46 protein-coding genes and 4 pseudogenes are annotated in these 43,384 nt (G+C 59.9%); 29 read left to right on the forward strand and 21 right to left on the reverse strand.

Translation table 11 applies throughout. The features are described 5' to 3' along the window. Window positions 1-112 precede the first annotated feature (112 nt). Both HX793_RS30015 and HX793_RS30020 read left to right on the forward strand, forming a co-directional pair. Window positions 113-283: pseudogene (locus tag HX793_RS30015) on the forward strand (HNH endonuclease); the annotation flags it as partial. Window positions 284-355: 72 nt separating this feature from the next. Then, window positions 356-1,000 carry an HAD-IB family hydrolase gene (locus tag HX793_RS30020; protein WP_033901931.1) on the forward strand — a complete coding sequence of 215 codons (645 nt, stop codon included), beginning with the start codon at window positions 356-358 and terminating at the stop codon, window positions 998-1,000. Between the two features lie 25 nt (window positions 1,001-1,025). Here HX793_RS30020 and vapC read toward each other — a convergent pair whose 3' ends face one another. From vapC to HX793_RS30035, 3 genes are all read right to left on the reverse strand, one after another. Then, window positions 1,026-1,430, reverse strand: a complete 405-nt coding sequence (vapC, locus tag HX793_RS30025; RefSeq protein ID WP_016979815.1) for a type II toxin-antitoxin system tRNA(fMet)-specific endonuclease VapC — start codon at window positions 1,428-1,430, stop codon at window positions 1,026-1,028. Then, a complete protein-coding gene (gene vapB / locus HX793_RS30030; protein ID WP_080589294.1) occupies window positions 1,423-1,662 on the reverse strand; it encodes a type II toxin-antitoxin system VapB family antitoxin in 240 nt (79 codons plus the stop codon). The genes vapC and vapB overlap by 8 nt, the downstream gene beginning before the upstream one ends. 368 nt (window positions 1,663-2,030) lie before the next feature. Beyond that, window positions 2,031-2,990 carry a LysR family transcriptional regulator gene (locus HX793_RS30035; RefSeq protein ID WP_016979816.1) on the reverse strand — a complete coding sequence of 320 codons (960 nt, stop codon included), beginning with the start codon at window positions 2,988-2,990 and terminating at the stop codon, window positions 2,031-2,033. A 193-nt stretch (window positions 2,991-3,183) separates the two neighbouring features. Here HX793_RS30035 and argH point away from each other — a divergent pair, with 193 nt between their 5' ends. From argH to HX793_RS30070, 7 genes are all read left to right on the forward strand, one after another. After that, window positions 3,184-4,611 (forward strand): argininosuccinate lyase, encoded by a 1,428-nt coding sequence (argH, locus tag HX793_RS30040; protein WP_177059766.1) that lies wholly within the window; start codon window positions 3,184-3,186, stop codon window positions 4,609-4,611. Window positions 4,612-4,708: 97 nt separating this feature from the next. Continuing rightward, complete coding sequence (locus HX793_RS30045; RefSeq protein ID WP_016974698.1) at window positions 4,709-5,587, forward strand: amino acid ABC transporter permease; 879 nt, start codon at window positions 4,709-4,711, stop codon at window positions 5,585-5,587. A gap of 24 nt (window positions 5,588-5,611) precedes the next feature. Further along, the gene (locus HX793_RS30050) at window positions 5,612-6,376 is read left to right on the forward strand and encodes an amino acid ABC transporter ATP-binding protein (RefSeq protein WP_010208290.1); all 765 of its coding nucleotides are present in this window, start codon (window positions 5,612-5,614) and stop codon (window positions 6,374-6,376) included. 25 nt (window positions 6,377-6,401) lie between these two features. Beyond that, window positions 6,402-7,223 carry an ABC transporter substrate-binding protein gene (locus HX793_RS30055; protein ID WP_177053930.1) on the forward strand — a complete coding sequence of 274 codons (822 nt, stop codon included), beginning with the start codon at window positions 6,402-6,404 and terminating at the stop codon, window positions 7,221-7,223. 118 nt (window positions 7,224-7,341) lie between these two features. Next, window positions 7,342-8,511 (forward strand): MFS transporter, encoded by a 1,170-nt coding sequence (locus tag HX793_RS30060; protein ID WP_028617629.1) that lies wholly within the window; start codon window positions 7,342-7,344, stop codon window positions 8,509-8,511. Window positions 8,512-8,565: 54 nt separating this feature from the next. Next, window positions 8,566-9,513: a hypothetical protein gene (locus HX793_RS30065; protein ID WP_177053929.1), complete on the forward strand. Its 948-nt coding sequence runs from the start codon at window positions 8,566-8,568 to the stop codon at window positions 9,511-9,513. A gap of 93 nt (window positions 9,514-9,606) precedes the next feature. Beyond that, the gene (locus HX793_RS30070; RefSeq protein WP_016979823.1) at window positions 9,607-9,972 is read left to right on the forward strand and encodes a helix-turn-helix domain-containing protein; all 366 of its coding nucleotides are present in this window, start codon (window positions 9,607-9,609) and stop codon (window positions 9,970-9,972) included. Window positions 9,973-9,976: 4 nt separating this feature from the next. Here HX793_RS30070 and HX793_RS30075 read toward each other — a convergent pair whose 3' ends face one another. After that, window positions 9,977-10,915, reverse strand: a complete 939-nt coding sequence (locus tag HX793_RS30075) for a GlxA family transcriptional regulator (protein ID WP_177097349.1) — start codon at window positions 10,913-10,915, stop codon at window positions 9,977-9,979. A gap of 114 nt (window positions 10,916-11,029) precedes the next feature. Between HX793_RS30075 and HX793_RS30080 the strand changes: the two genes are divergently transcribed. Beyond that, window positions 11,030-11,833 carry an SDR family NAD(P)-dependent oxidoreductase gene (locus HX793_RS30080; RefSeq protein ID WP_177059760.1) on the forward strand — a complete coding sequence of 268 codons (804 nt, stop codon included), beginning with the start codon at window positions 11,030-11,032 and terminating at the stop codon, window positions 11,831-11,833. On the opposite strand, the gene HX793_RS30085 is transcribed toward HX793_RS30080, so the two are convergent. The 3 genes from HX793_RS30085 to HX793_RS30095 form a co-directional block, all read right to left on the reverse strand. Further along, window positions 11,817-13,181, reverse strand: coding sequence for an amidase family protein (locus HX793_RS30085; protein ID WP_177053926.1), 1,365 nt, complete (start codon window positions 13,179-13,181; stop codon window positions 11,817-11,819). The two genes, HX793_RS30080 and HX793_RS30085, sit on opposite strands and share 17 nt — an antisense overlap. 250 nt (window positions 13,182-13,431) lie before the next feature. Beyond that, complete coding sequence (locus HX793_RS30090; protein WP_256348491.1) at window positions 13,432-13,974, reverse strand: hypothetical protein; 543 nt, start codon at window positions 13,972-13,974, stop codon at window positions 13,432-13,434. A gap of 326 nt (window positions 13,975-14,300) precedes the next feature. Further along, window positions 14,301-15,350, reverse strand: coding sequence for an MBL fold metallo-hydrolase (locus tag HX793_RS30095; RefSeq protein WP_177053925.1), 1,050 nt, complete (start codon window positions 15,348-15,350; stop codon window positions 14,301-14,303). 123 nt (window positions 15,351-15,473) lie between these two features. Between HX793_RS30095 and HX793_RS30100 the strand changes: the two genes are divergently transcribed. The 5 genes and pseudogenes from HX793_RS30100 to HX793_RS30115 all read left to right on the forward strand — a co-directional run bounded on the left by HX793_RS30100 (window position 15,474) and on the right by HX793_RS30115 (window position 19,526). Beyond that, window positions 15,474-16,094, forward strand: coding sequence for a TetR/AcrR family transcriptional regulator (locus HX793_RS30100; protein ID WP_016979832.1), 621 nt, complete (start codon window positions 15,474-15,476; stop codon window positions 16,092-16,094). 195 nt (window positions 16,095-16,289) lie between these two features. Further along, window positions 16,290-17,348 carry a diguanylate cyclase gene (locus HX793_RS30105; RefSeq protein ID WP_177059754.1) on the forward strand — a complete coding sequence of 353 codons (1,059 nt, stop codon included), beginning with the start codon at window positions 16,290-16,292 and terminating at the stop codon, window positions 17,346-17,348. A 263-nt stretch (window positions 17,349-17,611) separates the two neighbouring features. After that, window positions 17,612-18,379: pseudogene (locus HX793_RS32090) on the forward strand (PAS domain-containing protein); the annotation flags it as partial. Between the two features lie 117 nt (window positions 18,380-18,496). After that, window positions 18,497-18,931, forward strand: a pseudogene (locus tag HX793_RS32095) (methyl-accepting chemotaxis protein); the annotation flags it as partial. A 76-nt stretch (window positions 18,932-19,007) separates the two neighbouring features. Next, window positions 19,008-19,526, forward strand: a complete 519-nt coding sequence (locus HX793_RS30115; protein WP_095017344.1) for a DUF1003 domain-containing protein — start codon at window positions 19,008-19,010, stop codon at window positions 19,524-19,526. Here HX793_RS30115 and HX793_RS30120 read toward each other — a convergent pair. Further along, window positions 19,523-20,401 (reverse strand): LysR family transcriptional regulator, encoded by an 879-nt coding sequence (locus HX793_RS30120; RefSeq protein WP_177097351.1) that lies wholly within the window; start codon window positions 20,399-20,401, stop codon window positions 19,523-19,525. The two genes, HX793_RS30115 and HX793_RS30120, sit on opposite strands and share 4 nt — an antisense overlap. 80 nt (window positions 20,402-20,481) lie before the next feature. Between HX793_RS30120 and HX793_RS30125 the strand changes: the two genes are divergently transcribed. After that, entirely contained in the window at window positions 20,482-21,183 is a 702-nt protein-coding gene (locus tag HX793_RS30125; RefSeq protein ID WP_177097353.1) for a CTP synthase C-terminal region-related (seleno)protein, read from the forward strand. Beyond that, window positions 21,180-21,497 (forward strand): annotated as a pseudogene (locus HX793_RS30130) (antibiotic biosynthesis monooxygenase family protein); the annotation flags it as partial. The gene HX793_RS30125 and the pseudogene HX793_RS30130, both read left to right, overlap by 4 nt. A 184-nt stretch (window positions 21,498-21,681) precedes the next feature. Here HX793_RS30130 and HX793_RS30135 read toward each other — a convergent pair. Beyond that, entirely contained in the window at window positions 21,682-22,005 is a 324-nt protein-coding gene (locus HX793_RS30135) for a DUF2025 family protein (protein ID WP_177097355.1), read from the reverse strand. 232 nt (window positions 22,006-22,237) lie between these two features. Between HX793_RS30135 and HX793_RS30140 the strand changes: the two genes are divergently transcribed. Together HX793_RS30140 and HX793_RS30145 are read left to right on the forward strand one after the other, a co-directional pair. Then, window positions 22,238-23,365, forward strand: coding sequence for a glycerophosphodiester phosphodiesterase family protein (locus HX793_RS30140; protein WP_016978335.1), 1,128 nt, complete (start codon window positions 22,238-22,240; stop codon window positions 23,363-23,365). Window positions 23,366-23,449: 84 nt separating this feature from the next. After that, entirely contained in the window at window positions 23,450-23,758 is a 309-nt protein-coding gene (locus tag HX793_RS30145) for a PepSY domain-containing protein (protein WP_177053919.1), read from the forward strand. A gap of 134 nt (window positions 23,759-23,892) precedes the next feature. On the opposite strand, the gene HX793_RS30150 is transcribed toward HX793_RS30145, so the two are convergent. Further along, window positions 23,893-25,521 carry a methyl-accepting chemotaxis protein gene (locus HX793_RS30150; RefSeq protein ID WP_016978333.1) on the reverse strand — a complete coding sequence of 543 codons (1,629 nt, stop codon included), beginning with the start codon at window positions 25,519-25,521 and terminating at the stop codon, window positions 23,893-23,895. Window positions 25,522-25,784: 263 nt separating this feature from the next. Between HX793_RS30150 and HX793_RS30155 the strand changes: the two genes are divergently transcribed. Then, complete coding sequence (locus HX793_RS30155) at window positions 25,785-26,807, forward strand: transporter (protein ID WP_016978332.1); 1,023 nt, start codon at window positions 25,785-25,787, stop codon at window positions 26,805-26,807. Between the two features lie 101 nt (window positions 26,808-26,908). Further along, complete coding sequence (locus HX793_RS30160; RefSeq protein ID WP_177097357.1) at window positions 26,909-28,525, forward strand: inorganic phosphate transporter; 1,617 nt, start codon at window positions 26,909-26,911, stop codon at window positions 28,523-28,525. Between the two features lie 125 nt (window positions 28,526-28,650). Here the strand turns inward: HX793_RS30160 and HX793_RS30165 are convergent, their stop codons facing one another. From HX793_RS30165 to HX793_RS30175, 3 genes are read right to left on the reverse strand one after another with little or no spacing between them, the layout of a single operon-like run. Beyond that, entirely contained in the window at window positions 28,651-29,625 is a 975-nt protein-coding gene (locus tag HX793_RS30165) for a 5-oxoprolinase subunit C family protein (RefSeq protein ID WP_016978330.1), read from the reverse strand. Next, the gene (locus tag HX793_RS30170; protein ID WP_177097358.1) at window positions 29,622-30,500 is read right to left on the reverse strand and encodes a 5-oxoprolinase subunit B family protein; all 879 of its coding nucleotides are present in this window, start codon (window positions 30,498-30,500) and stop codon (window positions 29,622-29,624) included. Before HX793_RS30170 ends, HX793_RS30165 begins: the two co-directional genes overlap by 4 nt. A gap of 57 nt (window positions 30,501-30,557) precedes the next feature. Continuing rightward, the gene (locus HX793_RS30175; RefSeq protein ID WP_177053507.1) at window positions 30,558-31,316 is read right to left on the reverse strand and encodes a 5-oxoprolinase subunit PxpA; all 759 of its coding nucleotides are present in this window, start codon (window positions 31,314-31,316) and stop codon (window positions 30,558-30,560) included. A gap of 121 nt (window positions 31,317-31,437) precedes the next feature. On the opposite strand from HX793_RS30175, the gene HX793_RS30180 reads away from it, so the two are divergent. Beyond that, the gene (locus HX793_RS30180; RefSeq protein ID WP_177053506.1) at window positions 31,438-32,355 is read left to right on the forward strand and encodes a LysR family transcriptional regulator; all 918 of its coding nucleotides are present in this window, start codon (window positions 31,438-31,440) and stop codon (window positions 32,353-32,355) included. Here HX793_RS30180 and HX793_RS30185 read toward each other — a convergent pair. Then, on the reverse strand, window positions 32,352-33,248 hold the full coding sequence (locus tag HX793_RS30185; RefSeq protein WP_016978326.1) for a LysR family transcriptional regulator: 897 nt from the start codon (window positions 33,246-33,248) through the stop codon (window positions 32,352-32,354). The genes HX793_RS30180 and HX793_RS30185 overlap by 4 nt on opposite strands. Window positions 33,249-33,354: 106 nt before the next feature. Between HX793_RS30185 and HX793_RS30190 the strand changes: the two genes are divergently transcribed. Beyond that, the gene (locus HX793_RS30190; RefSeq protein ID WP_177097360.1) at window positions 33,355-34,113 is read left to right on the forward strand and encodes an SDR family NAD(P)-dependent oxidoreductase; all 759 of its coding nucleotides are present in this window, start codon (window positions 33,355-33,357) and stop codon (window positions 34,111-34,113) included. Window positions 34,114-34,194: 81 nt separating this feature from the next. On the opposite strand, the gene HX793_RS30195 is transcribed toward HX793_RS30190, so the two are convergent. Further along, window positions 34,195-34,659, reverse strand: coding sequence for a multidrug/biocide efflux PACE transporter (locus HX793_RS30195; RefSeq protein WP_177097362.1), 465 nt, complete (start codon window positions 34,657-34,659; stop codon window positions 34,195-34,197). A gap of 88 nt (window positions 34,660-34,747) precedes the next feature. On the opposite strand from HX793_RS30195, the gene HX793_RS30200 reads away from it, so the two are divergent. Continuing rightward, a complete protein-coding gene (locus HX793_RS30200; protein WP_177059738.1) occupies window positions 34,748-35,602 on the forward strand; it encodes a LysR family transcriptional regulator in 855 nt (284 codons plus the stop codon). A 10-nt stretch (window positions 35,603-35,612) separates the two neighbouring features. On the opposite strand, the gene HX793_RS30205 is transcribed toward HX793_RS30200, so the two are convergent. After that, on the reverse strand, window positions 35,613-36,455 hold the full coding sequence (locus HX793_RS30205) for a LysR family transcriptional regulator (RefSeq protein ID WP_016978322.1): 843 nt from the start codon (window positions 36,453-36,455) through the stop codon (window positions 35,613-35,615). A 111-nt stretch (window positions 36,456-36,566) separates the two neighbouring features. Between HX793_RS30205 and HX793_RS30210 the strand changes: the two genes are divergently transcribed. Continuing rightward, a complete protein-coding gene (locus tag HX793_RS30210) occupies window positions 36,567-37,292 on the forward strand; it encodes an SDR family oxidoreductase (RefSeq protein ID WP_016978321.1) in 726 nt (241 codons plus the stop codon). 1 nt (window position 37,293) lies between these two features. Here HX793_RS30210 and HX793_RS30215 read toward each other — a convergent pair whose 3' ends face one another. The 4 genes from HX793_RS30215 to HX793_RS30230 are packed head-to-tail and all read right to left on the reverse strand — an operon-like array spanning window position 37,294 to window position 39,816. Beyond that, complete coding sequence (locus tag HX793_RS30215; RefSeq protein WP_177097364.1) at window positions 37,294-38,502, reverse strand: RNA polymerase sigma factor; 1,209 nt, start codon at window positions 38,500-38,502, stop codon at window positions 37,294-37,296. After that, entirely contained in the window at window positions 38,499-38,975 is a 477-nt protein-coding gene (locus tag HX793_RS30220; protein ID WP_177097366.1) for an SRPBCC family protein, read from the reverse strand. The genes HX793_RS30215 and HX793_RS30220 overlap by 4 nt, the downstream gene beginning before the upstream one ends. 34 nt (window positions 38,976-39,009) lie before the next feature. Beyond that, a complete protein-coding gene (locus HX793_RS30225) occupies window positions 39,010-39,354 on the reverse strand; it encodes a YciI family protein (protein WP_016978318.1) in 345 nt (114 codons plus the stop codon). A gap of 42 nt (window positions 39,355-39,396) precedes the next feature. Then, window positions 39,397-39,816, reverse strand: a complete 420-nt coding sequence (locus tag HX793_RS30230) for a YybH family protein (RefSeq protein WP_177097368.1) — start codon at window positions 39,814-39,816, stop codon at window positions 39,397-39,399. A gap of 148 nt (window positions 39,817-39,964) precedes the next feature. Here HX793_RS30230 and HX793_RS30235 point away from each other — a divergent pair, with 148 nt between their 5' ends. From HX793_RS30235 to HX793_RS30245, 3 genes are all read left to right on the forward strand, one after another. Then, window positions 39,965-40,459, forward strand: coding sequence for a GNAT family N-acetyltransferase (locus HX793_RS30235; protein ID WP_177004821.1), 495 nt, complete (start codon window positions 39,965-39,967; stop codon window positions 40,457-40,459). Between the two features lie 65 nt (window positions 40,460-40,524). Next, the gene (locus HX793_RS30240) at window positions 40,525-40,779 is read left to right on the forward strand and encodes a helix-turn-helix domain-containing protein (protein ID WP_177004820.1); all 255 of its coding nucleotides are present in this window, start codon (window positions 40,525-40,527) and stop codon (window positions 40,777-40,779) included. A 26-nt stretch (window positions 40,780-40,805) separates the two neighbouring features. Continuing rightward, the gene (locus tag HX793_RS30245; protein ID WP_177097371.1) at window positions 40,806-41,411 is read left to right on the forward strand and encodes a pyridoxamine 5'-phosphate oxidase family protein; all 606 of its coding nucleotides are present in this window, start codon (window positions 40,806-40,808) and stop codon (window positions 41,409-41,411) included. A 47-nt stretch (window positions 41,412-41,458) separates the two neighbouring features. Here HX793_RS30245 and HX793_RS30250 read toward each other — a convergent pair whose 3' ends face one another. Next, window positions 41,459-41,941: a GyrI-like domain-containing protein gene (locus tag HX793_RS30250; protein ID WP_177004818.1), complete on the reverse strand. Its 483-nt coding sequence runs from the start codon at window positions 41,939-41,941 to the stop codon at window positions 41,459-41,461. A 195-nt stretch (window positions 41,942-42,136) separates the two neighbouring features. Here HX793_RS30250 and alaC point away from each other — a divergent pair, with 195 nt between their 5' ends. Continuing rightward, entirely contained in the window at window positions 42,137-43,354 is a 1,218-nt protein-coding gene (gene alaC / locus HX793_RS30255) for an alanine transaminase (RefSeq protein ID WP_177053498.1), read from the forward strand. Window positions 43,355-43,384 lie beyond the last annotated feature (30 nt).

Here is a 43,384-nt window from a genome sequence, read left to right on the forward strand (position 1 = left end):
CCCGTGTGATCGAGTACCAGACTGGCGGCGCACTGAGCTGGGATTGATTCCTCAGCCCATCAACCCCATTAAGCCCTGACACGCTCAGGGCTTTTTTATGCCTGGTGAATGGCCACTTCTTGAAGCACATCAAACTGGCCACCTCGCCCAGAAGGGTTCGGATCGCATCACCAATGCTGTAGCCTTGTGCCCCAATTGCCATCAGCGTTGTCACCGGTCGAGTGATCGGGATGCCTTCACCGAGGGGCTTTACGCCAAAGTCGGAAGATTGGCACGGGAGTAAACTCCCGCTGTCACACCTGATGCACACTCAAAAAATACCAGATAGGACCGAGGCCAACCCGTGAACCCAGACATGCTCGAAGCCGGCCCCGCTGACGCCAAAGTACTCTCCGTCTTTGACTTCGACGGCACCCTGACCCACCACGACAGTTTCGTGCCCTTCCTCAAGTTTGCCTTCGGCCCTGGCGAGTTCTATGGCCGGATGGTCAAGCTGGCGGTGCCAGGGCTGCGCTTTTTGGTGCGGCAGATCAGCCGGGATGAGTTGAAGGCGCAGTTGATCCGCACCTTTATGACCGGGGTGGAGAAGGCGTGGGTGCAGCAAAAGGCCGAGGAGTATTGCCAGAAGACCTGGGCGCGGCTGATGCGGCCGACGGGGGTGTTGTCGGTGGAGCAGGAGCTGGGCTCCGGGGCGGAGGTCACGCTGTGTTCGGCGTCGCCGGCGTTGGTGTTGCAGCCGTTTGCGAATCGGCTGGGGATCAAGTTGATCGGGACAGAGCTTGAGGTGGTCGACGGGGTGTTGACCGGTAAGCTCACCGGGAACAACTGCCGCTGTGAGAACAAGGTGCTGCGGCTTGAGGCGGTGTATGGGGATTTGGGCGAATATCGGCTGCGGGCCTGGGGCGATACGCGTGGGGATCGGGAGTTGTTGGCGGCGGCGCAGGATGCGCATTTTCGGCATTTTCATGCGAAGAAGAAGCGGGCTCGGTTGCAGCGGTGATGCGGGTGGGGTTGGCAGATACTCGCTAGACGCCTATCCAGTTTTCCACAATCAAGCCATTTACGCGCTTGAACTCACCCTCATTGTTAGTCACCAACACCAAGCCTGAGCTTCTAGCGTGCCCGGCAATGTGTAGGTCATTGACGCCAATAGGCGTGCCCTTTTTCTCCAGGTCTGAACGGATCGAGCCGTAGTGAAAAGCCGCCTTGTCGTCGTAGCTAAGGACATCAAGCCGCGAAGAGAAGTCTTCCACGGCTCGCGTGTTTTTTTCTACAAGCTGACTCTTTTCTGCGCCATGCATCAGCTCTGCGAGGGTGATTGAAGAGATCACCATGCGCCCTACGTTGGCGTTGAATTTCTCCAGTATCTCAATCGGCCGACGCTTGATGATGTAGATCACGATGTTGGTATCAAGCATGTACTTAATCATCAAAGGACTCTCGTTCTTGCTGGGTTTGATCGGCACGCTCCTCCATAAAATCCTCAGATACCGATTCACTGGCAAGAAAAAAGCTGTCCCAAGTGTTTTCTACAGGCGAAATAATCAGCTCTCTCCCTACAGCACGGACCTCGACAGTTTTTACTCCCGCAGGAAAACGCATGTCGGCAGGGATGCGGATATTTTGCGTCCGATTGTTAGTAAAGATGGTTCCAGAAGACATAGAGAACACCTCTCTGGGTAGGGAAAGACTAGGAAGAATGATAGTTCGAGGATGCTCTATTGCATAGCTCTATGGCAACCATCCGACGAATGTCTATTCTTAGCGCACTAGCATGGGGTACTAGGGGTCAATCATCCGATTCACCCCTCCTGATAGCTGCTTCCTAAGATCAGGAGAACGCTAATGCGCTCTGAAATTCGCTAACAAATTGGCTATCCGCGTGAAAAACGATAACGGTCCGTAGAGAGGCGATATGAGGTCGTGGGCTCGACAGGGAAACCGAGGCGATCCATTCGCAGCCTCGCTGGGGCTCGACAGCTCCCACAGTTGACCTCTGTCGCTCGGAGGGACGGTGTTTGGCTTGAGTGTTATGTCGTGGCTTTGAGGTCCACGCCCAGCGCTGTGGCGAAGGCTTTTACCATCGGGCTGCGCGGGGCGTTGTGGCGCAGGATGAGGTTGAAGGCGGTGCTCAGGTGAACTTGCTCCGGGCACAGTGAGCGCAGGCGACCTTCCCTTACCAGTCGCGCAGCGTAGTGTTCTGGCAAGAAGCCCAGGAAACGACCAGTGAGGATCAAAATGGCGACGGCTTCGACCTGGGACGCTGAGGCGGACTGGCTGTCATAGTTGACGAAGTTGGCCTTGTCGCGGTGGATCGCATACCGATGATTCACCACTTCATACTGGCGCAGCACTTCCGGTGTGATTTCACTCGCGTTGAACAGTGGGTGCCCTACGGCACAGTAGGCGTGGGCCTTTTCTTCGTACAGCGGGAAATAGTCGAACTCTTCACGGCGTTGATACACGGGCACGATGCCGACAATCAGCCGCCCTTCCACCACGCCACGTTCAACTTCGTCCAATTGCGAGGCATGTAAACGCAATCTAATCTTGGGTGATTCGCTGTGTAATTTCCCCAATGCGGCAATCAGCGGGGAATTAACGTCGGACACGGTGTTATCAATAACGCCCACACTAAGGTCACCAATAAGCTCGTTTTGCGCCGAACTAAGCTTGTCGCGAAAACTGTCCACCGAGGTAAATAACTCGATGGACGCCTGGTACACCAACTTGCCTTCTTCGGTCAGCCCGAACCCTTCCCGACCCCGTGTACACAGGCGCATGCCGATGCGGATTTCCAGGTCGGAAATTTGTTTACTGATCGCCGCAAGGCCCACGTTCAGCTCGTTTTGCGCGGCGCTGAAGCCGCCCGCTTCGACCACGGCCATGAACACGCGCAGCAATTTGAAGTCCAGGCCGCTCAGTTGCAGGGGCGGTCTTGAGCCGGGTTTTGGCGGTAGGTTTCCAGAAGTGGAAAGTGGGGTTTCCATAATACGCGTTGACCTCAAGTGCCATATTCAACAGGCTTCAACCCAATCCTTGAACATAGCCAGGCGGCGATAATGAACATAAACATCCGCCCTTGGCAACCTTGAATACGGCGCGTCAGACGCTGGTTCAGTCTAGTTGAAAACTTATTTTTACTGCCTCCGACTCTTCTAAAAACAAGCGTGAGGAATACCCATGTCCCAACCTACCGACCGCCTTTGGGGCGCTCGATTCAAGAGCGGTCCGTCTGCTGCATTGGCCGCGTTGTCCCGTTGCCCTGAGCGCTATTTCCGCCTGACGCCCTACGACCTGGCCGGCTCCCGTGCCCATGCCCGTGAGTTGCAGCGCGCGGGATTGCTGGATGAGTCGGAAACCCTGCGCACCCTGGCGGCTCTGGACGAGATCGGTGCGGATTTCGCCGCCGGTAACCTGCATCCGACCCAGGATGACGAGGACGTACACACCTTCATCGAACGCGTATTGACCGAGCGCCTTGGTGCCCTGGGCGGAAAATTGCGCGCCGGGCGTTCGCGTAACGATCAGACCGCCAATGACCTGCGCCTTTTCCTACGGGACCATGCGCGCACCATCACCACTGAAGTGCTGGGTTTGCAGCAGGCCCTAGTGGATCAGGCCGAGCAGCATATCGAGAGCATCTGCCCCGGCTTTACCCATTTGCAGCAGGCGCAACCGATTGTGTTCGCCCATCATCTGCTGGCTCACGCTCAGTCCATGCTGCGCGATGTGCAACGTCTGGTGGATTGGGATGCGCGCACAGCCTTGTCGCCTTTGGGTGCGGCCGCCATGGCAGGTTCTGCGATTGCCCGTCAGCCAGAACATTCCGCCAAGGAAATGGGTTACACCGGGCCGTGCGAAAACTCCATCGACGCCGTCGCCAGCCGTGACCATGTGGCGGAGTTCCTGTTTGTGGCGGGCATGCTTGGGGTGAATATTTCGCGCCTGTCCGAAGAGTTTTGCCTGTGGTCTTCGCGGCAATTTCGCTGGGTTGTGCTGGACGATGCCTACGCGACCGGTAGCTCGATCATGCCGCAGAAGAAGAACCCGGACATTGCCGAATTGGCGCGGGGCAAGGCTGGGCGGTTGATCGGCAACCTGACGGGGTTGATGTCGACGCTCAAGTCGTTGCCGCTGTCGTACAACCGTGATTTGAGTGAAGACAAGCACAGTGTGTTGGACAGTGTGGATACCTTGTTGCTGGTGTTACCGGCGATGGCGGGAATGGTTGCGACCATGAAGGTGCAGGTGGAAGAGCTACGGCGTCAGGCGCCGATGGGCTTTACCTTGGCGACTGAGGTGGCGGATTGGTTGGCCACCCGTGGTGTGCCGTTTAAAGAGGCTCACGAGATTACCGGCGCGTTGGTGCAGGCGTGTGAGAAGCATGAGATTGAGTTGTGGGAAGCCTCGCCGGCGATGTTGGCGGAGGTGGATGCACGACTCACACCAGAAGTGCGCGACTGCTTGACCCTGGAAGCGGCGATTGCGGCACGCAGTGGGTGGGGTGGGACGGCGCCAGAACGGGTTCGGGAGCAGATTGGGCGGTTGAAGTCCGCATTAGCGGCTCAACAGCAGTGGGCGGAGAGTTATCAGGGGTTCCGGATTTAAATCTGCGGTGTTTGGGCTGGCGTCTTCGCAGGCAAGCCAGCTCCCACATTTGGACCGCGTACAGCAGTTAGAGCGTTGTAAGTTTTGGAGAATCACCATGAACCAAACCCCGGCAGAGCGCTTGGAAGCCGAGCGCAAATTGTCCGAGAACCAGTTCGATATTACGCAGTACGAGCACGTGCCGCGTCGCTATTACGGGCGGATGTTTTTTGCCACCTTGATCGTGATCGTGTTGGCCGCGCTGTTGCGTGCATTCGCCAATGGCCAGATCGAATGGTCCTACATCGGGCAGTTCCTCACCTCTGAGGCCATCCTCTGGGGCCTGGTGAACACCATCGTCATGTCGATTCTGGCGATGGCGCTGGGCGTAGTGATCGGCGTGATCACGGCGATCATGCGCATGTCGGCCAACCCGATCCTGCGCTACGTGGCCATCACCTACACCTGGCTGTTCCGGGGCACGCCGCTGATTTTGCAACTGCTGCTGTGGTTCAACCTGGCGTTGATCTTCCCGGTGATCGCGATTCCCGGGCTGTTCAGCATCGACACCGTCGACCTGATGACGCCGTTCGTGGCCGCCCTGCTCGGCCTCAGCATCAACCAGGGCGCCTACACCGCCGAGGTGGTGCGCGCGGGTTTGCTGTCGGTGGATACCGGCCAATACGAAGCCGCCAAGTCGATCGGCATGCCGAGCCTTCAGGCGCTGCGTAGGGTGATTCTGCCCCAGGCGATGCGCGTGATCATTCCGCCTGTAGGCAACGAGTTCATCAGCATGGTGAAAATGACCAGCCTGGCCAGCGTCATCCAATACTCCGAACTGCTGCACAACGCGCAAAACATCTACTACGCCAACGCGCGGGTCATGGAGCTGCTGATCGTAGCCGGCATCTGGTACCTGGCGGTGGTGACTGTTCTTTCATTTGGTCAAAGCCGCCTCGAGCGTCGTTTTGCCCGCGGCGCCGGCAAGCGTTCGTAAGCCTGGGTTGAGGAGATTTGCCCCATGAGAAGCATCGTCAAGGCCGTCAACCTGAACAAGTATTACGACCAATATCACGCGCTGCGTGACATCAATATCGAGGTCGAGCAAGGCGAAGTGATGTGCATCATCGGCCCGTCGGGTTCCGGTAAAAGCACCCTGCTGCGCTGCGTCAACCAGCTAGAAAAAATCGACAAGGGCGGCCTGTGGGTCGACGGCGAACTGGTGGGTTACCGCGTCGTCGGCAACAAGCTGCATGAGATGAATGAATCGCAGATCGCTCGCCAGCGTCTGGCGACCGGCATGGTGTTCCAACGCTTCAATTTGTTCCCGCATATGACCGTGTTGCAGAACATTATCGAAGGCCCGTGCCAGGTGCTCAAGCGCTCGCCCAAGGAAGCCATCGAAGACGCGCTGGAGCTGCTGGCCCGCGTCGGCCTGGCGGACAAGCGCAATGCTTACCCGGTGGAGTTGTCCGGCGGCCAGCAGCAACGTGTGGCGATTGCCCGCGCGTTGGCAATGCGCCCCAAATTGATGTTGTTTGACGAACCCACGTCAGCCCTCGACCCGGAGCTGGTAGGCGAAGTGCTGTCGGTGATGCGCGATCTGGCCACCACCGGCATGACCATGATCGTGGTCACCCATGAACTGGGCTTTGCCCGTGAAGTGTCCAACCGCATGGTGTTCATGGATGCCGGCCAGATTGTGGAAGCCGGCAGCCCCGAAGAAATTCTAATAAGCCCACAAAACCCGCGTACCCAAAGCTTTATTTCTGCCGTTCGCACTTAACTAAAAAACAAACGAGAACGCCCCCATGAAAAAATTGTTTATCCCAACGTTGCTCGCAGGCCTGATGGCCTCCACTGCAGTTTTCGCGGCATTGCCGGCGGCAATCAAGGACAAGGGCGAGATCAGCGCGGCCATCGTGCCGAACTATCCGCCGATGGATTTCAAGGACCCGGCAACCAACAAGATCACCGGCCTGGATTTCGACCTGGGCAACGCCTTGGCCGAGCGCCTGGGCGTGAAGATCAAGTGGCAGGAAACCGGCTTCGAGCAGATGCTCAGCGGCCTGACCACCAAGCGCGTGGACATCGTGCTGTCGGGCATGACCGACACCGCCGAACGCCAGAAATCCGTGACTTTCATCGACTACTTCACCAGCGGCCCACAGCTGTACACGATGGCCAAGCGTGACGACCTCAAGGAATTGACTGACCTGTGCGGTAAAAAAGTCGGCACCAGCCGTCGCACCACCTGGCCGTCGGAAATTGCCGCGTGGAGCAAGGAAAACTGCGAAGCGGCGGGTAAGCCGGCGATCGTGGTGATCGGCACTGAAGGCTCGGCGGATGCGCGAGCGCAGTTGCAGCAGAACCGGTTGGATGCGGCGATGCAGGGCAGCGAGACGATTCCCTACTTGATGTCGCTGGATAAGGGCAAGTACAAGCCCGTGGGCCTGGCGATTTCCAAGCAGTTCACCGGGCTTGGGATCGAGAAGAGCAACACTCAACTGGTCACGGCGATCAGTGAGGCGTTGCAGGGCATGATCGATGACGGCACCTACGGCAAGATCCTGAAAAAGTGGGACCTGGAGCAAGGCGCCGTAGAAAAAATCTCCATCAACGCCGGCCAGTAACCCACAACCTTGTAGGAGCCGGCTTGCCGGCGATAGCGAGCTTACGGACGCCATCGCCGGCAAGCAGGCTCCTACACGGAATGTGTGCACTTGATCGAATAAGGACATCTGCCCCACCGTGGCCACCTACTCCCTGGTAATCCGCCGCCTGATGATTTGCTCGGTGACCATCGTGGTCAGCCGCGCCATGACCAGCCCGTTGCTGGCCCTGTTGCTGAGTACCCGCCTGGGCCTGAACCAGCAGGACATCGGCCTGCTGATGGGCATTGCCGTCTTTATCGCGACCTTGCTGGGCCTGTACGGCGGCTACATCATCGACCGCCTGGAAAAGCGAAAGCTGCTGATCCTGGCCATGCTCTCCAGCTCCATCGGTTTTCTGTTGCTGACTTTTGCCAGCAACCTCTACCTCACCACCCTGACCCTGGTCATCACCGAAGCGGCGTCGGCACTGTTCCTGATTGGCTCAAAAGCCATCATCAGCGAGAACCTGCCGGTGGGTGACCGTGCCAAGGTGTTTTCCCTGCGCTACACCCTGACCAACGTCGGCTACGCCACAGGCCCGATGGTCGGCGTGGTGATCGCCGGCCACATGCAACTGGCACCGTTCCTGATTGCCAGTGCGATCGCCTTTGGCAGCCTGTTCCTGATGATCGGCATCCCGCCCACCCAACGGGATGACAGCAACAAGCCCTTGAGTTTTCTCACCACCCTGCGCACGTTGCGCAGCGACCGCACACTCATCCTGTTCACCAGCGGCAGCTTGCTGAGCACCATTGTCCATGGGCGCTACACCCTGTATCTGTCGCAGTTCTTGCTGGTGGCCTACAAGCCCGCCGAGGCGCTGAAGATTCTGTCTGCAGTGCTGGCGTGCAATGCCATCACCGTAATTCTGATGCAGTACCAGATCGGCCGCTTTCTCAAGCGTGAACAACTGCGCTACTGGATCGTGCTCGGCACGCTGCTGTTCATTGCCGGACTGATCGGTTTCAGCCTCGCGGACAGCCTGCTCACATGGTGCTTGGCGATGTTCGTATTCACCCTCGGCGAGATGATCATCTACCCCTCCGAGTTCCTGTTTATTGACACCATCGCGCCGGATGCACTGCGCGGCAGTTACTACGGCGCGCAGAACCTGGCCGCGTTTGGAGGGGCGATGAGCCCTGTGATTTGCGGCTATCTGCTGATCAATGCGGCGCCGGCCAGCATGTTCTATGCATTGGGGGCGCTGACTGCGGTCGGTGGAACGCTGTGCTTCTTGAGCGGGCGACGGGTTGCAGGTTCTTGCTGATATTTACGCAAGATCCCGCTATTAATAGCGAAACCTCTCACGGACCCGAGCCCCATGAAATTCGACACGGCCTACAGCCTGAGTCTCGATGACAAGCTGTCGATCTACGACGTACGAGACCTGAATTTCGACGAAACAACCGACTTCGACTCAGACAAGGACAGCTTCCTTTGCCCCAATGATGAATGTCGTGCGGCGTTTGATACCGGCAACGCACTGAGCACGTTCAACGCCAAAAACGTCAATTACCAGCGCACGCCGCATTTCAAGAACAAGACCGGCACCCGGCATATAGAGGGTTGCCGCTACGCCAGTAGCCATAAAACCGCGACAGGTGAAAATGACGACGAGCGTGAGGACAATTTCCCATCGGAGCTTGTACTCACTCGTCGTCAGTACGAACGCAAAAATCCGCTTGCCGGGGCAGAGGGAAATATCTCACACGATCCAGTGACGGCGCCTTCAAATCCAAGCTCGGTCTCCCACAGCACCAATGACAGCACCCCAGACAAAACCAGCGTGTTTGCCCACCCGGTGGAATGTTTCGTTTCCAACCTCGACGACAAGGACAAGCTCAAGTCCATGCCGCTGAAGGTCGGTGACCACACCGCGACCTACTGGACGTTTTTCAAGAAGATCGAGTACCTGCAGGACAACAAAGGCCTGATCTACTGGGGCAAGATCAAAGAAATCAAGGACTACACCAGCAGCTTTCGCATCGACTTCGAAAAGAAAGTGTGGCTCGACAAGAAGCCCTACTCGGTCAACGTCTACCTGAGCAAAAAGCTCATTGAGAACTACCGCAAGCGCAAAGCGTTTTTAGAGCAGATCAAGGTGGCGGTGGACAGCGAGCGAGCCTTGTACTGCTTCTTCTACGGGGTAACGCCGGAACTGCAACAGGTGCCGAGCAAAAGGAATCCCGAGCAGACGTTTGGGGTATTCAGCGCGAACATCGAGAACCTGGACCACCTGATCATTCGGGAGGCGCCAGGGGTGGAATAGTAGGTCAACAAAAATCCAGTTGATGAGCGGTCAAAACAACTGTACAAAAACACAGTATAGTTTGTCCTCCCCCGTCGAACCTGGAGAAACCCCATGTCCTCTCTGGCAATGAGCTCTTTCGTAGAACAGCAGATCGTCCTGCATCAATTCACCGCCAAGCACAGCGTGCAGGCCCGCACGATGTTGGGCTGGAGCCGGGAAGACCTGGCTCGCCAGGCCGGTGTGGCGGTTGAGGCGGTTCAACAGTTTGAAAACCAACATGACGTGGGTGATGAAACCCGCCTGGCCTTGGCGTTTCGGTTGGAGGCTGAAGGGCTGGTGTTCTTCCCAGGGTTTGCGCCGGGGTGGGGGATGAGTGTGCGCCGGTTTGACTCCGAAGAACCGGAGCCTGTAGCGCAAGGCATTCTCTCTCGTCTGATAGGGCCAACGTCGGCACCACTTGAACCTAGCGGTGCATAGAGCCTCACGCCTGCAGTTGCAGCGCCCGGCGCATCATCTGCGGCGGTTGGCCAAAGGCACGCAGGAAGGCGCGGCGCATACGCTCCGGGTCACCGAAGCCGGTCTCCCGGGCGATGATATCGATGGAATGATCGCCAGACTCAAGCAACAGGCGGGCTGCCTCGATGCGCAACCGCTCGATAGCCTTGGCGGGTGACTGGCCGGTTTCTGCACGGAACAATCGGCTGAATTGGCGCGGGCTCAAATGGGCGACTTCAGCCAACTGGTCCACTGAGAGATCGTCCTGCAAGTGTTCTCGGGCGTAGGCCAGGGCTGTTTGCACGCGATCGGATTTGGGGTCGATTTCTAGTAATGCGGAAAATTGTGACTGGCCACCTGCGCGTCGGTGGTAGACCACCAATTTACGCGCCACTGCGCGTGTAACCTCAACCCCCAGGTCATGTTCGACCAAGGCCAGGGCCAGGTCGAGGGCAGCGGTCAGGCCGGCTGAGGTCCAGAGCGGACCATCGACGGTGAAGATACGCTCTTCCTCCAGCCGTACGTTTGGATAGGCCTGACGAAACGTGTGGGCGTGGTACCAATGGGTCGTCGCTTTGCGGCCCTCCAGCAACCCGGCGGCGGCCAGATAGAAAGAACCGGTGCAGGCGGATGTCACGCGACGCGAAGTGAGCATGGCTTGCTGCAAGTAAGCAAGCATGCCAGGCGTGGCTTTCAGCAATTCGTTGTCTCCCACCACCAGCACTGTGTCGTAGTGCTGTTGGCCGAAGGGCACAGTGTCGATGGCAAAGCCCATGGAGCTTTTGATCGGCCCACCGTGTTCCGACAAAAGGTCCACACGATAGAACGGTTGGCCCAACTCAAAGTTGGCGAATTCGAACACGGTACTGGTGCCCAGGCTGAGCATCTGGAACCCGGGAAACAGCAGAATACCAATAGACACCATGGTGAAACCTCATGTCCCGAAAAGAGGGATATATGACATTGCAGCCAATACATTACACCCATAATCTTGGCTTCAACAAGGCCGCCCTTCCCCGGCCCTTCTGGAGCAACTGCAATGACTCAATCCAAAGGTTATGCCCTGATCACTGGCGCTTCGTCCGGGATCGGTGCCGTGTATGCCGACCGCCTGGCTCGCCAGGGTTACGACCTGATTCTGGTGGCGCGCAACCAGCAACGACTGGACCAACTCGCGGCTCGACTCAAAACCGATTCCCAACGAAACATCCAGGTAGTGGCCGCCGACCTCAACCTGCCTGCCGACCTGGCGCGCATTGAACAAATTCTGCTTGAAGACAGCCGCATCAGCCTGCTGGTGAACAACGCCGGCGTCGGTGCGACAGCGTCACTGCTGGCCTCGGACGCGGGCAAGATGGACGCCATGATCCTGCTCAATGTCCTCGCGCTCACTCGCCTGGCAAAAGCTGCCGCGACCAATTTTGTCGCCCAGGGCCGTGGCACCCTGATCAACATCGGGTCGATCGTCGCGGTCGCGCCTAAGTTGTTGAATGGTGTGTACGCTGGCACCAAGGCCTTTGTGCAGGCGTTCAGCGAATCCCTCGACCATGAACTGAGCGACAAGGGTGTCAATGTTCAAGTGGTGCTGCCCGGCGCCACCGCCACCGAGTTCTGGGATGTCGCGGGGCTGCCCGTAAACAACCTCCCTGACACCATCGTCATGACCACGGAGAATCTGGTGGATGCCGCGCTGGCAGGCCTTGCCCAGGGTGAAAAGGTGACGATCCCCTCATTGCCCGACCGCCTGGACTGGGACGCCTACGAAACAGCACGCCTGGCGCTGGGCCCCAACCTGTCACATCGCTCCCCAGCGGCACGTTATGGCGTCAAAGTGCCGGTTTGACCGCAACCTGAGCGGCCTGCTCATACCCGTGGGCCACTGCCAGCAAGGTAGGTTCGGTCCATTGGGTGCCAAAACAGTAGGCACTGGTGGGTAGGCCATCCTCATCGACACCAGACGGTACGGCGATTCCCGGATAGCCGGCCGCCGCGACACCGAAGTAGCTGTTGGTGTCGAAATCCGACACCATGGCGTCCAGGTTTTCTGCCTTGATCGGGTCATCAATCGTACTTCTGAAATCCTGGATGAGCGCGTCCCACAGTGGCTTGCGCTCCTCTGGCGTCAGCGTTGAGGCGCTGATTTCCTTGAGCACCGGTTGATGATCCGTCTCAGTGCCATCACGTAGATCGTTGAACCGGATCAGTTCGGTCAGCGACTTGACCGGCAACCCCGAACGCTTGCCCAAGTAGGTGTTCAACTCGTCCTTCACATCCGAAAGCAACAGTTCGCCGTAGCGTGAGGCATCGGCCAGGCGCAGGTTGACCGGCACCAACACCGCGCCTTGCTCGCGAAGCACTTCCAGTGTCCGATTGAACTGCGTGCTGTTCTCCACTGGCAGGGTTTCGCCATCTTTGGAGAAGGTGGCAGGATAACCGATACGCTTGCCTTTCAAGGCCCCTGGCACCAGCAACTGCGTGTAATCGATACCTTGGGGCGCTCCCACACTTGCCGGGTCCTTAGGATCACTGCCTGACATGGCGTTGAGCATCAGCGCAGCGTCAAACACCGAACGCGTCATCGGGCCTGGTGTGTCCTGGTGCTGGCTCGCCGGAATAATCCCGTTACGGTCCAGCAGGCCGACAGTGGGCTTGAACCCGACAATACCGTTACGCGCTGCCGGCACAATGATCGAACCACTGGTTTCTGCCCCCACCGCCAAAGGCGCCAAGCCAGCAGCAACCGCTGCGGCGGAACCGGAACTGGAACCTCCCACGTCGGCATCCGCTTGATGAGGGTTACGGGTTTGCCCGCCACGACTGCTCCAGCCATCAGCCACCCCACGAAACCCCGCCATTTCGGTCATATTGGTTTTACCGAGAATCACTGCGCCCTGTTTGATCAGGTAGTCGACCAACGGGGCGTTCTTGCCAGCAGCTTCACCGACGAGCCCAAACGCACCCGCACTGGTTTGCATACCCTCGGTTTCGATCGTGTCCTTGAGCAAGATAGGAATGCCATGCAGCGGCCCGCGGACGTTGCCGCTGGCCCGCTCACGGTCCAACTCACGTGCGGTTTCATACGCCTTGGGGTTGAGCTCGATGACAGCGTTGAGTTGCGGATCCAGCCTGCGAATCCGCTCCTGCAGGTGAGTGACCAGATCGGCCGAAGTTAGCCCACCCGGGAGGGCCATTTGCCTGCTGAGCTCGTTGACACTGAGGTACTCAGTACCGGCAGGCACGGGTTTTGAAGCAACGGGTGAGTAGTCTCCAGCGAAGGCCTGTACGACTTGCCGGACCAGGGAGCCCGCGCCATATGCGATTCCTACCGATGCGATTCCTAACATAAGACCTCTTGAGGAGTAAGAAATGAAGAAGGACCAACGTTGATCCGTAGGTCAGTCTAAAAACTCCTCTCCCGCCAGGCTGCGCGACGCGGGCCCGTCAGGGTGTGGGATAGTTCAACGTAGCAGGTGGCCTCTCCTGCACCTCCATTAGGCGACGAACGCTTCGATACCGCTGGACCAGGGGTGCCAGCCAATCCTCCGCCCATTTTGAACTGTAGAACCACAACGTCGCACCCTCCCCGAGCGGCTCGCCAAGCCTTGGGTAGCCACTCAAGCAAGCTGCGTGGAATGCAGTGCTGCGGCTGTCGGATACCAGGGCATCCAGTCGGTATTCATGCACAAGGTCATCGATTTCATTGCGACCAGGCAGAGTGTGGTTGGACCGGAGCGCATGCACCGGTACCAGCTCGGCGCCGGATCGGCGAAGGATGTCCAGCGCTCTCAGGAAGGATGGGGTGTGCTCGACCTGCTCATGCTCGTGATCATCCACAAACCGCTCGGCAAACCCCACGCGCCTGCCGCCCAGCGCCTGAGCAGCCGTGAAGGTCGTGTTGTTTTCCACCAAGGGGACTTCCACCATCACCGGCCCTGAGGGATCGATACCACTCAAGGCAATCAATGAAAGCGACGGGTCGCGCAAGGGTTTCAGGGGAAGACTCGGAGCGTCATACCCCGGGATCGGGATGCTTGCCCCCAGCTTCCCATAGACATGGGGATCGACACCAAAAGCGATACTTCGCGGGCTGGCAAGCCCAGTAGGTGCAGTGACCAGACACGACGATTCTGCCAGCTCAGACGCAGGCTGCCGCGCCGGACAAGCCACACCCGCTTGCCAACATTTCCCACCTATCTTCTCCATAGAACCTGGCCCCGACAAAAGACGTTCCGGGGATCATCGCACCCTTGGCTGGCACCTGTCGCAGGCCTGAAACAGCTTGAAAACTCCTTTTTCCGACGCTTCGTTTGTCAGCCGGCGAGGTGTTCCTGTGCACTTTGGGTTTCCACGTCCAGCCACCACGCATACCCTCGCTCAGGCTGGTTCAAGCTGAACGCCTGTCCCATCTGCGGTGTGGTGATAAACACGTTGCGCTCCCAGGCCAGAGCCATGATGCGGTCGAACGGTTCGTGCCAGGCATGGAACGCCAGGTCGAAGGTGCCGTTATGAATCGGCAGCAACCAACGGCCTTTGAGGTCGATATGCGCTTGCAGGGTTTGCTCAGGTTGCATGTGTACGTGGGGCCAATCGACGTTGTAAGCGCCTGTTTCCATCAGCGTCAGATCAAACGGGCCGTACTGTTCGCCGATGTGTTTAAAGCCATCGAAGTAGCCGGTATCACCACTGAAAAAAATCCGCCGTGCGCCATCGATCATCACCCAGGAACACCATAAGGTCTGGTTGGCATCAAACAGGCCCCGCCCGGAAAAATGCTGCGCAGGCGTGGCGACAAATCGAATGCCATCCACCTCGGTGCCCTGCCACCAATCCAGTTGCCGCACTTTGCTGGCCTCCACGCCCCATTTCACCAGGATATCCCCGACGCCCAGCGGCGCGAGAAAGTAGCGGGTCTTCTCAGCCAATTGGACGACAGCATTGCGGTCAAGATGGTCGTAGTGGTTGTGGGAAAGAATCACCGCTTCTAACGGCGGCAGCTCTTCAAGACTGATCGGCGGTTGGTGAAAACGCTTGGGGCCGGCCCAACTGAACGGCGACGCACGCTCGGCAAACACCGGGTCGGTCACCCAGAATTTGCCGCGCATTTTCAGTAAGACGGTGGAATGCCCGAGACGGAACACGCTGTGATCCGGCGCCGCCAGCAACTGCTCTCGGGTCAGCGGCTGTACCGGAATCTGCCCCACCGGCCGCGTGCTGCGCGGCTTGTTGAACAGCATGTTCCAGAAAATACGCAAGGTTTTGCCGAAGCCACCCTGCTGCACGGGCGCCTCATTGCTGAAGTGCTCCTGGTCTTGCTTGGGCGCTGCCGGCGAAGAATCAACGCGGGACGAAATCGTGGCCATTTACAGGTGACTCCTACAGACCGCTCTTGAATTACACTGCACAGTGTAGTTTCAAGATTGCAACAAAATACACAGCAAGTAAACTACAGAGTGTAACTTTCCTTGACGAGCCGAGCCCCCTCCATGACTGCCCCACAACGCCTCACCGACCGTAAACGCGAAGCCATCGTGGCCGCGGCCATCGCTGAATTTCGCGAAAACGGTTTCGAGGTAACCAGCATGGACAAGATCGCCGCCACCGCCGGCGTTTCCAAGCGCACGGTGTACAACCACTTCCCCAGCAAAGAAGAGTTGTTCGCCGAAATTCTCCATCAACTCTGGGCCAGCAGCGTTGCGCAGCTCGACGTCAGCTACGCCAGCGACCGCCCGCTGCGCGAACAATTGCGCGGCTTGTTGGAAGCGAAGATGAAGATGATGGCGGACGCCAACTTCCTCGACCTGGCCCGGGTCGCCATCGCCGCCACCATCCATTCACCAGAGCGTGCACAGGACATGGTCACCCGCCTGAGCAAGCGCGAAGAAGGTTTTACCCAATGGGTGCGCGCCGCCCAGGACGATGGCCGGCTCAATTGCAGCGACCCGGCATTTGCCGCGCACCAGATTCAGAGCCTGCTCAAGGCGTTTGCCTTCTGGCCGCAGATTACCCTGGGCCAACCGGTCCTGGACGCCGCCAGTCAGGCCAGTGTTATCGAGTCGGCTATCGACCTGTTCCTGGCCGGCTATGAAGTCCCCCCTTCTCGCTAGCCATAAAACCTGTTGTGTGAACGACATTCCGGGTCGTTTTTGACGCATTCGCCCTCTGTTTTGCGCAAATGGCCTGGAAGGACACTGATTATTCCCACGCGAATAACTGACAATATTCACCGGTATTATCCGATCAACGGCTAACCCTGCGAACGCGTGTCGTCGTATCTGCAAAAAGAGCTGAACCAGGAATTTATGGAAAACAGACAAGGCAAGGGACTTTCTTTTGCCAGGCGTATCTACAAGCCAAGGATCATCGGCACGGCCATGTGCTGCGTCAGCGTGATAGCGGCCCTGCACCCCTTAGGTAAGCCAGACTGGTTATGGGCGTTATTGCTGATCAACGGTTTCGTCTGGCCGCACCTGGCGTATCAGCTGGCAACCCGCGCCAAATTCCCCTACGACGCCGAACAACGCAACTTGGTGTATGACGCTGTGTTCAGTGGGTTCTGGGCCGCCACGCTGCAATTCACGCCTCTGACCACCGTGACCCTGCTGTCGATGGTTGCCATGAATAACGTCGCCGCCGGTGGCAAACGCCTGCTGATACGTGGCGCATTGGCCCAAGTGCTGGGCGCCGCCATGGGTGCAGTGGTGTTCGGCTTGCAGTTCAACCCTTCGGTCAGTCTGGTTCAGGTCTATGCCTGCTTGCCGATGTTGACGCTCTACCCCATGGCCATTGGCATGGTCTGCTATCAACTGGCAATCAAACTGTCCGAACATAAACGCGCGCTCAGTGCCTTGAGCCGCATCGACAGCCTCACCGGCCTGCTTAACCACGGCTCGTGGAAAGACCTGCTGCACCTCAAGTTCCACAAGTGCCAGCAACAGCAAAGCCACGCCACGATCGCCCTGATCGACATCGACCATTTCAAGCAAATCAATGACACCCACGGCCATATTGTCGGTGATGCGGTCCTTCGGCAATTGAGCCTGGAGCTGCGGCGCAACCTGCGGGAAAACGACCTCGCGGGCCGGTATGGAGGGGATGAATTCTGTGTGATTCTTCCGCAGATGCCCCTGGAACAGGCCGCCCAGGTCATGGAACGCATGCGTGAAACCTTCAGCAATTACCGCAACCCGCAAATCCCAGAATTGCGCGTGAGCCTGAGCATCGGCCTGGCTGATTTCCAACCCTTCTTTACCGACGCCGCCATGTGGCTGAATGCGGCGGATCGCGCGTTGTATGCCGCCAAGGACACCGGACGTAACCGGGTCAACATCAGCGAAGAAGTGATCGCTCATTCCGCCTGAGGTTGTCATACGACACCTCGTCTGATTTTTCCGACCCAACCTTACGGCGATAGCATAATGCCGCCATTGGTCGCCTTCTTCGAAAAGTGCCTGCCCAAAGACAGAACTTCTAGCACTGCGCACGACTCTGAACCCGTTGTTCCACCCCCGCTGCTGGCACAAGGAAGCTGGCAATGAGCACGTCAACCGTATGGCCCATGCCTTACGGGGGCAGGCGCACAGACATGGATACCCCCGACGCTTGCTTGCCCGAGCACCCGAACATGCTATTCAACGCCCATAAAAAAACCATCAATGCCCTGCAACACACCGTCGCCCAACAGGCCAGCCTGCTGGATGCCATCGAGCGCTCCATGGCGGTGATCGAATTCGACCTGTCCGGCACGGTGCTGCGGGCCAACGACAACTTCCTCCAGACCATGGGCTACCGCGCCGAGCAGATCGAGGGCCAGTCCCACCGCATGTTCTGCACCCCGGCGTTTGCCCGCAGCGCCGAGTACAACCAGTTGTGGTCGAACCTGCGCAATGGCCAGTTCCAGTCCGGCACCTTTGAGCGGGTGGCGGGCGATGGCCAGTCGGTATGGCTGGAGGCAAGCTACAACCCGGTGCGTGACGAAGCAGGTCAAGTCATCAAAGTGGTGAAATACGCCATGGACGTCACGCCGCGCCTGCAGGCCGAAAGCGAAGCCAATGCCAAACTGGCCGCCATCGGCCGTGCCATGGCGGTCATTGAGTTCAACCTCGACGGTACCATCATCACGGCCAACGCCAACTTCCTGCAGCGCATGGGTTACACCCTGGCGCAGATCCAGGGCCAGCATCACCGCATGTTCTGCACCCCAGAGCTGGCCAACAGTTCGACCTACAGCGACTTCTGGAAGCGCTTGAACCAGGGCGAAATGTTCAGCGGCCAGTTCGAACGGGTGGATAAGAACGGCCAGGCCGTGTGGCTCGAAGCGAACTACAACCCGGTGTACGACGCCAGCGGACGCCTGTGCAAAGTGGTGAAGTTCGCCTCGGACGTGACCGCCATGGTGCAGCAACATACCGCCGACGCCGCCAGTGCGGCCCAGGCGTATCACATCTCCCTGAACACCCGGGACATCGCCGAAAAAGGCGCCGAAGTGATCCAGCAAACGGCCAGCGGCATGCGCGATATTGCTGCGGATATCGACGGGTCCTCGCAGCTGATCGCCAAGCTGGGCGAGCGCTCGCAACAGATCACTGCCATCGTCAACACCATTCGCGGCATCGCCGACCAGACCAACCTGCTGGCCCTCAACGCGGCCATCGAAGCGGCGCGTGCCGGCGAGCAAGGTCGCGGGTTTGCCGTGGTGGCCGATGAAGTACGGCAATTGGCTGCACGCACCAGCGGCTCCACGGCGGAAATTTCCAGCATGATCGCGATGATCCAGGATGAAACCCGCCAGGCCATCCACAGCATGGACGGCACCCGCGACCGCGCCGCCCTGGGTGTGGAGCTGGCGAACCAGGCCGGTACCGTCATCGTGCAGATCCGCGAAGGCACCAGCGAGGCCGTGCAGGCGGTGAGTGCATTCGCCAATGAGCGCGGTGGCAACTGACCCGATCTTCATACGGAGCGCTGGGGGCTCGGTCTATAGTGCTTGCTTGTCTTCAAGCAAACAATCCGAGCCCGCCATGACCCCAGAAAAGACCGAAACCGCCGCCGTCGACCACCTACGCTTCCATCGTCCCCATGCCCACTTGGCGCCAACCTTCGGCAATGACACCTTTGCCCTCAAGGCCGAAGCGTTCGCCCGTTTCTTCGGCACGCCCACCTTCCTCGGCGCGCAAACCGCCATCGTCGTGTTGTGGGTGGTGCTGAACATGACCGGGATCACGCACTTCGATGTGTACCCGTTCATCTTGCTCAACCTGGCTTTCAGCCTGCAATCGGCCTATGCCGCGCCGCTGATCCTGCTGGCCCAGACACGCCAGGCCGCGCGCGACAAGGCGCAATCGGACGCCGATGCCCAGCACCGCGAAGCCCTGGCCATTGCCAATACAGAGCGCCAGGCCCAGGCCGCGCAAACCACCAAACAGTTGCTGGATCTGTTGGAGCAGAACACCCGGTTGACGGAAATGACTAAGCAACTGACCGAACATATCGAAAGCCTGACCAGCGAAATGCACGAGCATTTTGTGCGAAAAACTTAAGGCAACCGCAGGTATCGCCCCAGCTCGTCAAACAACGTCACCACCGAGCGCAGCGCCCGACAATCGGGGCGCGTGAGCAACCATAACGCCGTGTCGTGCCCCGCCAACGCGGGGCCCAGTGGTTGCAGGCGGTCCCCGACTAGAAAGTCCGGCAACGCCGCCACCCCCAACCCTGCACGCACCAGTTCGGTCACCGACAACATGCTGTTGCAGCGATAGCTGGGACGCACGCCGGGCAAGTGTTCGCGGCGCCAGACGACCGTGGGATGGTCCGGCAGGAAATCATCCGGGGCGATCCAAGGCAGGTCAGCCAGCTCGCGGCCTTCGTGCTGTTGGGCAAACCCCGGGCTGGCACACACCTGATACGCCACATTGCCCAGACGCCGGCCCACCAGATGCTCCGGCGGCGAGCGCGTCAGGCGCAGGGCGATATCGGCGTCGCGACGGCTGAGGTTGGCAAAATCGTTCGACGTGCTCAGTTCCAGGGTCAGCGCCGGGTACTGCGGCATGAACTGCGCCAGGGCCGGCAACAGCAAGCCTTGCAGCACAGAATCGGTACAGGTCAGGCGCACCGTGCCGCTGATCACCTCACCACCTTGCTCCACACCAATGCGCGCGGCCTCCAGCGCTTGCTCGGCGCGTTCCGCCTGCTGCGCCAGGTTGCTGGCCAGACTGGTGGGCAGGTAGCCGGCGCGGCTTTTTTCGAACAGTGTCTGGCCCAGCGCGGCCTCCAGACGCCGCACTGCGCGAAACACCGTGGACACATCCACCCGCAACAAGGCTGCCGCCCGCCCGAGCGTACCGCCGCGGACCAGGGCGAGGATCAGCGACAGATCAGGGTAGTCGATTGAATAGTGCGTTGTTGCATTGAACATGTGTTTAAACGCCCATATTGATTGCATAGACGCCAATCTATAGTGCGCCTCAGGACACCACAAGCCATGGGATGTACACGATGAAAACCACGCCTTTGCACCTCGCCCTGATCGGCGATTACAACCCCGATGTCATCGCCCACCAGGCCATCCCCGTGGCGCTGCAACAGGCGGCCGAGACGCTCGGCCTGGGGGTTCACGTGCAGTGGCTCGACACCGATAACCTGCCCCAATCACTGCATGACTTCGACGGTTTCTGGTGCGTCCCCGCCAGCCCTTACCGCGACACTGACGGCGCAATGCGGGCGATCCGGTTTGCCCGTGAACAACGCCGACCGTTCCTCGGCACGTGCGGCGGTTTTCAGCATGCGGTGCTGGAATACGCACGCAATGTCCTCGGCTGGAAGGATGCCGAGCATGGCGAACTCGCGCCGCAGGCCAAGCGCGCCGTGATCGCGCCACTGAGCTGTGCCCTGGTGGAGGCCACCGACAGCGTGCGCCTGGCGCCCTACACCCGGATCGCCGAGGCCTATGACACCCTGGATGTGCAGGAAGGTTATCGCTGCCGTTACGGCGTGAACCCCGAGTTCCTCGATGCCTTGCTCGAAGGCGACCTGATCCCCAGCGGCCATGATTCGACCGGTGAACTGCGTGCGGTGGAATTGCTCGACCACCCGTTCTTCATCGCCACCCTCTTCCAACCCGAACGCGTCGCGCTACAAGGCATTACGCCGCCCTTGGCGATTGCCCTGCTCAAGGCTTGCCAGGCGGTGTCCGCATGATCGCCCGCACACCTTCGCCGCCCTACTATGCGGTGATCTTCAGTTCGTTGCGCACCGAAGGCGATCAAGGCTACGGCCAGGCGGCCAGTCGCATGCTGGAACTGGCGCGTGAACAACCGGGGTTCATCGGCGTGGAGTCAGCACGGGAAGACGGCCTGGGCATCACCGTGTCGTACTGGGAGAGTGAAGCGGCCATCCTGGCCTGGAAGCAGCAGGCCGAGCACCGGGTGGTGCGCGAACAAGGGCGCGCCACCTGGTACTCGGCCTTCCAGACTCGGGTGTGCAAAGTCGAACGGGCCTACGCCTTCGAAAGCAAGTACCCCCCCTGTGGCGAGCGGGCTTGCCCCGCGTTGGGCTGCGCAGCGGCCCCAAACCTGACACTCCGTTCTAACTGAACGAACGCGGCGCCCTTACTGGGGCTGCTACGCAGCCCAACGCGGGGCAAGCCCGCTCGCCACAGGAAGCCCGCTCACCACAGAAAGCACGAGCGCTACAGGGTTAGCTCACCAGACTGCGCAACGCACTGATCTGCGGTATCTCCGCCCGGCGCATATACACCCGCAGCGGCTCGGTGATGTTGATACGGTCGTCGATGTTCTGGTCCAGCAGCAACTGGATGCGCTCGCGAGACAGGGTCATGGTCTGCTCCGGGGTCGGCAGCCAGACGAATTCGGCGGCGGGAATGATGCCGTCATCGGCCACGTCCATGCCGAAGGAATCTTCGCTGAAACGTACGATGTAGTGGCCGGTCTTGCGATTGAGGCCAACAAAACCGTGGAGTTGGTCGGCGGCCTGGCAGATAAGCTCGGAGGTGATGCGCATGGTAAACCTCACTGAAAAGTCCCACAGGGACTGGAAAGATGGTTTACACGCGTGGCGGAAAGCGCCGCCCTCTAATGGGGCAGCTTCGGCCAAGAATACTGCAATGCCTGGAAAAAAAACCGAGAAAATTGAAGCCTGCGCACGTTAATGTCGGTTTGGTGATAGCGCCTTTCGCAATCAATTGTTAAAAAGGAGGCCTTCTCAAAGCTACCTACACGAAAGGACTTCGCATATGCCTGTCACGTTTACCAAGAGTGCCCTGCTGCTCGCTCTGATGCTCGGCCTTGGCCAGGCACAGGCGCAAGACCCTATCAGCCCGGCTGAATTGGCGACAAACGAAGGCATTCCGTATCCGGCCGTGATCGCCCACCGTGGCGCGTCCTACGACGCACCGGAATCCACTGCTGCCGCCTACAAGATCGCCCGCGACCTGGGTGCCGACTACCTGGAAATGGACCTGCAACGCAGCAAGGACGGCGTGTTGTTCGCCCTGCACGACAACAACCTGCAGCGCACCACCGACGTGGCCACCAAGTTCCCGGATCGCAAGGACGCCCCGGCCAACGAGTTCACCTGGAAAGAACTGCAAACCCTCGACGCCGGCAGTTGGTTCAACGCCGCCTACCCGGACCGTGCGCGCCCAGGTTTCGTCGGCCTGAAAATCCAGAGCCTGGACGACATCATCAAGATCGCCGAGGGCAACCCGCAGCACAAACCCGGCCTGTACATCGAGACCAAGGAGCCTAAGCAATTCCCGGGCATCGAAGCCGACCTGAAGAACAAGCTGCTCGACAAAGGCTGGCTGAGCTCCGCCGGCTCCAAGCTGGGCAAGAGCAACACCGGTGTGGGCCAGGGCAAGGGTCGCGTGGTGCTGCAAACCTTCGAAGTGGCCAGCCTGAAAGAACTGCAGAAAGAAATGCCGAACACCCCGAAAATCCTGCTGCTGTGGGTGGGTGAAGGCAGTATCGAGCCGAAAAACAAGCAGACGTTCGCGGAGTCCGGTGAAACCACCAAGGCCGCCTACTACGCCAAGCAAGAGCCGAAAGACGCAGCCGAGTTCGAAAAATGGGTCGACGAAGCCAAGAGCCTCGGCGCTATCGGTACCGGCCCATCCGCTGAGCTGACCAACCACGGCGACCAGAGCTATTCGGACCTGGTCAAACCGGAGATGAACAAGCTGACCCACGACAAAGGCCTGCTGGTGCATGTCTACACCGTGGACGAGCCTGTGGACTTCGATAAAGTGATGAAGGCCGGCGTCGATGGCATCTTCACCAACCGCGCCGCCGAACTGCTGAAGTTCTACAAGCGCTGGCCGTCGTCCAGCGTGCAAGATCTGCTGAACGACTATAAGTACTGAGTAGTCAGTGTGCCATTAAGGATGAGTTAAGTTGCGCTGGTTAATCTGGCGCCACTTAAACAGCTCACCAGAAGGACACACACCATGAAAACCCTGACCGCTTTGTTCGCCGCTACCGCCCTGACACTGACCGCCGGCCTGGCCCAGGCCGATGTTCGCCCGGACCACATTGAAGGCCTGCTCAAGTCTGGCGACGTGATGCCTTTCGAGAAGCTCAACGCCGCCGCCCTGGCCAAACACGCCGGTGCCTCCATCCACGACACCGAGCTGGATCGCAACAACAGCGGCGTGCTGGTCTACGAAGTCGAGATGACCGACACCACCGGTAAAAAGTGGGAAGTGAAGCTCGATGCCAAGACCGGCACCGTGCTGGAAGACAAGCAAGACACTTGATTAAAACGCAGAACCCAATGTGGGAGCGGGCTTGCTCGCGAAAGCAGTGGATCAGTCAATATTTTCGGTGACTGACACTCCGCCTTCGCGAGCAAGCCCGCTCCCACATTTGGGTGGCGTTTTTTTTTGCCCGATCAGGCGCCCAATCGCGCCGTCACCTCATTCAACTCGCTCGACAACCCACGCAGGTTATGGCTCGCCGCTTCAGTGCGCTGCACGTTATCCAGGTTGGCCGTCGCCACCGTGGTGATCTGCGTGATGTTGCGCGAGATGTCCTCGGCCACCGAGGTCTGCTCTTCGGCCGCCGTGGCGATCTGGCGGTTCATGTCGCGGATCGCCTCCACCGCCTGGGTGATATGCGCGAGCATGGCGCCGGCCTGCGTGACCTTTTCCACGCTCTCATCGCTGCACGACTGGCCGCTCACGATGGCTTCGGCCGCATCCACCGCGCCGGTCTGTACCGCCTCGATAATCCCGTTGATCTCGATGATCGACGCCGCCGTGCGTTGCGCCAGGCTGCGCACTTCATCGGCCACCACCGCAAAACCACGGCCGGCTTCGCCTGCGCGTGCAGCTTCAATCGCAGCGTTGAGCGCCAGCAGGTTGGTCTGTTCGGCAATGCCGCGAATCACTTCCAGCACCTTGCCGATGCGCACGCTGTCGGTTTCCAGACGGCGGATGATGGTGCCGGTGTTAAGGATCTCGTTGCGCATCTGCCCAATGGTGGCAATGGTGACTTTCATCACTTCACCGCCTTCGCGGGCCGAGTGATCCGCCTCGTCCGCCGCGCGTGACGCACTGGCGGCGTGGCGCGCGACTTCCTGGGCAGTGGCCGACATTTCCGTCATGGCCGTGGCCACTTGGTCGGTACGGTTGAATTGATCATTGGTGCCCGTCGCCATCTGCCCGGCGATGGCGTTCAACTCGCCACTGGCGCTGACCAGGTCGGTAGCACTGCGCTGTAAACGGCTGAAGGTTTCGGCGAGGAAGTCGCGCAAGGTATTCGCGGCAGCGGCCAGGTGGCCCAGCTCATCCTGACGACGGCTGGCCACGCGCTCGGCAAAGCGACCGTGGCTCAGTTGCGTCACGTAGTCGATCAAGCCACGGATCGGCAGGATCAGGTTGCGGTTGATCAGCCACAGGCTGAACAGTCCGATCAACATGCCAGACAACAGCATGATCGCCAGCCCCACCAGCACGGTGCGCTCGGCATAGGCGCTGATGGCCTTGGATTGCTGGCTGCCTTGTTCGCGCAGGTCGTTGACCAACGCACTCATCTGCTCACTGGCGGCGCGATCCACACCTTTCACCGCGGTGTCGCCGGCCGTTGCATCGCCACCGGCGGCCACGTAGGCATCGCGGCCCTTCTGGTAAGCCACTCCGAGTTGCTGGTGTTCTTGGCGCAAGGTTTCGATGCGTCGGCTCAGGCTCGGGTCGCTGCTGGTCTGGGTGACCAACCGGCTGAGAATGCCCTGTACATCGCGCTGGCGGTCCTGAAACTGACCCCAGTATTTCTCCATGTCCTGGGGCTGTTTGCCGCGCAGCAGGACGTTTTTCCATTCCTGAACCTGCACCTTGAATTGCAGGTTGGCCTCGTCAATCAATTGTGAAGTCAGCAGCGGCCCATCGATCAAGCTGCGATAGCTTTGCACCCCATTGGACAAGAAATTGAAACAGGCCAGGGCGATCAACAGCATCGCCAACAGACTGCCACCGAGCAGCGACAGAATTTGTGCTCTCAAAGAGGTTCGCAAAACATTCATCGGGGAAAAGCCTCGATACAAGGAATTGGTGCGTGCACGCCTAACGTCCTTGTCATCAAAAGGCACCGCCCATCCACAGCGGTTCTTGATGCCCTGAATCGGCCGAATTAGAGCCTTCTTGAACGGTTCCTGACAAACGGTCAAATAAATGTCATCGCAACGAAATAAATTCAAAACCGTCACAAAACTGTCAAATCCCCTTGCAATGATTCGCGCATGCGAACCTGTGAAATCTCCTACAGGCGCTTTTTCTGCGAGCCCTCATGAACCACAGCATCGATCACAGCCACCAGGATTCCGACCTGTTTGGCTTGCTCTACGGTTTTCGTTTTCGCCCAGGGGAAAAGGGTGAGCAGATAGATTCGGCCGCGGCGCTCCAGGCGCTACGCCAACCGGGTGACCCGGAAGAATTCTTGTGGCTGCACTTGAACCTAGCCCACGCCGCGTGCGAGCGCTGGATGCAGGCCCACCTGGACCTCCCGGAAGAGTTCTTCGAAGCCCTGCACGAAGGCTCGCGTTCCACGCGCATCGAGCACGTCGACTCGGCCTTGCTGGCGGTGGTCAACGATGTGGTGTTCAACTTCAGCAGCATGGTCTCGTCGGACATTTCCACGCTATGGGTCTGCGCCCGCAGCCGCCTGTTGATCAGCGCGCGCCTGCAACCCTTGCACTCGGTAGACAAGTTGCGCTCGTCGGTGAAGGCTGGCGAAAGCTTTCGTTCACCGCTGGCCTTGCTGGTGCATTTGCTGCGCGACCAGGGTGAAGTACTGACCCAGATCGTGCGCAAGACCAGCATCAGCGTCGACCATATCGAAGACCAGTTGCTGTCCTCACGCCTGTCCACCAACCGTGCTGAACTGGGCGCCGCACGCCGGGTGCTGGTGCGCCTGCAACGCTTGCTGGCGTTGGAGCCGGGCTCGCTGTTGCGCCTGCTCAACCGCCCGCCGCAATGGCTGCAAAAGGAAGACGTGAAGGAGTTGCGCAAATCCACCGAGGAGTTTGCGTTGATCATCAACGACCTGATGGCCCTGGGCGAACGCATCAAGTTGTTGCAGGAAGAAATCGCCGCCAACCTCAACGAGCAAAGCAACCGCACACTGTTCACCCTCACGGTGGTGACGGTGCTGGCGCTGCCGATCAACATCATCGCCGGTTTTTTCGGTATGAACGTGGGCGGCGTCCCGCTTTCCCAGGACCCGGAAGGCTTCTGGATATTGGTGGCGTTGGTCGCGACCTTCACCCTGATTGCCGGGCGCTGGGCGTTCAGGAAGCGCAAGGATTACTGACCAGCGGCCGGTTCAATCACCTAAACACTGATATATGGCAGCATCTCTGTAACATCTTGCAATGATCATGAACGACATCCTCCCAACATGGATGCTCCGGCATGGCCACCCCTTCCCTGACTGCCTCCCCCCACGCCTCTCCCGCAGACCCCAAACCCAGGCTGGACAAGAAACCCGGCCTGGTGACGGTGATCATCTTCTTTGCCGTGCTCGCCATGGGCCTGTTGTTCACCGCCTACAGCCTGATGCACGACATGCACGAAATGGGCGCCCAACTCACCACCTGGACCCCCTTCTTGCTGCTCGGCGTGGCGCTGTTGATCGCCCTGGGGTTCGAGTTCGTCAACGGCTTCCACGACACCGCCAACGCCGTGGCGACGGTGATCTACACCAATTCGCTGCCGCCGCATTTTGCGGTGGTGTGGTCGGGCTTTTTCAACTTCCTAGGTGTATTGCTTTCCAGCGGTGCGGTGGCGTTTGGCATCATTGCGCTGCTGCCGGTCGAGCTGATTTTGCAGGTGGGTTCGTCGGCCGGTTTCGCGATGATCTTCGCCCTGTTGATCGCCGCGATCCTGTGGAACCTCGGCACCTGGTGGCTGGGCTTGCCGGCGTCGTCATCCCACACGCTGATCGGCTCGATCATCGGCGTCGGGGTGGCGAATGCCTTGATGCACGGGCGTGACGGCACCAGCGGCGTGGACTGGAGCCAGGCGATCAAAATCGGTTACGCCTTGTTGCTGTCGCCACTGATCGGCTTTGCCTTTGCGGCGATGCTGTTGCTGGCCCTGCGAGCCTTCGTCAAAAACCGCGCGCTGTACAAGGCACCCAAGGGCGACACCCCGCCGCCGTGGTGGATCCGCGGTATGCTGATCGCCACCTGCACCGGCGTGTCCTTTGCCCACGGTTCCAACGACGGGCAGAAAGGCATGGGCCTGATCATGCTGATCCTGGTCGGCACCCTGCCGATGGCCTACGCGCTAAACCGCACCATGCCCGCCGAGCAGTCGCTGCAGTTCGCGGCGGTGGCCGAAGTGACCCAAGTGGCGCTGGTGAAAAGCGCGCCGCAGGCACTGACCGGCGACCCGCGCCCGATCCTCTCGACCTACGTGCGCACCAAGGAAGCCACGCCTGAACTGGTCCCCGCCCTCGCCGCCCTGGCCGGACAGATCGGTGATGAGGTGAAAGGCTACGGCTCCCTGGCCAAAGTGCCCGCCGAGGCCGTGGGCAACGTGCGCAACGACATGTACCTGACCAGCGAAACCATCCGTTTGATGGACAAGGGCAAGGTCGGCAATTTCGACGCGGATACCCAGGGCAAGCTGCAACTGTTCAAGCAACAGATCGACAGTTCCACACGCTTCATTCCACTGTGGGTGAAGATCGCCGTGGCCATCGCCCTCGGCCTGGGCACCATGGTGGGTTGGAAGCGTATCGTGGTGACCGTCGGCGAGAAGATCGGCAAGACGCACCTGACCTACGCCCAGGGCGCCTCGGCAGAAATGGTGGCGATGCTGACGATTGGCGCGGCGGATATGTATGGGTTGCCGGTGTCGACCACCCACGTGTTGTCGTCCGGTGTCGCGGGGACGATGGTGGCGAATGGCGGTGGGTTGCAGATGCGCACGATTCGCAACCTGGCGATGGCGTGGGTGCTCACATTACCGGCTGCGATTCTGCTGTCAGGCAGCCTCTACTGGCTGTTCACTAAACTTTTCTGACACAACACAGCGCAAAAATGTGGGAGCGGGCTTGCTCGCGAATACGGAGTGTCAGTCACTGGAGATGTTGACTGAACCACCGCATTCGCGAGCAAGCCCGCTCCCACATTTAGATTTTTATTTCTTCAGTGGTTGAAGAGTCCAGCCATCGCGTTGACCCGTTTCTTGTACACCCGCCTTGCCTCCAACGCCTCCTCCAGCGTCACCGCCACAAACCCCGCCCGTTGGTTGGGTTGCATCTGCCCGATCAGGTCCAGGTCGGCGCTGATCACCGTGCCGATCATCGCGTAGCCACCGCCCGACACCGCATCCCGGTGCAACACAATCGGCTCCAATCCCGCCGGCACCTGGATCGAACCGATCGGGTAGCAACTGTCGACGATATTCGACGGATCCGATCCCGCGCCAAACGGCTGCTCCCGTGGCTGGAAACTCAGGGCACTACCGCCTTTGAAGCGATACCCGATACGGTCGGCTTCGGAACCCACGGTCCACGGTTCGGCAAAGAAGCTGCTTTTGGCCGCCTCCGTGAGGCGCTCGTAATACAGCCCCGGCACCACACGCAGGGTCACGTCGCCGCCCACTGATCGGCGCAGCGCCATCGGCAGACTGTTGCCCGCCCGGCCCGTGCCACTGGCTGTGCCGACGGGCAACTCATCGCCTTCCTGCAAGCGCCGCCCGCTAAATCCGCCAAGCGCGCCGAGGGTATAAGTCGAGCGGCTGCCCAGCACCAACGGCACGTCAATGCCACCGGCCACCGCGAGATAAGTCCTCGCGCCCGCCTTGGGAAATTCAAAGCGCAACACCTGCCCGGCCCGCACCTGGAACGCGGTGTCCTGGTGCACCACTTCACCGTCCAGGCGCGGCGACATCAAGGCGCCGCTAAGGGCTACCAGCGCGTCTTGCTGGAACTCCAGCTCGGGGCCGATCAATGTACATTCCAAGCCCGCCGCGCCGACTGGATTGCCGACCAGGTGGTTGGCCGCACTCAACGCGTATTGATCCAATGCACCCGACGGCGGGATGCCCAGGTGGTAATAGCCTTCGCGGCCAAGGTCCTGCACGGAGGTGGCGAGGCCGGGTTTGAGGACCTTGATCATGCCAGTGCCTCCTGCAGGGATTTCGGATAACCGATGGGGTCGGCGAGAAAGGCGTCGAGGGAAAATTCCACGGGACGGATGAGCAGGTCGAAACGTCCTGCGTCGACTTCGGCAACGGCCAGGTCGTAGGCCTCACGGTCCATGGGCTTGAACTGCACGATATCGCCAGGACGGAAGAACACCATGTGTTCCTTGAGGTACGCCAGTTGCTGCGCCGGATCGTAGATCGGCGCCGGGGTCACGCCGAACATCTGGTAACCGCCGGCACCGCGTACCGAGTAGATGCAGCCAAAACAGCCGCCATGGCCGAGGGTGAGTTTCGGCGTGTCGGTGCGCGGCCGCAGGTACTTGGGCACCTGCAATTGCCGCTCACGCTCGACCATCTGGAACATGAACGGCAGGCCCGCCACGAATCCGACCATCGACACAAACCACGGCGCACCACTGTGGGCGGCGATGAACGCCTCGACATCGGCCAGCCCGTTGATGCGCGCGGCGTACTCCAGGTCCGTCCCGCTGGGGTCTTGGTGGCGGTCGCGAAAACGCATCAGGGTTTCGTGGGTCCACGGGTCGTTGTACAGCACCGGGATTTCGATGATGCGCGTGTGCAAGGTGCGTTCGGCTACGGCCTGGGCTTCGGCAGTCTGCACCGCATCGAGCAGCACATGCGGGGCGATGCGGTCGGGGTCGAAGCGAATCTGGAACGACGCATTGGCCAGGCACACATCCAGCACGCCTTCCAGCGCCAGGCGCTCCACGGCACGGGTCACCGCCATGCCTTTGAAAAAGGCCTCCAGGGACATGCTGTCGCTGACCTCGGCAAACAGGTGTTCATCACCGCCGAAGCTGTAGCGGATGGGGGATGTTTCAGCCATGTCTGTTCCTCTTGGAATCATTGTAGAAAGGCAGGCGAAAAAATTGAGGAATCATTTTTATTGGGGTGTTTTGACGGTGATGCCCGCTTGGTCCAACGCTTCGCGGGTCGCCTCTACCAGCTCCAGCGCACCGGGCGTGTCGCTGTGCAGGCAGATGGAATCGAATTCAATAAACAGGTCTTCACCTTCCACGGTTCGCACCAGCCCGGTCTGACAAGCCCGCAGGACGCGCGCCGCCACCGTCGCCGGATCCAGCGCCCGCACGTTGCGGGTAAACACGATGGAGCCGGTCAGATCGTACTCACGGTCGGCATAAAATTCCCGCACCACCGGCTGCCCCAGCTCCTTGGCCACGCGCCAGATCACCGAGTTGGGCATGCAGTACAACAACAGCGTCGGCTCGATGATTTGCAGGTTTTGCACCAGCAGCCGCGCGGCTTCTTCATCGCGGGCCAGGTGCATGTACAGCGCGCCATGGGGCTTGATGTGTTGCAGGGTTACGCCTTGGGCGCGGGCGATTTCCCGCAGGGCGCCGAGCTGGTAGAGCATGTCGTCCACCAGCTCCTGGGCCGGTGCGTTGATGTGGCGACGGCCAAAACCGACCAGGTCCCGAAAGCCCGGATGCGCGCCGATGGCCACGCCCAGCTGCTTGGCGCGCTCGACCGTACGACGCATGGTGCCGGGGTCACCGGCATGGAAGCCGGTAGCAATGTTGGCCGAGCTGATGTACGCCATCAGTTCTGCGTCGACGCCATCACCGATGGTCCAGGGACCGAAGCCTTCGCCCATGTCCGAATTGAAATCCACTGCCTGCATCCGAGTCGCTCCGCCTAAGTGATGGGCGAAAAAGTAGGCTGCGGCTTGACCCCTTGGGAAGATCTATTATCAGATGGCCCTTCTTCTGAAAATCAGATAGCCCTATATTTTGGAGAGGCCGATGTCCCTCACCTTGCGCCAAATTCGTTATTTCGTCGCCACCGCCGAAATCGGCCAGATTTCCCAGGCAGCCATCCACCTGAACATCTCGCAATCGGCGGTGACCACGGCGATCAAGGAGCTGGAGGCGATGCTCGGCGTACAGCTGTTCGTGCGATCGGCCCAAGGCATGAACCTGACCGACGCGGGCCGGCATTTTCTCAACCGTGCCTACGTGATCTTGCGCAGTGTCGATGACGCGCTGAACAGCCCGCTGCCCGACTACCGCGCCCGCGGCGTGCTGCGCCTGGCCGCCAGTTATACGGTGCTCGGCTACTTCCTGCCGCACCACCTGCAACGCATGGAGCACTGGCATCCGGACGTCACCATCGAAGTCTTTGAGCAGGAACGCCAGGCCATCGAACAAGGGTTGCTCGACGGCCAATTCGACATGGCGGTGGTTCTCACCGCCAACCTCACTCACCCGGATATCGTTTCGGAGATTCTGTTCAATTCGGAGCGCCGCCTATGGCTGCCCAGCCATCATCCCCTGTGCGAACGCGGCGCCGTGAGCCTGGTGGATGTGGCCCAGGAGCCTTACATCCTGCTCACCGTCGACGAGGCCGAACACAGCGCCATGCGTTATTGGGAACAGGCCGGACAGACGCCCAAGGTGCGCCTGCGCACCAGTTCGGTGGAGGCGGTGCGCAGCATGGTCGCCAATGGCAGCGGCGTGGCGATCCTGTCAGACCTGGTGCACAGGCCCTGGTCCCTGGAAGGCAAGCGTATCGAAACGCTCACCGTCACCGATCCTGTGACGCCGATGAGTGTGGGCCTCGCCTGGCACCGCGAGCGTGCATTTACCCCAGCGATGCAGGCCGTACGCGATTACTTCCACGACGCGTTCCTGGCACCGCAGCAGTTGTCGGCGCGGCGTTAGAGCTGGGCTTGCAACGTCACTGCCAGCCACTCCATGAACACCCGAACACGTTGTGGCAAATGGCGTTGGCCGGCGTACAACATCGACACGTCCAGCGCCGGCGCCGGGTACTCCGGCAACACGCTCACCAGTTCGCCTCGTGCCAATAATTCGCGGATACCGAGTAACGGCACCTGGGTAATGCCGAAACCGCCCAGGCAGGCCGCTTGGTAGGCATCGGTGCTGTTGACCGTGACCCGTCCGGCCATCGGCACGCGGTGCACCTTGTTGCCCTGCTGGTATTCAAACCCTGCCGAGCGTGAACCCAACGGCCGCACGTAGTGCACCAGTTGATGCTGCGCCAGGCCCGCCAGGGTCATTGGCGTGCCATAGCGTTGCAAATAGGCCGGGCTCACGCAGTTGACCATCGGCATGCTGCAGATTTTGCGAGCAACCACTGTTTGATCAGGCTGGGCACCGACGCGCAGCACGCAGTCAAAACCTTCGGCGATCAGGTCCACTTGGCGGTCGGAACTGCTGATTTCCAGGTCGATCAGCGGATGCGCGTCCATAAACGCCGGCAGACGCGGCAGGATCAATTCCCGCGCCATCACGTTGGGCATGTCCACGCGAATCCGTCCGGTCAGTTGCGCCTCATCCTGGCGAAACAACCCTTCCAACTCTTCCATGTGCGCCAGCAAGTCCTTGCTGCGCTCATACAGCACACGGCCATCCTGGGTCGCCTGCACCTTGCGCGTGGTGCGTTGCAGCAAACGCGTGCCGAGCAATTCCTCCAGCGCCTGCACATGCTCGGACACGGTAGAACGCGGCAGCCCAAGGCTCTCGCCCGCCTGGGTAAAACTCGACAGTTCAGTGACGCGCACGAAGGTGCGCAGCAGCTCAAGTTTGTTCATGGGATTGTTCGCCTTATCCGGCCAGTGATTCCGGTATAGCGCTGTTTATCACGTTATGGGCGAATAAATACACTCGCTGCCACTGATCACCTGAGAGGACTGCACCATGACCCGTAAAATCGCACTTATCACCGGCGCCAGCCGTGGCCTGGGCAAAAGCGCCGCGCTGCACCTGGCGGCACAGGGCGTCGACATCATCGGCACTTACCACAGCGCGGCGGCTGAAGCCCAGGCCGTGGTCGAGCAGGTCCAGGCCTTGGGTGGCCGCGCCGCCATGCTGCAACTGGATGTGAGCCAGAGTGGCAGCTTCGATGGTTTTGTCGGTGAAGTCGGCCGCGTGCTCAAGGATGTCTTCGCGCAGGATCACTTCAACTTTCTGATCAATAACGCCGGCATCGGCGCCCACGCCAGCTTTGCCGAGACCACCGAAGCCCAGTTCGACCAACTGGTGGCGATCCACTTCAAGGCGCCGTTTTTCCTCACGCAAAAACTGCTGCCGCTGATCAGCGATGGCGGGCGCATCATCAATATTTCCAGCGGCCTGGCGCGGTTCAGCCTGCCAGGGTATGCGGCGTATGCGTCGATGAAAGGTGCCGTGGAAGTGCTGTCGCGATACCAGGCCAAAGAGTTGGGCTCACGCGGGATCACCGTGAACACCCTGGCCCCGGGTGCGATTGCCACTGATTTCAGCGGCGGCGCAGTGCGCGACAACCCGGATGTGAATGCAATGGTGGCCAACAATACCGCCTTGGGCCGCGCCGGTTTGCCCGACGACATCGGCGGCGCGATTTCCACCTTGCTCGCCGATGGCAGCAACTGGATCACCGGCCAGCGTATCGAAGCTTCCGGCGGCATGTTTCTCTGATTTCGCACCTCTCCTGTAGGAGCGAGCTTGCTCGCGAAAAACCTGAGAACACCACGTTTATCCAGGTACCCCGCGTTATCGTTAACGCTCTTCGCGAGCAAGCTCGCTCCTACAGCGGATAGTGTTTCTGTTGAGGATTTTTTCCCGAATCACGTCATACCCCCAGTGATACACATAGGTGTACGGCAGGAAAAACAGCAGTACACCGATGTCGAGCATAAACGCATGCATCAGGCTGATGTTCAGCCACGCCGCGATCAAAGGCACCGCGACGATAATCAGTCCGCCTTCGAACATCAGCGCATGCAACACCCGCGTCCAACCGCCGCCCGAGAGTTGCAGGCGCACCTTGAGGCGGTCGAACAGGCTGTTGAAAATGATGTTCCAGGTCAGCGCCAGCAGGCTCAGGCCCAAGGTCACCGCGCCCATTTCAAGCGCCGGCCGGCCGGTGATCCAGACCAGCAGCGGGGTACAGATCAACAACGCCAGGCCTTCAAAACCCAAAGCTTGGCAAACACGTTCAGTAATCGACTTGGTGGGGTGCATGACCCTTCTCCGTGAGTGACGATGATTGCCATGATTACCCTTTGAATCGATACTTCATAACTAATAACCATCGATCAAGGCGATAGTCATGGCCTCCCACGAAGTGCTGCAAGCGTTTGTCCAGGCCGCGACCCAGGGTTCGTTTTCTGCGGCGGCGCGCAAGCTGGGCAAGAGCCAGTCCACTGTCAGTGCGGCAGTGGCGAGCCTGGAGATTGACCTGGATGTGGTGCTGTTCGACCGCAGCAGCCGCAAGCCGACACTGACCCCCGCCGGGCAGGTGCTGCTGCAGCGCGCCGAGCAGGTACTGGAGGCCAGCAGCCGTCTGGAGTTGGCGGCGAGCCAGTTGGCCCAGGGGTTGGAGCCGAAGGTGACCATCGCCATGTCAGACACTTATCAGTCGGAACGTTTTGAGCTTGCGCTCAAGGCGTTCGAACAACGCTACCCGGACCTTGAACTGGAATGGCTGATCGCAGAGTGCGAAGACTTGATCGCCCTGGTGCAGAGCGGTCGCGCACAGATTGCCTTGATCGAAGCCCAGGATGTTTACCCGCCCGACCTGACGCGCTCGCCTGTGGCCGAACGCACGGAGATCGCGCTGTTCGTCGCACCCGGCCACCCCTTGACCTGCGTCGAAAATATCGACCCGCACGCCTTGCAGCAACACCGTGAACTGCGCCTGGCGAGCATCATCAGTCCCAACGAAACACGCCCCTCGGGCCGCGTGTGGTCGGCGCCGAGTTTTCTGATGTTGATGGAAATGGCTCAACTCGGCTTCGGCTGGGCGGAGTTGCCGCGCTGGTTGGTGGAGCGTTTTGGTAATGCCGGGCTGGTTGAACTCAACGTCCGGGGTTGGCCACGCTCGGTGGCGGTGGATGCACTGTGGTCGCGGCAATATCCACCAGGGCCGGCGGGAAGCTGGATGCTGAGCCAGATGCTCGAATAACCCTACAGGGTTATGCGGCCGACAACTGCGGCGGGCGGTTGGTCTGGAAATACTCGTGCAAAGCACGTAATGCGGGCAGCTCCAGGGCTTGCGCGGCGAAACACAATCCGACACGACGCGTGGGTGCCGGCAAATGCCATTCACGTATCACCACGCCGGCCCGCTCCGCCGCCATCGACTGCGGCAACATCGCCACGCCCACACCCGCCGCGACCATATGCAACGCCTGGGTCAGCGAGCCTGCATGCCCGGCCACCGCTTGCGGCGAGCGACCGTACAGGGCCATCAAACGTTGATGTGAATCGTGTTGCGGGCAGGTGATCCAGTCTTCAATCGGCGTCCAGGCCTGTTCCTTGCCCGGCTGCGCCATGGGATGCGCGGCAGGCAACACCATCACGTAGGACTCTTCCCAAAGCGGCAGGAACAACTCGTCCTCGCAGCACATTTCCTCCACGGCCAGGCGCCCTTCGCCTTCGCAGCCTTCCTGCAAAGTCAGCAGCAAGCCCGGCAGGCCTTGGTGCGCCATGCGCAGGAAGGTTTCGATCTGACTGTCGGCAATATCGCCTTCCACCCCCAGTTCCAGAGCGATGCGATTTTCGCGTCCGCGAAACAGGCGGCTCAATGCCTCGGCCTCGGCCACCATGCGCCGCGCCTGGGGGTACAGCACCCGCGCTTCGGCACTCACTTCCACGCCGCGTGGCTGACGCACGAATAGCGCCACGCCCAGTTCGTCTTCCAGTTGTTTGACGGTTACCGACAAGGTCGGCTGGCTGATAAACAAACGCTGGGCCGCCGCAGTGATATTGCGCTCTTCAAAGACCGCGAGAAATGCCTTGAGGTGACGAACATCCATAGCTGAATCCGATGGCTGACAGAGAAATAAGGCATTTTTCAGCCTTGGTGGCGGTAATTATACTGCGACCACGATTCAGTTATCGGTTTTTCTTATTCCAGGAGTTCATGCATGAGCAAGCCATTGATCATCATCACCGGCGCCAGTTCCGGTATCGGCGAAGCCACCGCCCGCCTGTTGTCGGCCGCCGGCCACCCGCTGTTGTTGCTGGCGCGTCGCATTGATCGCCTTAACGATCTGGGCCTGCCAAACACCTTGAACCGTGGCGTAGACATCACCGACCGCGCCGCCCTGGTCGCCGCCGTGCAAGAAGCCGAAGCCCGGTTCGGCCCAGCCGATGCGCTGATCAACAATGCCGGCGTAATGCTGCTGGGCGCAGTCAGCGAGCAAGACCCGGCGCAGTGGGAACAGATGCTGGATGTGAACGTAAAAGGCCTGCTCAACGGCATCCACGCCGTGGCCGGCAGCATGGTTGCGCGCCGAGGCGGCACCATCATCAACGTCAGCTCGGTGGCTGGGCGCAAGACCTTCCCGAATCATGTGGCGTACGTCGGCACCAAGTTCGCGGTACACGGGATTTCGGAAAACCTGCGCGAAGAATTGTCGCCGAGCAACGTGCGCGTCATCACCATTGCCCCCGGTGCGGTGGAAACCGAATTGCTCAGCCACACCACCGATGAGGCGATCAAGACCGGCTATCAGGCGTGGAAACAGGACATGGGCGGCACCGTGCTCAGCGCCGATGATGTGGCCTCGGCGATTGCCTATGCCTACCAGCAGCCGCAGCATGTGTGCATTCGCGAGATCGTATTGGCGGCAACGCGTCAGCAGCCTTGATTCAGCGTTCAGCCAGACGCTTTTCGATAAACCTGCGTTCGGGTGCTTGTTGGGCCAAGGCCAGCGCCCGTTCGTAGGCGACTCGCGCCTCTTCGACACGACCCAATTGCCGGTAAAACTCCCCGCACGCCGAGTGCGCCAGGTGGTAATCCAGCAACTCGCCGCGCGCCAGAATCCCTTCTACCTGCTGCAATCCCGCCAAAGGTCCATCGCGCATGGCCAGCGCTACGGCGCGGTTCAGTTCGATCACCGCTGATGGCATCATCCTGAGCAACACATCGTAGAGCCCGACGATCTGCGGCCAATCGGTTTCACCCGCACTGGGCGCTTCGGCGTGTACAGCCGCAATCGCGGCTTGCAGGCAGTACGGACCAAAGCGCCGCGTGCCAAGTGCATGCTCCACCAGTGCGCAGCCTTCGCCGATCATGGACACATCCCACAGCGAGCGGTCCTGTTCATCCAGCAACACCAACTCCCCACTGTCCGTGGTGCGCGCCGAGCGGCGGGATTCGTGCAACAGCATCAACGCCAGCAAGCCCATGACTTCCGGTTCGGGCAGCAACTCCATTAACAATCGGCCCAATCGAATGGCCTCACGGGTCAAATCCTCGCGAGTCAGATCGGCCCCCATGGACGCCGAATACCCCTCGTTGAACACCAGGTAAATCACCCGCAGCACGCTGTCCAGCCGCTCGGGCAATTCGTCTCGGGAGGGCACTTGATACGGGATCTTCGCCTCGCGGATCTTGCCCTTGGCCCGCACGATGCGCTGGGCGATGGTGGCCGGCGTGGCCAGGAACGCCCGGGCGATTTCTTCGGTGGTGAGCTCGCAGATCTCGCGCAAGGTTAACGCCGCCTGGGCATCGGCCGCCAACGCGGGATGGCAGCAGGTGAAGATCAGGCGCAGGCGGTCATCTTCCACGTCTTCATCGCTCCAGTCAGCGGCTTCCAGTGTATCGGCCTGCGCCTGCAACAACGGGGTGAACCGCGCCTGGCGGCGCAAACGGTCGATGGCCTTGAAGCGCCCGGTCGACACCAGCCAGGCGCGTGGATTGTCCGGCACTCCGTCTAGCGGCCAACGCTGCACCGCCACGAAAAACGCTTCGTGCAGGGCTTCTTCGGCCAGGTCGAAATCGCCCAGCAAGCGAATCAGCGTCGCGAGGACTCGACGTGATTCGCCGCGGTAAATGGCCTCGACCGACAGGGTCAATCGGACATGCCCTCGGTCACCAGGGTGACCAGTCGATCCAGGCTCTGGCCCCAGCCGTCATGAAAGCCCATGGCTTCGTGGGCCTGCTTGTCTTCGGCACTCCAGTGCATGGCGCGGGCGGTGTAAAGCGTCTTGCCATCGACCTCTTCGAAGGTGACTTCGGCGCTCATGAACGGCTTGCCCGAGGGTATCCAGCCGGGCATGAAGGCGTCGGTAAACACCAGTCGATTGGGCGCATCGATTTCCAGAAACACACCCTGGGTCGGGTATTCGGCGCCGTCCGGTGCGCGCATCAAGGTGCGAAACAGGCCACCGACCCACAGGTTCATTTCGCACTCGGGGGTGGTCATGCCATGGGGCCCCCACCATTGCTGGAGCAAGGCGGGTTCGGTCCAGGCACGGAACACACGGCTGGGCGGTGCATCGATCACACGGCTGATGGACAATTCAAACTCGGCAGGTTGCGTAGACATGGGGTAAACCTCTTGAGTCTTAGGGTTGTTGTGTTCAGAGATTCAATTCACGCACGGGGCGCACTTCCACACTGCCGACCCGGGCGGCCGGAATGCCGCCGGCCACTTGGATCGCCTCATTTAAATCACGAGCCTCGATCAGGTAGAACCCGGCGAGCTGCTCCTTGGTCTCGGCGAACGGCCCGTCGGTGATCGACAACTTGCCATTGCGCATGCGCACGGTGGTGGCAGTGCTCACCGACTCCAGCGGCTCGGCAGCCAGCATGCGACCGCTGGCCTGAACGGACTGCGCATAGGCGAAGCACTCCGGGTCTGCCGGGCTGTCCGGCGAGGTGTGCAGCACCTGCTCGTTGCTGTAGATCAGGCAGAGGTATTTCATGGGCTTCTCCGTTTTCGGACGACTGACTATAGATCGTGCAGGTCAAGGTTTCAGGTCGAACAGACCAGCGCCGGTTTCCATGTCGAACGGCGCGGACCAGTGTTCATGCACCACTTTCCATTGACCATCGATGCGCTGGTAGCCGGCGCTGACCCGCATCCAGCAGGTCATGAGCACGCCGTCCGGGCCGGTGCCGCCGCAGTGGGCCAGCCAATGGGCAAAGGCGCTGTCTGCTCCAGCAACGATATGCAGCTCATGAAAGTCGAAAACCCCGGGGCCAGGACAGAATTCCATGCAAGCCTGCCAATGCGCCTGGTAGGCGGCCTTGCCCTTGAATTGCAGGGCGCCAACGGCGTCGAACGCGACGATATCGTCGGCGTAAAAGCTGACAATCTGCTCGACATCCTTGGCGGTGACAGCGTGTTTCCATTGCTCGATCAGGGTGTTGATGGCAGTGCTCATGGCGATACTCCTTGGGGTAGAAAACATCACGGAAGACACCCTTAGTCGAATGATCCATCGGCAAATCGACAGCCGTTTAAAAATAATTTCGTCCCCAACAAACCCGATAGAATCCACGCATCTTTGTAGGATTTCGGATACACCCCCGATGGAAACCCGCCTCGCCCGTTATGAGACGTTGAGCCTTGTGCAGAAACAGCAACTCGACACCCTGCAAGTGCATCCCGAGCAACTGGCCTATTCCGGCGATATCTACTGCGCGCTGAACAGCCTGCTGGTCAACCCCCATCCCGACGCCATCAAAGGCTTTGCCCTGCTCGCCGACGAAACGCCCGTGGCCTTCCTGCTGCTTAAACGCCCGCCTTGCCTGCCCCACTGGGCGGATGAACACAGCGCGACCTTGCATGCGTTGCAGGTGGATCGGCATCAGCAAGGGCGTGGGTTCGGCAAAGCCTGCCTGCAAGCGCTGCCCGCAGCGGCATTGCAAGCGTGGCCGCAGATCAAGGGACTGGAGTTGTCGGTGGATGCGGACAATGTGGCGGCGATGAGGCTGTATCTGGGGGCGGGGTGGGTGGATGGCGGAGAGGCGTATAAGGGGCGGATTGGGTATGAGCGGAGGTTGAGGTGGGTGTTTGCGGAGTGAATCTTGACGGCACGCCAATGTAACGCAAACATGACATTTCACAAATAATGTAATGGTTACGTGACATGGATGCTTCACTCATCACGCAGAGACTCGCAAAGCAAATTCGGATGAAACGTCTCAGCCAAGGCTATAACCAATCAGATCTGGCAAAGCTTGCGGGCGTTACACGTCAGAAACTCATCGAAATCGAGCAAGGCAGTATGTCCGTTTCAATGGGCGCATATGCACGTGTGATGGGTGCTCTGAGTAGTGAAATGGAACTGGTTAAAGCGCGCCTTCCAACACTTGAGGAAGTCGCAGACATTTTCAAAGATTAGGCTCTGCGCTTTTTATAGGAGATCCCATGCTGACAACCCTCGAACAACTCGAAGCGCTCTACGGCCTCCCCCACGAGCGCGCCGTACGCAAGGAAATCCCGTTTCTCAATGAGGACTACCAGACGATGGTGCGGGCTTCGCCGCTGGTGGTGGTGAGTTCGTCCGGGCCCGACGGTATCGACGGTTCGCCACGCGGGGATGTGCCGGGGTTCGTGCGGATTCTGGATGAGCGCACCCTGGCGATTCCGGATCGGCCGGGGAACAACCGCTTGGATACTTTGCGCAATCTGGTACAGGACTCGCGCATTGCTTTGCTATTCATCATTCCGGGGATTGGTGAAACCTTGCGCGTTAACGGCCGGGCGCAGATTTCAATCGAACCTGAACTGCTGGAGAGTTTTGCGGTGAATGGCAAACCGGCGCGATCGGTGATTCTGGTGCAGGTGGAGGCTGCGTATTTCCACTGTTCCAAGGCATTTGTGCGTTCGGACTGCTGGAACCCCGAGAAGCACCTGGACCGCTCGGCGTTGCCGTCAGCGGGGGAGTTTCACAAGCGGCTCAATGATGGGCAGTTTGACGCAGAAGCGTATGACCGGGAGATGCCTGAGCGGGTCAAAGCCACACTGTATTGATACGCCTGCAGAAGCCCGGCTTGCCGGGCTTCGTCACGGGGCTGTGTTTAGCCTCTTTCGCCCACCGGCAACCAGATCTCCACGGTCCCGGTGCCCTTGCGCGCATCGAAATCCGCGCTGTAGCGCTCGAAATCCGCGCCCATCACCTTGTAGCCCGAATGCGGCAGCCATTCGAACATGATGCGCTCATAGGTTTGCTCAAGCGCCTGCACCGGCCCGTAATGCGGGAACACGGCGTAGTTGAGCGGTGGGATTTCGATGCATTCGAAGTTGCCTGGCACATCGGCTTTGGTCGGGACTTCGACACCGGCCATGTAGTCGAATTCGCCATGCTTGGGGTTGTGACAAACGCCATACGTCACACCGCCCACACGCTTCTTGATGTCCTTGATGCAGGTATCGAACAACTCCCACAGTTTGGGGATATCCCCCACGGTGGCCTTCGAATAACGCCCTTGCACCCCGGCGATCACCAGGGCTTTACCGGCTTCCATGCGTGGCTCTAACGGTTGTTTTGTCTGCTGATCCATACGAACAGTCTCCTTCTTATGAGGGAACAAACCCGCATCGAGTATAGGGGCATATCCGCACTGGGCTCCATGCAGAAAATTTTCCTAGGCATCTGGACAACGGGCCATCATCGACCGTATTGTCTGCCCCGCAGGCCACCGCAGTGGCCGACGTCGCTCGGACGGTTCCGGGCGCTTACGTACTTCGAGGCAACAATGGCAGACCAAGGTTCGCCGCGCCGCTTTGCGCGCATAGATCGACTACCCCCTTATGTTTTCAACATCACTGCCGAGCTGAAGATGGCTGCGCGTCGGCGCGGCGAAGACATCATCGACTTGAGCATGGGCAACCCTGACGGCGCCACGCCGCCGCACATTGTTGAAAAACTCGTGCAAGTTGCCCAGCGTGAAGACACCCACGGTTACTCCACCTCCAAAGGCATTCCGCGTCTGCGCCGGGCGATTTCGCGCTGGTACAAAGACCGCTATGAAGTGGACATCGACCCTGAGTCCGAAGCCATCGTCACCATCGGTTCCAAGGAAGGCCTGGCGCACTTGATGCTGGCCACCCTGGACCAGGGCGACACCGTGCTGGTGCCCAACCCGAGTTACCCGATCCACATCTACGGTGCGGTGATTGCCGGCGCCCAGGTGCGCTCGGTGCCGCTGGTGCCGGGCGTGGACTTTTTCGCCGAGCTGGAACGGGCGATTCGCGGCTCGATCCCCAAGCCGAAGATGATGATTCTCGGCTTTCCGTCCAACCCGACCGCGCAGTGCGTGGAACTGGACTTCTTCGAACGTGTGATCGCGCTGGCCAAGCAGTACGACGTGCTGGTGATCCACGACCTGGCCTACGCCGACATCGTCTACGACGGCTGGAAAGCCCCGTCAATCATGCAAGTGCCGGGCGCCAAGGACATCGCGGTGGAGTTTTTCACCCTGTCCAAGAGCTACAACATGGCTGGCTGGCGCATCGGTTTCATGGTGGGCAACCCGGAACTGGTCAACGCCCTGGCACGCATCAAGAGCTACCACGACTACGGCACCTTTACGCCGCTGCAAGTCGCCGCCATTGCTGCACTGGAAGGCGACCAGCAGTGCGTGAAAGACATCGCCGAACAGTACCGCCAGCGCCGCAATGTGCTGGTCAAGGGCCTGCATGAGCTGGGCTGGATGGTCGAAAATCCAAAGGCGTCGATGTACGTCTGGGCGAAGATTCCCGAAGCATATGCCGCCATGGGTTCGCTGGAGTTTGCCAAAAAGCTTCTGCTGGAGGCCAAGGTGTGTGTGTCGCCGGGGATCGGTTTTGGCGAGTATGGCGATGACCATGTGCGCTTTGCGCTGATCGAGAACCAGGACCGGATTCGGCAGGCGGTGCGAGGGATTCGTGGGATGTTCAGGGCGGATGGGCTGGTGCCGAAAACCGGAGCCTAATTCGATCTAAATGTGGGAGCAACTGTCTTG

It is taken from the genome of Pseudomonas reactans (assembly GCF_013387025.1).
In the GTDB taxonomy this organism is placed as follows: domain Bacteria; phylum Pseudomonadota; class Gammaproteobacteria; order Pseudomonadales; family Pseudomonadaceae; genus Aquipseudomonas; species Aquipseudomonas reactans.

Excerpts from the sequence above, each read along its gene's own strand:
- HX793_RS30220 (WP_177097366.1), bottom strand. The coding sequence starts at position 38,975 with ATGTCTACGCAACCTGCCGAGTTTGAATTGTCCATCAGCCGTGTGATC.
- HX793_RS30135 (WP_177097355.1), bottom strand. The coding sequence starts at position 22,005 with ATGCGCATCACCTCCGAGCTTATCTGCCAGGCCGCCGACCAACTCCAC.
- HX793_RS30075 (WP_177097349.1), bottom strand. The coding sequence starts at position 10,915 with ATGGTGTCTATTGGTATTCTGCTGTTTCCCGGGTTCCAGATGCTCAGC.
- HX793_RS30175 (WP_177053507.1), bottom strand. The coding sequence starts at position 31,316 with ATGCAGGCAGTGGATTTCAATTCGGACATGGGCGAAGGCTTCGGTCCC.
- vapC (WP_016979815.1), bottom strand. The coding sequence starts at position 1,430 with ATGATTAAGTACATGCTTGATACCAACATCGTGATCTACATCATCAAG.
- argH (WP_177059766.1), top strand. The coding sequence starts at position 3,184 with ATGTCCCAACCTACCGACCGCCTTTGGGGCGCTCGATTCAAGAGCGGT.
- HX793_RS30230 (WP_177097368.1), bottom strand. The coding sequence starts at position 39,816 with ATGAGCACTGCCATCAACACCCTGATCGAGCAATGGAAACACGCTGTC.
- HX793_RS30205 (WP_016978322.1), bottom strand. The coding sequence starts at position 36,455 with ATGGATGTTCGTCACCTCAAGGCATTTCTCGCGGTCTTTGAAGAGCGC.
- HX793_RS30170 (WP_177097358.1), bottom strand. The coding sequence starts at position 30,500 with ATGGCTGAAACATCCCCCATCCGCTACAGCTTCGGCGGTGATGAACAC.
- HX793_RS30200 (WP_177059738.1), top strand. The coding sequence starts at position 34,748 with ATGGCCTCCCACGAAGTGCTGCAAGCGTTTGTCCAGGCCGCGACCCAG.
- HX793_RS30105 (WP_177059754.1), top strand. The coding sequence starts at position 16,290 with ATGGAAAACAGACAAGGCAAGGGACTTTCTTTTGCCAGGCGTATCTAC.
- HX793_RS30020 (WP_033901931.1), top strand. The coding sequence starts at position 356 with ATGCTCGAAGCCGGCCCCGCTGACGCCAAAGTACTCTCCGTCTTTGAC.
- HX793_RS30195 (WP_177097362.1), bottom strand. The coding sequence starts at position 34,659 with ATGCACCCCACCAAGTCGATTACTGAACGTGTTTGCCAAGCTTTGGGT.
- HX793_RS30100 (WP_016979832.1), top strand. The coding sequence starts at position 15,474 with ATGACTGCCCCACAACGCCTCACCGACCGTAAACGCGAAGCCATCGTG.
- vapB (WP_080589294.1), bottom strand. The coding sequence starts at position 1,662 with ATGTCTTCTGGAACCATCTTTACTAACAATCGGACGCAAAATATCCGC.
- HX793_RS30120 (WP_177097351.1), bottom strand. The coding sequence starts at position 20,401 with ATGTTCAATGCAACAACGCACTATTCAATCGACTACCCTGATCTGTCG.
- HX793_RS30155 (WP_016978332.1), top strand. The coding sequence starts at position 25,785 with ATGAACCACAGCATCGATCACAGCCACCAGGATTCCGACCTGTTTGGC.
- HX793_RS30035 (WP_016979816.1), bottom strand. The coding sequence starts at position 2,990 with ATGGAAACCCCACTTTCCACTTCTGGAAACCTACCGCCAAAACCCGGC.
- HX793_RS30150 (WP_016978333.1), bottom strand. The coding sequence starts at position 25,521 with ATGAATGTTTTGCGAACCTCTTTGAGAGCACAAATTCTGTCGCTGCTC.
- HX793_RS30080 (WP_177059760.1), top strand. The coding sequence starts at position 11,030 with ATGACTCAATCCAAAGGTTATGCCCTGATCACTGGCGCTTCGTCCGGG.
- HX793_RS30160 (WP_177097357.1), top strand. The coding sequence starts at position 26,909 with ATGGCCACCCCTTCCCTGACTGCCTCCCCCCACGCCTCTCCCGCAGAC.
- alaC (WP_177053498.1), top strand. The coding sequence starts at position 42,137 with ATGGCAGACCAAGGTTCGCCGCGCCGCTTTGCGCGCATAGATCGACTA.
- HX793_RS30250 (WP_177004818.1), bottom strand. The coding sequence starts at position 41,941 with ATGGATCAGCAGACAAAACAACCGTTAGAGCCACGCATGGAAGCCGGT.
- HX793_RS30225 (WP_016978318.1), bottom strand. The coding sequence starts at position 39,354 with ATGAAATACCTCTGCCTGATCTACAGCAACGAGCAGGTGCTGCACACC.
- HX793_RS30065 (WP_177053929.1), top strand. The coding sequence starts at position 8,566 with ATGAAATTCGACACGGCCTACAGCCTGAGTCTCGATGACAAGCTGTCG.
- HX793_RS30210 (WP_016978321.1), top strand. The coding sequence starts at position 36,567 with ATGAGCAAGCCATTGATCATCATCACCGGCGCCAGTTCCGGTATCGGC.
- HX793_RS30095 (WP_177053925.1), bottom strand. The coding sequence starts at position 15,350 with ATGGCCACGATTTCGTCCCGCGTTGATTCTTCGCCGGCAGCGCCCAAG.
- HX793_RS30055 (WP_177053930.1), top strand. The coding sequence starts at position 6,402 with ATGAAAAAATTGTTTATCCCAACGTTGCTCGCAGGCCTGATGGCCTCC.
- HX793_RS30235 (WP_177004821.1), top strand. The coding sequence starts at position 39,965 with ATGGAAACCCGCCTCGCCCGTTATGAGACGTTGAGCCTTGTGCAGAAA.
- HX793_RS30045 (WP_016974698.1), top strand. The coding sequence starts at position 4,709 with ATGAACCAAACCCCGGCAGAGCGCTTGGAAGCCGAGCGCAAATTGTCC.
- HX793_RS30145 (WP_177053919.1), top strand. The coding sequence starts at position 23,450 with ATGAAAACCCTGACCGCTTTGTTCGCCGCTACCGCCCTGACACTGACC.
- HX793_RS30180 (WP_177053506.1), top strand. The coding sequence starts at position 31,438 with ATGTCCCTCACCTTGCGCCAAATTCGTTATTTCGTCGCCACCGCCGAA.
- HX793_RS30050 (WP_010208290.1), top strand. The coding sequence starts at position 5,612 with ATGAGAAGCATCGTCAAGGCCGTCAACCTGAACAAGTATTACGACCAA.
- HX793_RS30185 (WP_016978326.1), bottom strand. The coding sequence starts at position 33,248 with ATGAACAAACTTGAGCTGCTGCGCACCTTCGTGCGCGTCACTGAACTG.
- HX793_RS30125 (WP_177097353.1), top strand. The coding sequence starts at position 20,482 with ATGAAAACCACGCCTTTGCACCTCGCCCTGATCGGCGATTACAACCCC.
- HX793_RS30240 (WP_177004820.1), top strand. The coding sequence starts at position 40,525 with ATGGATGCTTCACTCATCACGCAGAGACTCGCAAAGCAAATTCGGATG.
- HX793_RS30070 (WP_016979823.1), top strand. The coding sequence starts at position 9,607 with ATGTCCTCTCTGGCAATGAGCTCTTTCGTAGAACAGCAGATCGTCCTG.
- HX793_RS30190 (WP_177097360.1), top strand. The coding sequence starts at position 33,355 with ATGACCCGTAAAATCGCACTTATCACCGGCGCCAGCCGTGGCCTGGGC.
- HX793_RS30115 (WP_095017344.1), top strand. The coding sequence starts at position 19,008 with ATGACCCCAGAAAAGACCGAAACCGCCGCCGTCGACCACCTACGCTTC.
- HX793_RS30245 (WP_177097371.1), top strand. The coding sequence starts at position 40,806 with ATGCTGACAACCCTCGAACAACTCGAAGCGCTCTACGGCCTCCCCCAC.
- HX793_RS30085 (WP_177053926.1), bottom strand. The coding sequence starts at position 13,181 with ATGGCCCTCCCGGGTGGGCTAACTTCGGCCGATCTGGTCACTCACCTG.
- HX793_RS30165 (WP_016978330.1), bottom strand. The coding sequence starts at position 29,625 with ATGATCAAGGTCCTCAAACCCGGCCTCGCCACCTCCGTGCAGGACCTT.
- HX793_RS30140 (WP_016978335.1), top strand. The coding sequence starts at position 22,238 with ATGCCTGTCACGTTTACCAAGAGTGCCCTGCTGCTCGCTCTGATGCTC.